This is a genomic window from Stenotrophomonas maltophilia group sp. Smal17 (genome assembly GCF_030237045.1).
GTDB classification, from domain to species: Bacteria; Pseudomonadota; Gammaproteobacteria; order Xanthomonadales; family Xanthomonadaceae; genus Stenotrophomonas; species Stenotrophomonas forensis.
Window position 1 is genome coordinate 51,387 of the sequence record NZ_JASJSU010000004.1, and the last position, 41,082, is coordinate 92,468.

Below are 41,082 nucleotides of genomic sequence, written 5' to 3' on the forward strand. Positions count from 1 at the left end.
GCATGTCTGTGGCTGCCGGCCAGCGGCCGGCACTACCGGCATGGCTCACCAGCGCAGTTTGCGCCGTGCCAGCGCCGCCGCCAGCTGTTCCATCACCCGTTGTGCCTGTTCGTGTGGCAGGTAATGCAGGGTCAGTGCCACATCACCATGCGCACCAGCGGTATCCAGCTGCAGGCTGCTGGTGCCGAGCAGCTTGTCCAGCGGCGAGCGCTGCAGGCGCAGGCCCTGCACCTTGTCCAGCTCGGCCCAGCGCCACCAGCGCTTCCACCAGCCGCCGCGCACCGCCACGAAGTGATCGTCCAGGTACCAGCCCATGCGTGCCATCTGCCGATGCGCGATCAGCAGTGCGATCGGCATCCAGGCCAGCACCACCAATCCCCATGATCCCCACCGCCAGTACGCGGCGGCCGCCAGCAACGGCGCCAGCAGGAGTGCACCCAGGCACAGCCGCCACCAACCGCGCTGTGGAATCGACTGCCAGTGTGCCGGCGGCCACTGCAGCTGCGGCAGCAGGTGCTGCACCAGCTGCTCGCAACGCGTGCGTGATGCCAGCGGCGCCAGTTCGCGCAGGGCACGGTCCTCATCGCGCGAAGGCCCGCCGGCGGCGCTGTCGATGCGCAGCTGGCGCAGCCCGAACCAGCGATGCAGGGTGCTTTCGCGCAGGGTCCAGGCCTGGATGCGGCGACGCGCCACGCTGCTGCGGGTGCGGCTGAGCAGGCCGGCCGAGACGGTCAGGCGGCGCTCCTGCTCGCTGAGCGTGAAGCCGTGGTAGCGCAGCAGGGTCAGCACCACCGACAGCACGCGCAGCGCCAGCCAGCCCAGCAGGAGCGCAGTGCCCGCCAGAAGGAACGCGCCGGCCACGCCCGGGTGCAGGTGACTGGCGTAGCCGAACGCCTCGCGGCCTCCGCGCTGGAGGGCGTCATCCATCACCGGCCGTGGCACGGTCTGGAACAGCACGCCGACGGCGGCGATCGCCAGCGCCCAGCCACGGTTGGACAGCAGGCCCATGCGCACCACGTCCCCGCTGGACAGGCGCAGCAGCACGTGTTCATTGCCGGTGTCGGCGATGTCGGCCACCGCAATCGCTTCGCTGGCCTGCGGCGCTTGCCCGCGCTGGCGCACCAGCCGCTCCAGGGCCAAGGCCTGGTCCAGCTTCAGTACCCGCATTTCCGCCTCCGGGCGCGCGCCACCGGCCGACTCCAGGCGCAGCTCGGCCACGCCGAACAGGCGGTGCAGCGGGTTCTGCCGCACTTCCACGTTGTGGATGCGGGCAAACGGGATCTCGCGGCGGTTGCGCGCAAGCAGGCCGCTGCGCACGGTGATTGCATCGTTGCCGATGCGGTAGCGGTAGCTCAGGTACTGCAGCACCGACACCAGCACCAGGACAGCAATGGCCGACAACGGGATCAGCTGGGCCCACATCGGATCGCGATCGCCGCGCTGGCCGAATACCAGCAGCGCGATCAGCGGCAGGAAGTAGTGGCGCAGCTGCATCAGCAGCACGAACAGCCACGACCACGGATGCAGGCGATGGTCTTCGCCACCGTCGGGCAGCGATGCGGGCAGGGGCGGCGGCAGGCTCACAGGGCGTCGGCGTCCTGGTCGAGCTGGTGCGAAAGGGTGTCGCGCAGGCGTTCGGCGTCAGCCTCGTCCAGGCCGCTGACGGTCACCGCGCTCATGCGCGTGCCGGCAGTGTGCACGATCAGCGTGGCCAGGCCGGCGCGGCGCTCCAGCGGCCCCCGGCGCAAGTCCAGGTGCTGCACGCGCGAAATGGGAATGCGGGTTTCCAGCTGCCACATCAGGTCGCGGCGCAGGCCCAGGCCCTGTGCATCCAGCCGCCAGCGCGTGCGGACCAGGCGACGATGGCCCAGCCACGCACCGAAGGCGATGCCGATCAGCAGCCCAAGGGCCGCAGTCCACAGCCCGCCGGGCAGATCGAAGAACCACGCCGCCGCCGCCAAGGGCAGGCCCGGCACGAACAGGCCGCCGAACGCGCCTTCCAGTGCGGCCAGGCGGGCCGCGCGTTGCGGTAGTACCTGCCAGTCGGAGGCGGGGGATGCAGGAATCGAGGCGTCGGTCACGCGGGCTCCGTCAGGCAGCAGGGCGGGCGATGGCGGCCGTGGCCGCACCGCGCAGACGGTAGCAGGTCGGCCGCGTTACTGGGCAGCCTGGATCAGCGCGTCCACGTCCAGCATGTGGCCCGCACGGTCGGCCTTGGTGCGCAGGTAGTGCTCGTTCTCGGCGGTGATCTCGCCGGTGACCTGAATGCAGTCCAGCACCTCGATGCCGGCATTGCGCAGGCGCTGCGCCTTGGTCGGGTTGTTGCTGAGCAGGGCCACGCGCGAGATGCCCAGGCCGTGCAGCATCGCCACCGCGCTGCCGTAGCGGCGTTCGTCGGCGCCGAAGCCCAGCTGCGCATCGGCGTCGATGGTGTCCAGGCCATCGTGCTGGTAGCCGTAGGCACGCATCTTGGCCGCGATGCCGGTGCCGCGGCCTTCCTGGTCCAGGTACAGCAGCACGCCGCCACCCAGTTCCTTCAGCTTGCGCAGGCCGCGCCGCAGCTGGTCGCCGCAGTCGCACTTGAGTGAACCGAACAGGTCGCCGGTCAGGCACGAGGAATGCACGCGCACCGGCACCACCGCCGACAGGTCCGGCTCGCCGACGATGATTGCGACCTGGTCGCGTTGCGCCACGCCGCCGCGGAACACCGCGAAGGTGGTCATGCCAACGTCGCGCAGCGGCACCGGGGAGCGGGCCACCAGTTCGTAGTCGTGGGCCGCATGGGCCGCGCCCTCGGCGAGGTCGCACAGGGCGACCTCGGCGGCACCGTCGAAGGTGGCGTCACCTGCGTCCAGGCGCACGGCCACCATTGCCGGCAGCAGCAGGCCCAGGCGGGCGAGTTCAACCGCGCCGGCATCGAAGGCGTCACCGGCGCTCCAGCCCTCCGGCATCGGGCCGGGCTCGCGCAGGTAGCCCAGCGAGGGCAGGGCATCGAAGGCGATGCCGGCCAGCGGCAGGCGCGCGCCTTCGGGGGCTTCCACGCCGAGCACGCGGGCGCGGGTGGCGGTCAGGAACAGGTAGTGGCGCTCGCGAGCGGCGCTGGCGAAGGCGGCAAAGCTGCTGGCGGTGGCACTGTCCAGCGCGATCACCGCCAGGCGTTGGCCCTGGCCATCGTGCAGCAGGACCGGGCGACCGGCGCGCAGTTCGGCCACCGCGCGTTCGCAGCGGATCGCGGCCGGATCGCCGAACAGGGAAGAAGCAGACATGGCAGGACCGGGGGAGGCGGACATCGCAGTCTCTATGGGGGCGCCGGCGTCGTATTCAACGTGGTGCGGCCGCCGGTCGCAGGGACCGGTCGGGCTCAGTGGGCTGGCCGCTAGTGGGGCGGCCGCTAGTGGGGATGCTCTTCGGTAGCGTAGGGATCTTCCTCGCCGCTGCCCGCCGGTCGCAGCGTATAGCGCTTGTACGTCCACTGGTACTGCGCGGGGTCGCGGCGGGCGATGCGTTCGATACCGGCATTGAGCGCGGTGGCGGCCACCTGCGGGTCCGGGTCGGCCACCGCCGGGTCGGTCGGCTCGATGTGCAGGGCGAATTCCATGTCCGGCCCGATCCGCTCGCACCAGCCGTACAGCACGGTGGCACCGGTGCGCTCGGCCAGCCGGTTGACCAGGGTCATGGTCAGCGCCTGCACGCCGAAGAACGGCACGAACACGCCATCGCCGGCCTTGGGCTGCTGGTCGGGCAGGATGCCGGTGGCACCGCCGTCCTTGAGCACCTTGAACAGCTGCCGCACGGCCGGGCCCTCGGCGCGCACCTGCTGCACGTTCTGGCCGCCGCGCACGATCTGCAGGAAAGCGTCGCTGGCCTCGTCCTCCGGCGGCTTGTAGACGATGGCGATCTGCCCGCGCGAGGCCAGCCACTGGTTGAGCAGCTCCCAGTTGCCGAAGTGCGGCGCAGCCACGATCACGCCCTTGCCGCTGGCCAGCGCCGCGTCATACAGCGCTTCGCCATGGCGCTGCTTCAGGTGCAGGCGCAGGTTGTCGGCCGGCTTCTGGCTCCACAGGCGCAGGGTCTCGATGGCCTGCAGCGCGGTGGAGCGCAGCAGCTCGCGGTGCAGGTGGTCGCGCGCGGCGGCATCCAGTTCGGGGTAGGCCAGTTCCAGGTTGCGCCGGGTGACGCGGCTCTCACGGGCGTTGAGACTGATCCACGCCCACGCCAGGGCGCGCGCGGCGCCCCGCAGCAGCGGCCAGGGCAGGCGGGCGAACAGGGTGGTGGCGCGGTAGACCAGCCGGGCTTTGCGTTGCGGATTCATCGGCGCCAGTTTAGCCAAGGGCGCTGCTATCGTGGCCGGCCCTGTTCATTCGGAAGCCCGCGATGCTCGTCCTGATCCAACGTGTCAGCCAGGCCGCCGTGCATGTCGACGACGAAGCGGTCGGGCAGATCGGCCCCGGCCTGCTGGCGCTGGTCGGCATGGAGCCCGGCGATACCGAGGCCCAGCTGCAGCGGATGGCCGAGCGCCTGCTGGGCTACCGGGTGTTCGCCGACGAGGCCGGGAAGATGAACCGGTCGCTGCGTGACACCGGCGGCGGCCTGCTGCTGGTCAGCCAGTTCACCCTGGCTGCCGACACCCGCTCGGGCATGCGCCCGAGCTTCACCAGCGCGGCGCCGCCGGACGAGGCTGAACGCGGGTTCAATCGATTTGTCGAGATCTGTCGTGAAAATCACGCGCCGGGGGTGGAAACGGGCCGATTTGGTGCCCATATGGTCGTCAGCCTGGTCAATGACGGTCCCGTGACCTTCCTTCTCAGGCCCTGAGCCTGCGGGACCACCGCCCGGCAGGCGGGGCCCCGGGCTGGTATAATGCTACGTTCCCTATTTCTCCCTAGCCGGTGGCGCGAGCACTACATGGCCAACGAACGTCCTGCCCAATCCGAAATCAAGCAACTGATCAGCAAGGGCCTGGAACAGGGCTACCTGACCTACGCCGAAGTCAATGACCATCTGCCGGACGACATGGTCGACCCGGAACAGATCGAAGACATCATCGGCATGATCAACGGCATGGGCATCGATGTCCATGAAGTTGCGCCGGATGTGGAAACCCTGCTTCTCAACGACGGCAACACCGGTAACCGCGAAGTCGATGACACCGCGGCCGAAGAAGCCGCCGCCGCGCTGAGCGCGCTCGACACCGAAGGTGGCCGTACCACCGACCCGGTGCGCATGTACATGCGCGAAATGGGCACCGTCGAGCTGCTGACCCGCGAAGGCGAAATCGCCATTGCCAAGCGCATCGAGGAAGGCCTTTCGCAGGTGCAGGCCGCCCTGGGCCAGTTCCCGGTGTCGGTCGAGTCGCTGCTGAACGACTATGAAGCCCACAAGGAAGGCAAGAAGCGCCTGGCCGAAGTGATCGTCGGCTTCAACGACCTTACGGACGAAGCCCCGGCGCCGGCCGCGGCTGCCGCTGATGACAGCGACGATGCCGACGCCGATGGCGACGAGGACGAGGACGATGATGTCGAGGGTGGCGAGGAAGAAGCCGCACCGACCGGTCCGGATCCGGAGGAAGTCGCCGCGCGCATGCAGGCGCTGAGCGATGCCTTCACTGCCTTCAAGAAGGCGGCGACCAAGGGCGACAAGAAGAACCTGCCGCGCCTGCGCGAAGAGATGTCGGCGGTGTTCGTCACCCTGAAGCTGCCGCTGCCGCTGACCGACGTGCTGACCAAGCAGCTGCGCGACACCATGGCCGACATCAAGTCGCATGAGCGCCGCGTGCTGAACCTGGCCACCGTTACCGCCCGCATGCCGCGCAAGGACTTCATCCGTTCCTGGGAAGGCAACCAGACCAACCTGGAATGGGTGGAAGATGCACTGAAGCGCAAGCAGAAGTGGTCTTCGGCGCTGCGCGAAGTGAAGGACCAGATCATCGCCGAACAGCAGGCGACGATCGACATCGAGAAGCTGACCCAGCTGGACCTGGAAGAGCTGAAGGAAATCAGCCGTGCCATGGCCTACGGTGAAGCCAAGGCGCGCAAGGCCAAGAAGGAAATGGTCGAGGCCAACCTGCGCCTGGTGATCTCGATTGCCAAGAAGTACACCAACCGCGGCCTGCAGTTCCTCGACCTGATCCAGGAAGGCAACATCGGCCTGATGAAGGCCGTGGACAAGTTCGAGTACCGCCGCGGTTACAAGTTCTCGACCTATGCCACCTGGTGGATCCGCCAGGCGATCACCCGCTCGATTGCCGACCAGGCACGCACCATCCGTATTCCGGTGCACATGATCGAGACGATCAACAAGTTGAACCGCATTTCCCGCCAGATGCTCCAGCAGTACGGCCGCGAGGCCACGCCGGAGGAGCTGGCCAAGGAAATGGACATGCCGGAAGACAAGATCCGCAAGGTGATGAAGATCGCCAAGGAGCCGATCTCGATGGAAACCCCGATCGGCGACGACGAGGATTCCCATCTGGGCGACTTCATCGAGGACACCAATGTGGAGTCCCCGATCGAGAACACCACCAACATCAACCTGTCTGAAACCGTGCGCGACGTGCTGGCCGGCCTCACCCCGAGGGAAGCCAAGGTGCTGCGCATGCGCTTCGGCATCGACATGAACACCGACCACACGCTGGAAGAGGTCGGCAAGCAGTTCGACGTGACCCGCGAGCGCATCCGCCAGATCGAAGCGAAGGCCCTGCGCAAGCTGCGTCACCCGAGCCGCTCGGAGCAGCTGCGCAGCTTCCTGGATATCGATTGATTTCCAGCGGCTGTTGAAGCGTTGAGAGAAACCCCGCCTGGTGCGGGGTTTTTCTTTGGTGGGTGCCGGGACATGCCCGACGGCTCTTGCCGATGTCGCATCTGCCGTTTGAATTCTTCCTGCGACGGTCGCACGCTGATCGCGCAGATGCTCAACACATCCCGTAGGCGGGCCGGTCATCACCGGCGCCGATGCAAGCGCGCGGCAGGTCACGTGCAACTCGCACGGCCTGCGGCATTGATTCGTCATGCATCTGGAGTCACGCCATGAATGATGTGGAGCACGATTTGCCTGAGCCCGTACGAGCCGATTTCCCGCCGCTGCTGGACTGGGATGAGGTGATGCGGGATGAGTGCGAGGATCGGTTGGGGTTTGCACGCCGTACAACGTATGCGCTGCTGACGCTGTCGGAGGCCGGATTGCTTGCCGGCTTCAGTGGCGACAACCAACAGGGACTGGAGGAAGTCAGAAGGATGGTCGCGTTGTTCCAGGCATACCTGAGGCGGCAGGTATGGCTCGCGGAAGCAGCGGAGAGGCGGCTGGGGCGTGTTTCGGAGGCGTTTGCCGCCGCCGGGTAGCCGATCGAGCGCGGCCTCCACTACACTGTGACGCTGCGCAGGGCCTATAGCTCAACGGTTAGAGCAGGGGACTCATAATCCCTTGGTTCCAGGTTCGAATCCTGGTGGGCCCACCACATTGACGTCCGGCGAAGTCCAGAGGGCGTCCAACATCGTCGGAATTACGCGGTCTCAGTTGGAATGGGCGCCGCTGCACGTGCTTCTGAATGCCGCCTAGGCCATGCAGCCTTCCACAATCGACTTGGAGCTACCTCATCAGTTCTGCATGAAGAGGTGCCCTGCTTGGATGCCCAAGCTAGCCGGCCCTGTGTCCACTGCGCTCTGAGGAGTACTTGTAGCCTATGAACATGCCCGGCGGGTCAGGCTGTGCGGAAACTGCCGCCCGGGATTCTGCGACCAGTACGCGTGTGCGTTGGGGCGGCCCCTCATAGATCTAGTAGCACGAGACAAGCAGAGGAAACCAAATGAGCCAATAAGCCATGATCATTTCAGAGGTGAGATGAATTCTTATTTGACGGATCCTGGCTTGCTGTGAAAAAGTCGCTCTCAACAATCAGGGGGCGGAAATGCGGATCGAAACAAGGAACGTCGCGGTCGGCCCGCGTGCGAGTGGATGCGCGGTGCTCGCACTTCTATTTGGGCTCTGCTTCGCCGCGCGGGCGCAGCAGGTAGTTCAGCAGCCCTATCAAGAGTACGACAAGAAGCTCAACTCGGCTGAGCAGGTCGGTCCACTGACATCAGAGCTCTTCGGTGACTCGATCAATGTGTACGACCAGAGCGGATACTTCAAGCAGACCGATATCGACTTGGCAGGTAACAACTTGCTACCGGTACGGCTAGAACGCCGATTGAATGTGAGGCCCATTCCCGACAACGGTTCGCCGCCATTGATCTATGGTGGTGCGGGTGACTGGAGCATCGATGTACCTTTCATCTCCGGCGTATTCGATTCCCAGTATGGATGGACCTATCGAGGTTCTCGGAAAGATCCGCGCTGTAGCACCAACTTCATTCCCTATACGCCGCCGACAGTCCGCATTGAAGACATCTGGTCTGGCTATACCGTCAATCTTCCCGGGGAGGGCGCGCGGTCGCTGATGGGTGACCCACCTGCCGGCCTCAAGCCAGTCAGTCGTCAGAGCGAAAACTGGAGCTGGACCACCAGTGCGATGGACACCGTCAGTTGCACGCCGATGATCGCCGGTCTGGAGGGCGAGGGCTTCATTCTGCAGACCACATCGGGCATCAAGTACACCTTTAATATTGGCACGCAGCGCGCTGTGGGTCTGATGGGATCCATCGGCGCCAACTCTGCCCAAGCGCGCGTAGAGATCTATCTGCTGGCAAGTCGAATCGAAGATCGCTTTGGTAACAGTGTCAGCATCAGCTATAACGGGAACGGCTATCCGACCAACATCACGTCCAGCGATGGGCGCTCGATCTTGTTGAATTATGTAGGAAATCGCCTGCAGAGCGCCTCGGCAAATGGCCGCACCTGGACTTACGGATATGCAGGAAACTCGCTGCAGCGGGTTACCCAGCCGGACGGTGCCTGGTGGGAGATCAACCATCTCTCCGACATGCGTATCGCCTATGAGAACTGGCCGGAGGACCCGTCGCAGGGGTGTGGCAGTCCGCCTTTTCGGGACAAGATCTACACCCTTCAGATGAAGCATCCATCTGGTGCGATCGGTACGTTCTCCTTCCGGAATGGGCGACGCTATCGTGCAGGAGTTCCGGCGAGCTACTGCATCAAAGAGGCGCGCGATGGTCAGATGATTCAGTATCTCGCGATTGCCAACTACTTTGAGAACTTTGGTCTGACGGAGAAGACCATTGAAGGTCCGGGTATTGCTCCCATGCGCTGGACGTATACGGACAAGGGGGATTATCAGGACTACTGGGCGGGGAACTATCCCTACTGCAGCACCTGCACCCAGTCCAAGGCGGTGAGAATCACGCAGCCTGACGGAAGCTGGGTCGAAGAGATCTACGGAATTGTTTTCCGGTTCAATGATGGGAAGCTTCTTGGCCGGCGTGCCGGCAATGCGGCAGGAACGGTGCTCGAGACCGAAGAACTGACGTATGTTTCAGATGCGCAGATGCCTTCGATGCCCTTTCCCGATCGCTACGGCTGGACGTGGGGAGGTAACGACGGCAGCTCGGCACTGCTAAGGCCGCTGCAACGACGTCAGGTCACGCGGGATGGTGTGACGATGACCTGGCAGGCCAACTCCTTTGATAGCTATGGGCGCCCGGCGAGCGTGACCCGCAGCAGCTCGCACGGGGGAAGTCGGACTGATGTCACCACTTACTACAACGACACCAGTGGCTGGATCCTTGGCCTGCCTGCCAGCCGGACCAACAGCGACACAGGTCTGGTCGAAGCCCAGAACACCTACACTGCGAAGGCGCAGTTGGTTGAGCAGCGAAGTTTTGGAAGGCTTATCCACCGGCTGGGCTATCACGCCGATGGCAATGTCGCGTCGGTCAAGGATGGCAATGGCAACACGACCACGTTGGAGCGATGGAAGCTGGGAATTCCACAATGGATAAGCCATGCCGACGGCACGGTGACCCGGGCCGCCGTCAACGATTCTGGCTGGATTACCGCCGTCGCCGACGAGAATGACTACCTCACCCAGTACGAATATGACGCGATGGGGCGGCTGACACGCGTCGAGTATCCCAGCGATGACAGCGTCGCCTGGAATGCAAAGAGGCAGGCACTCGAGTGGGTGCCGCTTAATGAGTACGGTATTCCTCCGGGTCATTGGCGGCAGACAACGGCCACGGGCAACGCACGCAAGATCACCTACTTCGATGCGTTGCTGCGGCCGATGCTGACCCAGGAGTTCGATGCGGGCAATCAAGCCGCCACGCAGCGCCTGCAGTTGTTTGCCTACGATGCCCAGGGGCGGCAGACATTCTCGTCGTATCCGGTTTCAGACTTCCCGGTTCCCTGGAAGGGGACCTGGAAGGAGTACGACGCCCTGGGGCGGCTGACCTCAAGTTCGCAGGACAGCGAACATGGTCTGCTGTCCACCCTCACCGAGTATCTGCCAGGTGGGCAGATGCGCGTGACCAACCCCAGGGGGCAGGTGACGCAGACCCGGTTCCAGATGTTCGATGCGCCGTCCTATGAGCACCCGGTGTCGATCCAGATGCCGGAGGGGGCGGTGATGAATATCGCCCGGGATGTCTTCAACAAGCCATTGATCATCGCCCGCGGCAATGCCAATGGCAGCCAGACGGTGGCTCGCCGCTATGTCTATTCGCCCAGCCAGCAGCTGTGCAAGACGATCGAGCCGGAAACCGGCAGCACCCTGATGGATTACGACGGCGCCGGCAATCTGATCTGGTCGGCATCCGGGGTCGATTCTCCATCGCCACTGACCTGCAATACCGAGGCCATCAGCAGCAGCGGTCGCGCCGTCTATCGCGAGTATGACGCGCGGAATCGGCCAACCTATCTGCGGTTCCCCGACGGAAACGGCAATACGAGTTGGACGTATACGCCGGATGGGCTCCCGTCGCGATTGTTGGTCCGGAACGATTCTGGCGCCACGACGGCGTCCAATCACTATTTCTACAACAAGCGCCGCCTGTTGACAGTGGAAAGGGTGTCTCAGCCTGATTGGAACGATTGGCCCATCATCTACAGCTACAACGCCAATGGCCACCCTTCCGGGCAGACCTGGCCGAGCGGGCTGACGGTCGACTACGCGCCGGATGCGCTGGGCCAGGCTACACGGGTCGGGAACTTCGCTACCGACGTTCGCTACTACGCGAATGGCGGCATCAAGCAATTCACCTATGGCAACGGCATCGTGCACACGATGCAGCAGAACGAGCGTCAATTGCCTTCGCGGACCACCGATTCGGGTGTTCTCGACTTTGATACGCGATTTGATCGGAACGGCAATGTCAGCGACATCTATGACCTGGCACTGGGAGCGTTCTACAACCGGCACATGCTCTATGACGGTCTGGATCGACTGATCGCGGCAGGCTCCAACAACTTTGGCGGTGATTCCTGGCACCGGTTCAGCTATGACACGCTGGACAACCTGACCAGCTGGATGCTGCCGGGTGTCAAAGACCATCGCTACTGGTACGACGCGCACAACCGCCTTACCAATGTGCGGGATGGTGTGGGCAACACGCTTATCGGCCTGAGCTATGACGTGCAGGGCAACCTGAAGCTGAAGAATGGCCTCAACCACAGCTTCGACTTCGGCAATCGACTGCGCGAGGTGACTGGTAAAGAGACCTATCGCTACGACGCGCTGGGGCGCCGCATCCTTGCCTCCGCCCCAGGACTGGGAGTGGTGCTTTCGCAGTACGCACAGGACGGTCGGCTGGTATTCCAGAGTGATGGCCGCAAGGGGCTGGGGCGCGAGTACGTTCATCTGGCCGGCAGCCTGATCGCTCGCCGGGACTACGCAGGCGCCGACGCCAAGATCACCTACCTGCACACCGATGCGCTGGGAAGCCCGGTTGCCAGTACGGATGCTTCCGGCAACGTGATCGAGCGTACTCATTACGAGCCGTACGGCGCGCCGATCGGCAAGGTGGTGGATGGCCCTGGGTACACCGGGCATGTGATGGATGGTGAGACCGGGCTGGTGCAGATGCAGCAGCGGTACATGGATCCGCAGTTGGGGGTGTTCTTGTCGGTGGACCCGGTGACGGCGTATGAGCAGCCGGTTGGGCAGTTCAATCGGTATCGGTATGCCAATGGGAATCCCTACAAGTTCACGGATCCGGATGGGCGGGAGAGTGGTGCAGCCTACTCGGCAATGTACCGGGCCGAGCTGAAGTATGGGATGAATACCAGTGGCACAACTCTTACTAAGGAGCAAGTGGGAGTAATGGTTGACTTTATGCCGATATTTGGCGATGCGAAGGGTTTTGTTGATGCCTATAACAATCCCTCGCTTGTCAGTATCGGGGCCGCTATGTTGGGTGTGGCCGGTCCACTTGGTGATGGTGCCGCAAAGCTGATAAAAGGAGTTGACCGAGCTGCAAGTGGCGTGAAGCTGAGTAAACAGCTTGGTAGTGAGCAGCAGCTTGGCGAGCTGATGTCAGGAAAGGGAGAGGTCATCGCTGGCGGGCAGAGTGGAGTTCTTTTGCGGGATTCGCCGCGCCTCAGTGCTGTTCATGGAGGAAGTGCCTCTGATTGGGTCAAGGTATCAAGCTCGTCGCACAAGGCGCCAGATGGGCAGCAATTCTCTACTCATGCATATCAGAATCAGGCGACCGGACAAGTCGTTGAGCCAAAAACAAAGTTGATTGAAGAAGGGAGATAGACTGATGCGAGTAAAAGTCGTCAGCAATTGGGTTGATATTCTTGCCGGGCTTGGCGCGGAAGGGAGAGTAAAGTCGACGCTGTTCCTGGGTGCTGGGAATGAGTACACGGTATTCGGACTTAGTCTCCATAGGGAGTCGAGCATTTACAGGGGCGGGACGCTCGTCTGCAAGGTAATCGATGACTATGGGAATCTGACTTCTGCGCCAATCGGCATATTTGATGTTATTGATGGGTCCATGCCGAAAGAATGGCGCATTGAGAAGCGGTTTGATGGGGTGTTCATGTGGCCAGATTTATTTCATAGGGAATTCTTCTTTGACGATCTGTCGGAAGGTGTTCCGGAGTGTGTGGCCGAATTTAGGAATCTTAGGTATATAATGGAGGGCGAGGGTGGGTGAATTTTATCGTGGCGGAACTACGGTGGCTCGGAGGATACTCAGGAATAAATACTGCTTGGATGATGAATGATCTAGACCCGGGCTGCGTAATTGGCAGGCCATAGGGTTGGATCCATCGTTGGGGATCAGGACTAGCTTCACGAGCCAAGTGCAGTCTTCTGCTGTCAATGGCGCTAAGGGAACCGTGCCGGGATGGGGCGCAGTAAAACGTGGTCGCTGACTGAAGGCAGGTCGCAAGTCGGCCATGAATTGGATGGTGGAAGGGAGGGGCTTCCGCATTACCAGGCAGAGGGTGTGAGAGGACATGCTTTCTGGGGCAAAGGTTAGTGTAGGTGCGCTTGCTATGACCGGCATGATTGAGTAAGTCACTGAAGAGCCACGAGATGACCCCTATGAGCTTGGGTATGCTCAGGTTCGCGACCTGATTCTTCGCGAGCAGCCCCCCCTCTGTGCACAAGGCTTGGATCGTGACCTGGGCGCACGGTAGGCGTCGTACCTTAGGTTCGGTCGAACATCTGTCACTTGTTCAGGCCCGCGACCAAGTGTCAAAGACCATCGCTACTGGTACGACGCGCACAACCGCCTTACCAATGTGCGGGATGGTGCGGGCAACACGCTCATCGGCCTGAGCTATGACGTGCAGGGCAACCTTAAGTTGAAGAATGGCCTCAACCACAGCTTCGACTTCGGCAATCGGTTGCGCGAGGTGACTGGCAAAGAGACCTATCGCTACGACGCGCTGGGCAGGCGGATCCTTGCATACTCGCCTACTAAGGGAAATGTACTTTCCCAGTACTCTCAGGACGGCAGGCTGGTATTCCAGCGCGATGAACGAAAGGGACTGTGGCATGAGTACGTCCATCTGGCCGGCAGCCTGATCGCGCGCCGCGACTACGGTGACGCAGAGGCCAAGATCACCTACCTGCACACCGATGCGCTGGGAAGCCCGGTTGCCAGTACGGATGCTTCCGGCAACGTGATCGAGCGTACTCATTACGAGCCGTATGGCGCGCCCATCGGCAAGGTGGTGGATGGCCCTGGGTACACCGGGCATGTGATGGATGGTGAGACCGGGCTGGTGCAGATGCAGCAGCGGTACATGGATCCGCTGCTGGGGATGTTCCTATCTGTGGACCCGGTGACGGCTCACGAGAATCCTGTCGGAATGTTCAATCGCTATCGTTACGCTGCGAGCAACCCATACAGGTTCAAGGACCCTGACGGCCGCTGCTATACAAGCACGGGGGCGTGCATGACGGAGGCTGAGTTTGAACAGGCGTGGAAAGGGGAGCCAAGTCGGGTCCTGAACACGATCGGAAGCCCGTTGGGGACTGTCGCAGACGCCTTGAATGGCGATTTCAAGGGCATGATTGTGGGCGCGGTGATGTCTCGTGCTCCGGGTGGAAAGAGCGGAGTCAAGGCGGCAGGGTTCTTTGTCCGATTTGGAAAGGGCGCAGAGAGCGCTGAATCGCTTGCAGCTCAAGCCGTCAAGGCGGAGAAGGCCGGGTTCCCGCATGGGGTTTCGGTCAAAGCGCAGGAGAGGGTGAGTGCGGCAGATAGACTCAAAAACCGGGTTGCCGATCAGGCGGAGGCAAAGAGCGCGTTCAATACACCTCAAACCGGGAACAATCCGAACCACCATACTGTGGAACTCCCCAAGCCAGTAACGGAGAAAGTGGCTCAGAAGTTTAATGAGGTTTACAAATGAAGATCGAATTGCTTGTGGAATGGTACGACGGTGAGTTGCAGCAAGTGATGGAAGATGGTGGTCGATACCTATACGCAATCTGCGTGGAGGCAGACTTCAGTAAGCCCTTGCAGGATAGGGTCTACTTCGTGATCAATATTCTTGCGAAGGAGAAGCGAATGATTGAGCGCTTTCTCGCTGACGCAGACATGGATGGCCTTGATCGTCTGCTGCGCGATGAATTGTACGGTCGCCGAGGTGCGATTTTCTTAGGGGATCCAAACAATTGGAGGGTGGAGTCGGCTGATTTCAGTATTGAGCCAGCCCCCTATCTCAAATTCTTCGCGTTTCCAGTCGTCGATGTATTGGTGGCTTGAATCTGTGGACAGCGGTGCCGTTATGGGTAGTCCCAGCCCCGTACGTCAACTAAAAGCAGCGGTATATGGATCCGCAGTTGGGTGTGTTCCTGTCGGTCGATCCGGTGACGGCGTATGACCAGCCTGTGGGGCACTTCAACCGGTATCGGTATGCCAATGGGAATCCCTATAAGTTCACGGACCCGGAGGGCCGGCAGAGTCTGCCGCGTTCGGTATACGAGATCGACTGGACGAAGCCTGAAACTAGACAGGCGCTCCGTGAAGCTGTCTCCATGGTCGCGGACTTCCGCGCGGTGGCAGTGTCAAGTACAGCCACGGAAGCCGACGCCATGACCACTCGCAAGATTCCGCCATTCCCCGTCGATGAACCCACCAACGACGACGACAACCCCGCCTTTGACCTCAGCACCTTCCAGGGCTGCCTGAAGCGCATCCGCGATGGCGAAGGGTCCGATGGCATGCTGTGGCCGGAAGAGAACCTGTCAGACGGCCGCCGTCAGTCCTTGGCCAGGATCGACCGCGCGGCGGTGGGCATGCTGACCGCAGTGGAGATGCTGCATGCGGCCAGTCGCTGCGAATCCACGGCCACGCCCGACCGCCATCTGGATGAAGGGGTTGTTGAGGGCCTGTTTTTCGCGTGCCGCGAATTGGCGGAACTGGTATGCAGGGAAGTCAGGCCATCCTGACCTCTCGCGCCCGGGCAACCCCTCACCCCATCTCGCGGTGAGTCGCCATTGCTGGACGCATTCAGTGGACGTTGCCGATCTGGCGACCGTTCTACAGCCGGCAGATGCTCCACGACCGCCTGGACCGAGTGATCGTGGCAGGCTTCAACAATCGGGGGCAACGACCATCGCTACCGGTCAAAGGGTGCGGCCGTCCATAGCCGGGTCTTCTCTCACAACAGCGGCAGCCGCCGTACGCGACTGCCGCGGATACAGTCGTGGTTACTTCGGCATCAACACCGTGTCGATCACGTGGATCACGCCATTGGACTGGCCGACATCGGCAATGCTGATTCCAGCCTTGCCACCCTTGGCATCAATGACCCACAGCTTGCCGTCATGCAACGCGATGGTGAGCGACTCACCTTCAACGGTCTTCAGAATCGCCTTGCCGCCGTGCTTCCTGGCATCGGCCATCAGCTGCGCGGAGCTGTAGTTGCCCGGTACCACGTGGTAGGTCAGGATCTTGGTCAATTGCGCCTTGTTTTCAGGCTTTACCAGCGTATCGACCGTGCCTGCGGGCAACTTGCCGAAGGCTGCATTGGTGGGTGCGAAAACGGTGAAGGGGCCAGCACCATTGAGGGTATCGACCAGCCCGGCTGCCTTGACCGCGGCGACCAGGGTGGTGTGGTCCTTGGAGTTGATGGCGTTCTGGACAATGGTCTTGCTGGGATACATTTCCGCTCCGCCCACCATCACGGTGTTGGCGGCGAAGCTCAGTGAAGTGGCTGAAACGAGTACGGCGAAGCTGACGGTGGCGGCTATCCGCTGAAGAGCTTTCACGGCGCGTTCCTCTATGGGAGGCCCGCAAGGCGCGGGCATCCTACATACGCGGGGGCGCGGTGCTTGGATGCAGGCAGATGCATCCGGGTGCTTCTTCGCCGGAGGTGGCGACGCGTTGTAAAAGGCGAGTGAACGCCTGCGTCTGCTGGCGCGCTACGCGATACGAACCGCGTGCCATTCAGCGGCGCGGATGACGGATGTCGGATGGGCTGCTTGAAAGACGCGCGTTGCTGATGGCCTGGCGGACGCCACAGTTGCGGCAGGCCAGCACGGTTCCCCCGGCGACATGTTCCATCTCATCTTCGCCCCACACGCTCGTAGCGCCGCAGGCCGTGCACGTCGCTACGATCTGCAGTGCCCGCGCCAGAGTGCCATGCTCTCCGGCTTTGTACGTCAGGTTGGTGATCTGAAACAGTCCGGTATGACTCATGGGAAGGCCGGCAAATATCGGTTGACTGAAGGCTAGCGCCGAACAGGTATCGGCAGCGTCGGTGCGATGTTGATGGAAGGTCCAAGCGCTGGCTATTCGCCGTTGCGTCGATTGAGCTCTTCGAGCCGTGCCCGGCTGACTGACTGGTGATTGCCGCAGGTTGGGCAACTGAGGGCCGCTGCCCCATCAAGATCGACCAGTCCATGATTGGGGATCGCCCTGAACTGCCACGAGCACTTGATGCAGGCGCAATCGATTCGAGTGACCTGCAGGAGTGTGCCGTCCGCGCGCGTCACTCCCTCGACGCTGGTTACGTAGAACTGTCCGATGTCACGCATGAAGATGAACGAGCGCCCTGACTTGAATGGGGCGCTCATCATGCTGCTTTGCGGCCAGTACGGGACGCAGGGTGCTTGACGGAAATCTGAAGAATTAAGAATGCATGCAGCGCCGGGGGCTTGCTTCCAATGATGGAGTGTGGGCCTCTGCTCGCCAGAGCACTCTGCACTCGTCGGAGCATCCTTCGGAAGAGTGGCATGATGCGGCTTCCGCCGATCCGTCCGACCAGGAGCCAGCATGAAGCGCAGTGCCTGCACGTTCGTCGTCCTGACCACCCTCGCCGCTATGCCTGTCGGGGCTGAAGAGCCTTCCGATTCACCCAGGCGCCCTTCTGTTGAAACCCTGCAGCGCCTGATCGTCGACAAGGCACCGCAGACACGCGTGGAAACGCCGGACCACGAACGCATCACCGCGCGGCGGATCGATATCGTCGACGACACGGGCGTGATCCGCATGACGTTGTCCGGCAGGACACCGGCGCCGATCATCGATGGCCTGCAGTACAAGCGCGCGTTCAACGTGGCCGGGATGGTGCTGTACGACGACAAAGGCAGCGAGCGCGGTGGCTTCGGCACCGCCGATGTCGACGGTGGGATGGCGGTGCTGGCGCTGGATCATCCGGCGATGGACGCGATCGGTTGGCGGGTATCACCGGACGGCGCGGTGAGCTTTTCGATCAACCAGGCACCGAAGCTGATCCGTGAACCTGCATTGGGCAACAAGCTGATTCCCGGCGTGCAGGCGCCCACGCGCATCGGCCTGGTGGTTGGCGCTGATGGCACGCCGGCCATTGCCCTGAACGACAGGTCAGACCGCACGCGCCTGCGCCTGACGGTCACCGCCGAAGGCTATGGTGCAATCGAGTTCCTCGACGCGCAGGGCAAGGTGATCCACACGCTGGCGCCCGAGGCGGAGCTCCGCCGCTAGCGCGCAGGCGTCGGATCAGCGCCTAGCCGCGCCGCCCGCGCCCATCAATGCTGTAACGCCCGGCCCCGGTGCAGGCCAGCAGCAGGAATCCACCGGCCAGCCCCAGGTTCTTCAGGAACATGATCTGCTGGGTCGGGTCGGCGACGTTGTGGTGGAAGATGAAAGCAGTCACCAGGCTGAAGACCACCAGCACCACCGACACCAGGCGGGTCTGGAAGCCGAGCAGGATGCAGAGCCCGCTGCCGATCTCGAAGGCGATGGTCGGCCACAGCAGGATGCCCGGCACGCCCATCGCTTCCATGTAGCCCTGGGTGGCACCGGGGTCGCCGAGCTTGCCGATGCCGGAGACCAGGAACAGCGCCATCAGCAGCAGGCGTGCAAGCAGGTAGGCGAGCGAATGCGATGAGGTGCTCACGTCGATGTCCTCGGAGATGGCGTGCGATGGCGATCGGAGCCCAGCGGCGGTGAAGCCTGTGTGTATGCCCGGCCATCAGGATGCCTTGACAGCCGCCGCGGCGCGGTAGACCTTTCTCGCATGACGATTGATATTGAATCGCTCAGCCTTCGCGAGCTGGGCGCCCTGGTGGTTGCCGCTGAACAGCGGAAACAGCTGATTTCCAACCGCCGCCCGGCCAGTGCGGTACGCCGCCTGCTGAGGGCCGCAGCGGCCGAAGCGGGCTACACCCTCGAGGAGCTGTTCGGCGCAGAGGCCATCGAAGAGGCCGCCCCGCGCCGGAAGCCGGCACGGCGCAGGACCGGCAAAGTGGCGGCCAAGTACCGCGACCCGGAGTACAAGCGGCTCACCTGGTCCGGCCGTGGGCGCATGCCGCGCTGGCTGGCCGCCAAGGTCCAGAAGGGCCACAAGGTGACCGACTTCCTCATTCCGGGCCTGGCCAAGCCGACGGCGCGCAAGAGCAGCCCGATCGGCAAGCGCACGGTCTTCAAGAAGGATTGACCCGGTGGCGCTGTTACCCTGCCCGGGTCTTTGAACGAAGGAGCAGGCGATGGCATACAGCGGCAGCATGACGATCACGCCGAAGTGGCTGTACCTTGCCGCAGGCCTGTCGGTGCTGGTCAGCCTGCTGGCCTGGTCGGTGGAATGGAGCGGCCTGGCCTATGTCTGCCCCTACTGCCGCGTGCAGCGCACGGTGATCGGCGTGCTCGGGCTGTTGATGCTGTTCGCGCGGCCAGGCGGCCTCATCGTGCCTTGGCTTGCGTACACCTCAGGCGGCTTCGCGTTTGTGGTGGCCGCCATGCAGCACTTCAACGGCTGGAAGCGCATCTCTGCCGGAGAGTTCAGCTTCAACGCGCAGTGGTACATCGATCCGTGGCTGTTGTCCGGGTGCGCGATGCTGATCCTGGTGGCGCAGCTGATGCTGGTGCAGGCCGCCTCCCGGCCCAGGCCGCGCTGAGTGTTTCCACGCCGTGCGCGGAACTATCCGTTCTGGAACACCGCCCGCTGCGCGGCGAACGCGCGCTGGTAGGCCGGGCGCTGCTTTGTCCGGTCCACGTAGCCGCTCACCTGCGGGAATTCATCGAGCAGGCCGCTGCTCTTCAGCCGCAGCAGTACCGCAGCCATCATCAGGTCGCCCGCGCTGAATCCGCCGTCCAGCCAGGCGGAATCGCCCAGCGCTGCGGACAACTGCGCCAGCCGCGTCCGCACCCGCTCATCGAGCATCGGTAGCCGCTGCGCGTACCAGGGCTGCTCGCGCTCCAGTACCCAGGCCATCGAGCGCTCAACAACCGGCGGCTCCACCGTGTTCAGCGCGGCGAACATCCACATGATCGCGCGCATGCGCGCATCCGGATCGCGCGGCAACAGGCCCGGGTACTGTTCGGCCAGGTGCAGGACGATGGCGCCGGATTCGAACAGGACCTGGCCGCCGTCCTGCCAGGTGGGAATCTGCCCAAATGGATTCCTTTCGAGGTGGGCGGGCTGCTTCATCTCGGCAAAGGTCAGCAGCTGCACGTCGTAGGCCACGCCCAGTTCTTCCAGCGCCCAGCGCACGCGCATGTCGCGGGCCAGGCCCTGGCCGCGATCGGGTGAGGTGGCGAAGGCAGTGAGGATGGGACACATCGGGAGGCTCCTGCAGGCCGACGGGCCTGGCTTCCAGTGTTCCGACGAACGACAGCGCCTGGAATCGACATACGCTCCGGCGCGTGCACGTCGCATGCACGTGCCCTCTACGCGGGCACTGATTCAGATCCATCACGCTGGCGGGGTCATCCGCAGAAACAGGTGTGCATCCATGAATACCCCAGGAAAACCGAAGCCCAGCTGGCGCCAGCGAAATGTGCTGATGGCAGCGCTCGCTGCGGTGCTCGTCATCGTTCTGGTCATTCTCTTCATCCCCTGGTGAAGCCCGCGCAGACACGTCTGCGTGAACGCGACACCACCGTGGCGTGAAGCGGTCAGTGCGGGTTGGGCGAGGTGATGCATGCATCAATCAATGCTCACCCACGAAGCACATGGGCCTGTCCACAGTGGTCCCGCAGGCAGCACTCACGGCTGCCTCTCTCCCACGGAATCGACTACACAGGAGCAATGACATGAGCACCCAGTCCACCATCGAACATCGCCTCAACGACCTGATCGAGATCGCCCGTGATGGCAAGTCCTTCTATGAAGAAGCCGCGACCAAGGTGAAGGATGCCGAGCTGTCGGCACTGTTCACCCGCATTGCTGGCGTCAAGGGCCGCATCGTCGCTGCACTGAGCGGCTCGGTCGCTGCCAGCGGTGGCAAGCCGGCCGAGCACGGTACTGTCGTCGGCTCGATGCAGCAGTTCTACGGCAAGGTGCGCGCTGCCTTCGGTGATACCAACTACGGCTACGTGGCCGAGCTGGAAGAATCCGAAGATCGCCTGCTCGGCGCGTTCAAGGACGTGCTGAAGGAGAACGATCTGCCGCCGGCCGTGCGCCAGGAAGTGACCCAGCTGCTGCCGGACGTGCAGGAATGCCACAACGTCATGCGCGCGCGCAAGCACGCGATGAAGGCAGCCTGACGCTTGAAGGCGGCCTTCTCCCCGGGGCCGCCGCGGCCGGGGCAGTGTTCTGCCCCGGCCACCTTTGTCCAGGGGGACGCGCATAAAAAAGGGGCGGCCGCGAGGCCGCCCCAACCCGTCAAGAGAGCACGTGACTAACCGGGCACGTGACTAGAAGCGGATCGACCAGCGGGCATTGGCACCGTGATCGCGGCTTTCGCTGCCGAACTGGCCGCTGTAGCCCAGTTCCAGCTGCTGCCGCGGGGTCAGCCAGGCCGACAGGCCCAACTCGGCCACGACCGCATTGTCGGCAATCGGTGCACCCTCGACCGCGAACGTCGTGGTGCTGTTGGCGAAGGCGAGGTTGGCTACCTGGCTGCGGTCACCCGAGGCCCGGCGATAGCCCACGCCACCGCGCAGGTGCAGCCAGCTGTCCTGCTGGAACGATGCCTTCAGGCCCTTGTCGAAGCGCACGCCGGCGGTGGCGACCGTGGTGCCGGTGTCATCCACCTTGCCGTGCAGTGCCGCCGCACCGCCGCGCTCGTCGATCTGCTTGAGGTCCACCTCCACGCGTGCGACCTGCAGGTACGGCTCCAGGCCACCCTCGGCACCGCCGAAGCGGTAGCCCGCCTCGATGAAGGCCTGGCGGGTGTGTGCGTTGTAGCGCGCGCTCAGGCTGTCGCTGAAGCCGGCAAAGGCCACGTCGCGGTTGCTCTTCACTTCGTTGCGGCTCCATGCGACGCCACCACGCAGGCCGAAACCGCCCCAGTTGTGGCTGGCGTAGGCACCGAAATGGGTGTTGTCGATCTTCGACCGGGCGCGACGCTCCTGCTGCTTCACGTCGGTGCGGCCAGTGCCGGCCAATACGCCGATCTGCCAGCCGCCGAACTCGCGGTCGACGCCGACCAGCACGCCGTTGCTGTTGGTGTCGGTGCGCGCGGTGTTGGAATTGCCATCCAGCTTGCCGTTGCCGCCGATGGCCTGCACCCATGCACCGGTGGCGTCGCCCGGCTCCGCACCGGGTGCCGCCGCGCCCGCGCGGGGCGACAACGCGGCATCACGGACGTGGCGGCTGCCTTCGACCAGGGCCAGCGCGGTGGCAGCGTGCAGTTCGCCACCGATGCCATCGAGCACGCCGCCGACCTGCTGCGGGAACAGCTGGGTGAGCGGCTTGGGCAGGCCCTGGTTGATCGCCAGCACGTCGGCGGCCGCGGCGACCGCGCGTTGGTTCGGCGTACTGGCCGCGCTGGCCAGCAGCGCACCGCGTGCGACGTCGATGCGGGCGCCGTTGGCACCGTAGGCCAGGCTGAACTGCAGGAACGGCGAGAAGGCGCTGAAGTCGGTCCTGGCGAACTGGCCGCTGACGCCGCCGTCGGCGCGGATGAAGTTGAACTGCTCGCCCAGGTAGTAGGTGCCCGGCTCCGGCAACGCCACCAGGGTGCCGCCGAGGGTCGCGGTGCCGGTCACGTGCAGCTGGTCGCTGCGCCCGCCCGGGGCCAGTTCGGCGGCAAACACGCCGCTCGCACCCTGCACGTAGTTGCCGTTGATGGTGAGCGTGCCGATGGAGTTGCCGGGGGCGATGGTGCCATCGACGCGGGTGCTGCCCAGCGTGCCGACGCCCTTCAGTAGGCCGTTGGCGCCGACCGTGGTGGTGCCACCGGTCTGCGTGCCGTTGAAGGACACCACGCCGCCGTCGACCGTCAGGTTGCTGTTCTTCAGCACGCCGCTGGCGCTGACCGTGCTGACGCCGCCGTGGGTGGTGAGCGCGGTGGAGACCAGGCTGCCGTTGAGCAGGAACTGGCCACCCTGCACGTCGACCGCCGACGTGAGCGCGTTGCTGCCGTTCAACTCCAGGGTGCCCTCGCGCAGTACAGCACCGTTGAAGGTGTTGTCGCCGCTCAGGCGCAGCCAGCCGATGCCGGATTTGGTCAGCTTGCCGGGGCCGCCGATGGCGTTGGTCCAGTCATCCCATGCATCGCCCTCCCACACCTTCAGGCCGCCGGCCCTCTGGTTCATCACCACGTTGGTATCCACCCGCAGCGATCCATAGCCTTCGATGGCCTTGCGCAGGTCGACCATGCCCCAACCGTAGATGGGGTCGATGCCTGCCGCACCCAGATCGCGCGCGGTGGTCAGCAGCACATCGCGCACCTGGGCGTTGTCCAGGTACGGGAAGCGCTCCATCAACAGGCCGAGGGCGCCGGTGATGTGTGGTGCGGCCATCGACGTGCCGGTCTTGGTGCCGTAGGTGTACTGGGTGTTCTCGCTGTCGATGATCAGCCGCACGTACGCCGAGGTGTTCTCGATGCGGCCCTTGATCTCGCCGGACACGATGGTGCTGAGGATGTCGGTGCCCGGGGCGGAGATGCACCAGTTGGCGGCGACACCGCAGATGCTGGAGCTGCCGTCGATCACGTAGTCGGTTTCGCCGGCGGCGGCATTGGGCCGGCGCACATTGGCCACCGCCAGCCAGTAGGGTTCGATTTCCGGCTTCCAGCGCGGCATCGACGCGGTGATGCCGGCCACCGCACCACTGCCGTTGCCGGCCGACCAGACCTGGATCAGCGTGGAGCCGGGCTTGTCGCCGCTGCCGGCATAAATGCTGCCGTACACGTCGTAGCCATCACCGATCGCCGCATACTGCGCGTCCAGCGCGGCGGCGGTCATGTTGCGGGTGGAGATGCCCCAGCTGTGGTTGATGGCGCGCACGCCCTGCGCCTGGATCTGCGCATACATGTCCAGCGTGGCAGCGTCATCCGGATCGGTGCGGTACAGCGCACGCGGGCGATAGAAATTGTCCGGGTCCAGGCGCCACTCGTAATAGGTATCACCGAAGACGCGGGCAGCGGTCAGGTTCGAACCGAAGGCCACGCCGTGCATGCCCTTGCCATCACGGTTGGCACCGATGGTGCCCAGCACGTGGGTGCCATGGTCGGCGTAGCTGAAGCCATAGGGCTGGCCTGCGGCGATCAGCCGTGCGGCCAGCGCGGCGGGAACACCGGGGCCAAGGCCGTAGTAGTTGTAGCCCGGCTGCTCGCCACGGGTCTGGCCGCATGCGCCGGCACCGGCCACCACGCCGGGCGTGGCGCAGTCCGCACCGATGGTGATGCTGGAGGTGTTGCGCCCGGCGAATTCGGGGTGCGCCAGTGCCGAGCCTGAATCGAACAGGGCCAGGCGCACGCCCTGGCCGGTCAGGCCGCGCGCGTAGGCGTAGTCGGCGCCCATCGCGGCCAGTCCCCAATCGGCGTTGAATTCATCGCTGCGCCAGCTGGCTGCATCGCCGGGTTTGCCGAGCAGGGCGGTGCTTCCCGTCGCAGGCGCGGTGGCGGTGGGCGCCGTGGAAGCCGACGCCACATCGGCGACGGGCCGTGCCCACGCTGCCTGCAGCTGGCGTTGATGCTGCCAGGTATCGAGTGGTTCGCTGGCCATGGCCGGCAAGGTGGTGGCCAGCAGCAGCGAGCTGGCAACAGCAAGTGCCAGCGGGCGATGCGGGAGGGAGCGGGACGAACGGCCGTGCAGCGGGTGATTCATCGGACAACTTCCTTGGTTGACGGACAACAACGCCGTTAACGCCAAGGCAGGCCGATGTCCCCCAGTCGTGTGAAGGAAATTTTATGAACTGGTTAAGGATTCGTGACGCGGGTGTTCACCTCGCCTCCCGGCGGCCCCGCTACGGTGGGCCGGCCTGGGCTCACCAGGCTTATCAAGGAGTGATGACGATGCGTGCATTGAAGAAGATGGTCGCCGGTGCGGTGTTCGCGCTGGCCTGCACCGGTTCGGTGGCAGTGGCAGGGCCGGTCGAGCCCTGTGACAAGCCGTGCTGGCGGGCCTATCAGATGTGCCTGGCCAGCGGTGTGGATGCCGGTGAGTGCCAGCAGGCCTACAACACCTGCGTGGTGGACCTGTGCATGGGCGTGTGAGTCGCGCCTTTTAAGTTCCATGCCGCCTGGAGCCCCGTCATCGACGGGGCTCTTCTGTTGCAGGAGGTGACGCTGGCATCGATGCGGTACTCTCGATGCGTCTTCCGGGAAAGGGAAATGCCATGGCTGTCAGGCGCGTCGTTGCCAACATCGCCACGCCCGATCCGCAACGCGCCGCTGCCTTCTATGGCGACCTTCTCGGCATGCCGGTGGTGATGGACCACGGCTGGATCGTCACCCACGGCGGGCAGGGCAGTGCCCTGGCGCAGGTCAGTTTTGCCAGTGAAGGCGGCTCCGGCACCGCAGTGCCGGACCTGTCGATCGAGGTGGACAATCTGCAGGACGTGCTGGAGCGCATGCGCGCGGCCGGCATCGTGCTGGAGTACGGCCCGGCCGATGAACCCTGGGGCGTGCGCCGTTTCTTCGTGCGCGATCCGTTCGGAAGGCTGTTGAACATCCTCGCCCATTGCTGAGCGGCGGGTTGCGGGTCAGGGATGCGTCGCGGCCGGCGCTGTGCCGACCATGCGCAGGCAGTCGTCCACCACGGCGGCAATGAAGGCGTCGGCGTCCTGCGCGGGTGCGGCGATCAGGTCATCGGTGGCGCCGTGCACGCCGGCATAGATCAGCGAGGCGGTGACCTGCGGCGACGGCAACTGCCATAGGCCGGCGGTCATTCCCGTTTCAAGAATCGACAGCAGCTGCTGCTGGATCGCGTTGCGTTCGGCATTGCCGCGCTGGTGATGATGGTGATGGACGAAGACCACATCGTGGACGGCGTGCGTGCGCACGTAGATTTCGATGTTGGCGCGGATCCAGGCGCGCAGGCGTGCCACGCCATCCGCGGCCGGGTGCTGCTGCACGGCCTGGTCGACGTCCTCGATGAAGTGCCGGGTATAGCGCTGCGCCAATGCCTGCAGGATCTCGCTGCGCGAGGCGAAGTAGGTATAGAAGGTGCCCTTGGCCACGTCGGCTGCGGCCACGATGTCACTGACGGTGGTGGCCTCCACGCCCTGTGACAGGAACAGCGCCTGCGCGGCGTCCATCAGTTCTTCCTGGCGGGTTTCGGCGGGCTTGGTGCGAGGCCTGGCGACGGCGGGGGGCTGCATCGTGGGTGGATCCGGAGGTGTCGGCCGCCATTCTAGCCCTGCCTCGGGAGTGACTGACCGTCGGTCATTGACCGACGGTCAGTCAGTGGCTACGATGCGCGCACGTCCTCCCCCGGGATCCGAACATGCAACGCTTGCGACGACCGGCACTGGTGCTGGCGGCCTACCTCGGCACCTTCCTCGCCTCGCTGGACATCAGCATCGTCAACGTCGCCCTGCCGACCCTGCAGCAGGCGCTGGACACCGACATGGCCGGCCTGCAGTGGGTGATCAACGCGTATGCCATCGCGTTGTCGGCCCTGATGCTGTCAGCGGGCCCGCTCGGCGATCGTTATGGGCATCGGCGGATGTGGCTGCTCAGCGTGGCCACCTTCACCCTGGGGTCGTTGCTGTGCGCCTGCGCCGGCAACTTGCAAACGCTGGTGGCCGGGCGCGTGGTGCAGGGCATCGCCGGTGCGCTGCTGATTCCCAGCGCCATGCCGATCCTCAGCCATGCGTTCCCCGATCCGCGCCAGCGTGCGCGCGCGATCGGGGGCTGGTCGGCATTCAGTGCGCTGGCCCTGGTACTCGGCCCGCTGTTGGGCGGCGTGCTGGTGCAGCGCGCCGGCTGGCCCAGCATCTTCCTGATCAACCTGCCGCTGGGCCTGCTTGCCCTCGTGCTCGGCGCGTGGGGTATCCCGGAGCGGCGGCATCCACACCATGCCGCGCTGGACCCGGCGGGGCAGCTGCTCAGCGCCGTTGCACTGGGTGCGCTGAGCTATGGCCTGATCGCGATCGGCGAGCAGGGCCTGCTGGCGCCGGCAACGCTGTCGGCGCTGGGCATCGCCGGCGCCGGGCTGGTGTTGTTCGGTCTGGTCGAACGCCGGGTGGCACGCCCGCTGTTGCCGCTGGACCTGTTTGCTGATCGCCGTTTCGGCATGCTCAACCTGGCTTCGTTCGTACTGGGATTCACCGCCTATGCGAGCCTGTTTTTCCTGTCCCTGTTCTTCCAGCAGGCGCAGGGGCTCAGCGCAGCCTCGGCAGGCTCGCAGCTGGTGCCGCAGTTCCTGTTGATGGGCGTCGTCTCGTTGTTGTTCGGTCGCCTGGTGGTACGCGTGGGGCTGCACACCGCGCTGGTCTGCGGCTATGTGCTGGTCGCCGTGGCGCTGTGCGCGATGGCCACGTTGCAGCCCGCGACGTCGCGCGGGCAGGCCAGTGCCTTGCTGATGCTGCTGGGCATCGGCATGGGGCTGGCGGTACCCGCCACTGGCATGGCGGTCATGGTCCAGGTACCGGCCGAGCGCGCGGGCATCGCGTCAGCCACCATGAATGCATTGCGCCAGGCGGGCATGAGCCTGGGCATCGCGCTGCTGGGCAGCCTGATGGGCCTGCGTGCGGTACGCCAGTTTGCCGCGTCCGCACTGGCCGCCGGGCAGCCAGGGCTGGCCGCCCATGCACGCGGGCTGATCCTGCACCCGGGCTCGACGTATTCGACGCCCCAGGTGGTGGCTTGGTACCGCAGCGCGATGGCCAGTGGCTTCGGGTGGGCGATGGCGGTGGCAGGCGTGGTGGCCCTGCTTGCGGCCATCGGCCTGCGCCGACTTCGCCTTGCGCGCTGACCGCACAGCGTTCATCCCTGCTGGCGTTGCGGATCCTTTGCGGCTGGGTCGAGCGATGCCTGTTGCTGTTGCTGGCGGGCGTTGGCGTGGCGTGCGTGGCCGCCTTCGCGGCCGATCGCCGCCATGTGCTGCCGGTCACGGCTGATCGCTTCGCCGCCCTTGCGGCCGGCGACGCGGGCTTCGTCCGGACTGAATTCATGCGCGTTGCCGGAGGCGTGCGCGGCGCGTCCGCCCTTGGCGGCGATCGCACGTTGCTTGTCCCCGTCCATCGAGGCGAAGCCCCGGGTGGAGCTGCGCGGGTTCTGGCCAGTCATGTGAATCCTCCTGCGGTGTGGGCGTCGCCGTCGTCGGCGACAGCGGCCATGCTTGGCCATCGCGCGCTAAGTCCAGGTCGCCATCCTTGCAGTTGTCTTCACGCGGCCTGCGCACCGGGTTCAAGCGGCCGGCCGCCATCGGCCGCCATCGGCCGCAGCGGCGCCGAACCGTGTCAGCCTTCGCGTGCCTCGCGCAGGCGCTGCGCGAAGGGGCGTTGTTCGAGCGCCTGCAAGGCACTGCGCAGCACCTGTTCCAGCGACTGGCCGAGGTCGGCCTCCAGGCTGCGTGCCGCATGCGCGGTGGCCTGCCATTGGGCCTGCAGCGCCGGCACGGCCCGCAGCGCATGGGGGCTCAACTGCAGGATGCGCTCGCGGCTGTCTTCACCGATGACGCTGTGCAGCCAGCCGTCGCGCACCATCGCTGCCACGGTCTGGCTGAGCGCCGAATGGCTGAGCCCGCAGGCCAGTGCCAGGTCCTTGATGCGGCACGGGCCCTGCGCCATCAGCGTGCGCAGCACCGGGGTGTAGCGCGGCCGATAGTCCAGCTGCAGATCGCGGTAGGCCTGTTCGACGGCCGGGTCGAGCTGATCGAGCAGGGCGCGCAGCAGCGTCCCCAGGGTGGCATGTTGGAGATCCATGATCGCGATGATATATAAGCGCTTATACATCATCAATGCGGGGTGGGGTCATGGCGGCGTCGTGGATGCTGGGTGCGTTGCTGGCGGCGGCATGCCCGTCCCAGGATGCGGTGCTGCAGGCCGCGGCCACCGCAATACAGGCGCAGTACCTGGACGAGGCCGAAGGTGCCCGCATTGCCGCGGCGGTGCGCGGCTGGTCCAGCCAGCGGCGCTATGCGGACAGCTGCGCGGACCCGCAGGCGTTCAGCGCACGCCTGAAACAGGATCTGGACGTGTTCGATGGCCACTTCCATGTGGAACGCGTGGACGCCGATGCCGGCCAGGACGACTGGCTGATGGTCTGGCGCGCGGACGCGCGCAGCAATGGTGCGGGCGTGCGCGAGGTGCGGGTGCTGGAGGGCAACATCGGCTACCTGCGCCTGAGCACCTTCTATCCGATCGACCTGGCCCGGCCAAAACTGGCAGCAGCGTTCAGCCTGCTGGCCGATACCGACGGCCTGGTACTGGACCTGCGCCAGAACGGCGGTGGTGATGATGGCAGTGCGGACCTGCTGGTGCGCACCCTGCTGGAGCCGGGAATCACCGAGGTACAGGCGCTGGAACAGCGCGGGCGGCGCACCGCGGTGCGGTTGCCGCCGGCCAGCCTGCCGCCCTACCTGAAGCCGCTGGTGGTGCTGATCGACCGTCGCACCGGCTCGGCGGCCGAGTTCGTCGCGTACTCGCTGCAGGCGGTGGGGCGCGCACGCATCGTCGGTAGCCGCAGCGGTGGTGCCGCGCACATGTTCGATGATCCTGTGCAGCTGCCCGATGGTTATCAGATCAGCATTCCGGACCGTCAGCCGATCAACCTTCGTACCGGCGGCAACTGGGAACGGACCGGCATCACGCCGGATGTGCCCGGCGGTGATGATCCGCTGTTCATCGCGCGGCAGCTGTTGGCACCGCCAACGTCGCCACGATGAACGCGTTTTTGCAACATCCGGCTATCGCAGACGACATGCCGCTTGCCTAGAATCGAATCATCCCGGTAGTTCCCGGGCGCTTCGAGCGAATGGACTCAATGAAGATTCTGTTGACCGGCAGTTCCGGACGGATCGGGCGTGCGATCTTCGGCGCACTCGCGGCCGCCCACGAAGTGGTGGGGCTGGATCGCAGCCCGTTCGCCACCACCCGCATCATCGCCGATGTCACCGATCGCCAGGCCGTGGAACGCGCTGTCCGTGGCGTCGACGCAGTGATCCACACCGCCGCCCTGCACGCACCGCATGTGGGACTGGTGCCGGATGCGGTGTTCCAGCAGATCAACGTGGAGGCCACCTCGCACCTGCTGCAGGCCGCGCGCGAGGCCGGTGCGCGGCGGTTCGTGCTGACCAGTACCACCGCGCTGTACGGGCATGCGGTGGTGGCGGGAGGCTGCCGCTGGATCGATGAAGACACCGAGCCCCTGCCACGCACGATCTATCACCGCAGCAAGCTGCAGGCCGAAGCCCTGGCCATGGCCGCCGCGGCACCGGGCTTCAGCGTGCGCGTGCTGCGCATGGGCCGTTGCTTCCCGGAGCCGCCCGAGCGCATGGCGATGTTCCGCCTGCACCGTGGCATCGACGCGCGTGACGTGGCCAGTGCGCATGCCGCGCTGCTGCTTGATGACGGTGCCGCCTTCGCCCGCTACATCGCCTGTGCGCCGACGCCGTTCCGGCGCGAGGACTGCCTGGAACTGGCCACCCAGCCGCGCAGCGTGCTGGCGCGGCGCGTGCCGCAGCTGCTGGCAGAGTTCGAACGCCGTGGCTGGCCGCTGCCGATGAGCATCGACCGCGTCTACGACAGTGCCCGCCTCCGCAACGAGCTGGGCTGGCAGCCGCGGTTCGGCCCGGACGATGTGCTGCAGCAGTACGCCGCCGGCAGCATCGAAGTGCTGCCGCGGGCGCAGTGGATCAAGGATCGCGTAGCCGAGTAGGGCGGCAGCGGGGCGGGTTGCTGACCCGTCCCTGAGCAGATTCAGGAATGTGCAGGCGGGCCGCCTCAACCTCGTTGGCAGGCGGCCGCTAACCCGGTGCGCTTCCAGCGCCGGGCATGCCCCGGCGGCCGGCGGCCTGCGCGACGGATCGCGCGCCTGCGCGGTGCCCTCGCGGCACCGGTCATCCTGAACTGCCTAGCGGACCCTTCCATGCCTCCTTCCCGTTCCGCCGCTGCCCGACGCCCGGGCAGCATCGCCCACAAGCTGATGCTGGGCACCGCCGTGATCGCACTGCTGTGCTTCGGCCTGACCGCGTTCCTGATCTATCGCCAGGCCAGCGCCAGCCTGATCGATGCCTCGCGCCAGACCATGACCAGCGAAGCCAACGCCGAAGCGCGCCAGGTCGCGGCCGATCTGGGCACGGCCTTCGCCAGCAACGACGCGATGGTCGAAGCCGTGCTCGCCCAGCGTGCGCGCGGCGATGTACCCGACCGCGCCAGCCTGGCGGCGGTGCTCGGCGAGCAGCTGCGCACCCACCCGGAATGGCTGGGCAAGAGCACCATGTGGGAAGCCGATGCGTTCGACGGCAAGGACGCCGAGTTCGTCAACACCGAGGCGCACGATGCCACCGGGCGCTACATGAGCTACTGGGCCTGGCAGGACGGCGCACCGCAGCAGTCGCCGATGACGGACTACACCGAAGCCGCCGATGGTTCGGCCGACTGGTACATGGATCCCAGCCGCGACAAGCTGCCCAAGGTCAGTGAACCCTATGCCTACGACATCGGTGGCCAGCAGGTGCTGATGAGCACACTGAGCACGCCGATCATCGAGAAGGGCACCTTCCTCGGCGTGTTCACCGTCGACTTCTCGCTGGCGGCGCTGCAGAAGCACCTGGCCACGCTGACGCCGATGGGCGCCGGCCGCGTCGAACTGCTTTCGCCCAAGGGCGTGGTGCTGGCCTCGGCCAACGCCGCCGAGATCGGCAAGCCGCGCAGCGACGCGCTGACCCGCAGCATGCTGGCGGACATCGCCGCCGACCGCCGCTTCGAAGCCTTCACCCCGGATGCCGCCGGCAACGTGCGCGTGTACGTGCCGCTGCGCGTGGGCGACGCCCCGCAGCGTTTCGCGCTGGGCGTGGTGATGCCGCATGCGGTGATCGTGGCCGAGGCGCGCCAGCTGCTGTGGCTGACCCTGCTGGTCGGCGTGGTGGCGGCCCTGGCCCTGAGCGCGGGTGTCTACGTGCTGCTGCGCCGGCTGGCGATCCGCCCGCTGGCCGAAGCCGTGCGCGTGGCCGGCGATGTCGCGGCGGGCAAGCTGGACAGCACCCTGCCGGCGCGCAGCAATGACGAAGTGGGACGATTGCTGGAGGCGATGCAGGGCATGCGCGGCCAGCTGCAGGCGGTGATGGCCGCGCAGGCGGAAATGGCCCGCCGTCATGACGCCGGCGAGCTCAGCTACCGGATGGACGCGTCGGCGTTCCCGGGCGAGTACGGCCGCATGGTGGCCGACAGCAACCAGCTGGTGGCCTCCAGCAATGCCGTCACCCAGCGCCTGGTCGAAGTGATGCAGCGCTATGCCGTGGGCGACCTCAGCGTGGACATGGAGGCGCTGCCGGGCGAGAAGGCCGTGTTCAGCGCCGCGATGGCCACCACCAAGAGCAACCTGGCCGCGATCAACGATCAGATCCAGCAGCTGGCCGCGGCCGCCGCTGCCGGTGATTTCGCGGTGCGCGGCGACGCGCTGCGCTTCGACCACGACTTCCGCCGCATGGTGGAAACGCTGAACACCATGATGCAGGTCAGCGACCACAACCTGGCCGCGCTGTCGACGCTGCTGCGCGCGATCGCCGCCGGTGACCTCACTGCCCGCATGCAGGGTGACTTCCACGGGGTGTTCGCGGTGATGCGCGACGACGCCAACAGCACCGTGCAGCAGCTGACCGGGATCGTCGGGCAGATCCAGCAGTCCGCGGCCAGCATCCGCCTGGCAGCGGGCGAGATCGCGGCCGGCAACAGCGACCTGTCGCGGCGTACCGAACAGCAGGCCGCGAACCTGGAAGAGACTGCCGCGTCGATGGAGGAACTGACCTCCACCGTGCGCCAGAACGCCGATCACGCGCTGCAGGCCAACACACTGGCCGGTTCCGCAGCCGGCGTGGCCAGCGAAGGGGGACAGGTGGTCAGCCAGGTGGTGCAGACCATGGAGCAGATCGAGGCCTCGTCGCAGCGCATTGCCGAGATCATCTCGGTGATCGATGGCATCGCGTTCCAGACCAACATCCTGGCGCTGAACGCCGCGGTGGAAGCGGCACGTGCCGGTGAACAGGGCCGCGGGTTTGCGGTGGTCGCCAGCGAAGTGCGCGCGCTGGCGCAGCGCTCGGCCGGCGCGGCCAAGGAGATCAAGGAGCTGATCGACGCCTCGGTCGCGCAGGTCGGCGCCGGCGCGGAACTGGTGCATGGCGCCGGTCGCACCATGCAGGAGATCGTCGGCCAGGTCGGGCGGGTCAACGAGATCATGGCCGAGATCTCGGCCGCCTCGCGCGAGCAGTCGGCCGGCATCGAGCAGGTCAACCAGACCGTGGTGCAGATGGACGAGACCACCCAGCAGAACGCTGCGCTGGTGGAGGAAGCCAGTGCCGCCGCGCGGGCGATGGAGGAGCAGGCCGAGCAGCTGGCGGTGGCGGTGTCGCGCTTCCGCCTGCAGGCCGGGCCGGTGGCGGTGGCACGCCGCGCGGCGTGAGCCTCCGGGCGGCGGCCGGGGCGGCCATGGCGATGTACCGTGCATACGGCAACAGGTTCAGGAATGCTCCCCGGCACCGGGAATCCAAGCGTATGGCCGGCGCGGTGCTGCGGCCGGGCGCCGCACCGTCACCCATCCGCCTTGTTTTTAGGATAGGGTGCGGAGTTCCGCTGCCGCCCCAGCTGAATCCGTGCGGCGGCGGGATGTCCATGGAGGTTGCATGACCACACCTGCTACACCGGAAAACGCACCGGGACCGGTGCTCCTGCCGACACCTGAAGTGGTGCAGGCACAACAACTGCTCGCACGCCAGCAACTGGCGGTGGCGATGGACCGTGCACGCACGGCCGCCACGCGCACTGCGGCACCGGCCGCACTGCAAAGCGAGTAACCCGCAACACCGTCGATCGCGCTGGCCCACCGCCAGCGCGATCGCGGCGCGCCGCCGGTCAGAACCGCGCGGTCATGCTGAGGAAGTAGCTGCGCCCGGCCACGAAGTAGTCGGTGGAGCCTTCGGCATAGAGCTTCTTGTCGGCCAGGTTGCTGACACCGCCGCGCAGGGTCAGCACCTCGTTGACGTTCCATGCAGCGGTCAGGTCGTACAGCGTGTACGCCTTGAGGAAGGTGGTGGCCACGCCGTCCTGCTTGCCGGTGTACTGCGCCGACAGGCTGCTGGAGAATGCCGAGCTCGGCGTCCAGTCCAGCGACGAATAGCCGGAGAACTCCGGCGTGTCGATCAGGTTGCGGCCGGTGGTCAGGTTCTTGGCTTCCTTCATCCAGGTCGCCGAGGTGCGCCAGCGCCAGTGCTCGCCGAAGCGGAAATTGAGGTTGCCTTCCATGCCACTGGTGCGCGCGCGCTGCACGTTGCTCATGCGCGTCCACCAGATGCCGTTGAACTGGCCCAGCGGGGCGTACTCGATCTTGTTCCTGAAGTCGGTGTGGAAATAGGTCAGGCCAGCATCCACCCAGTCGTTGTCGAAACTGACGCCGATCTCGCGGTTGGTGCTGGTTTCCGGGTCCAGGTCCGGGTTGCCGGCCATGTAGCAGCCGCCACGGGTATAGCCAAGCGGAATCAGCGAGGTACAGCCACGGCCACCGGACTGGGTGGCGGCGGTCGCCGAATTCTCGGTCAGGCTGGGGGCGCGGAAACCCTTGGAGACGCCGCCACGGATCGTCCACTGCTCGGCCGGGTGCCAGACCAGGTAGGCACGCGGGCTGACGTGGCCGCCGAATTTCTCATGGTGATCGAGGCGTGCGCCCAGCGTCAGCGCCAGGGTGCGATGCAGTTTCAGTTCGTCCTCGACGAACAGCGCCCAGGTGTCCACTTCCAGATCGGAGCCGCTGACCGCGTTGCCGGCATAGTCGATCGGTGCACGGCCGATGGTGTCGGTGTTGGTCAGCTCCTGGCGCTTCCATTGGCCACCCACGGCGAACTGGTGTTCAACGCCGAGGGTGAACGGCGTGGTCAGGCTGCCTTCGATGATGGTGTCGGTGGCCTCGGAGCGGCCGGTGGCGCCGATGTCGTTCTTGTACTCGGTCCAGTACGCGCTGATCTTCGAGTTACCGAAGCGCCACTTGCCATCGTGGTTGAGCGCCAGCGAGCTGCGCTTGAGTTCGGTGGCACCCCATGCACCTTCGTCCTGCTTTTCCAGTGCAGCATCGATGAAGGCCTGCTGCACGCCGTGGCCGGCTTCCAGCGACAGTTCCTGCGCGTCGCTGAGTTTCCACTGCAGCAGCGCGTCGACATTGCGGTCCTTCTCGCCGGCATAGGCATTGCCGTAGACGCCGCCATTGGACCGGTCGGAATCACGGCGCATGCTGTTGGCGCCAATGCGCAGGCCGAAGCGCTCGCCGAGCGGGCCGGAGAACGTAGCGCCGATCTGCTGGGTGTCGCCGCGCTTGTCGTCGCCTGGTCGCGTGTAGCTGTGGGTGGCGCTACCGTTCCAGTCATCACCGATGCGTTTGGTGATGATGTTGATCACGCCGCCCATGGCGTCGGAGCCATACAGCGACGACATCGGCCCGCGCACCACTTCGATGCGCTCGATCTGGTCCGGCGAAATCCAGTTCAGGTCCTGGCGTCCGAGGTCGGGGCGGTAGTTGGTCGAGGCCGAGCTGCCCATGCGCTTGCCGTCCACCAGCACCAGCGTGTAGTTGGACGGCATGCCGCGCAGCTTGATCTTGGACTGCTCGCCGGCCGCGCTGAGGCCGCCGGTCACGCCGGGCACGCGGCTGAGCAGGGTGGCCAGATCGTGCACCGGCTGGCGCTCGATGTCCTCGCGGCTGATCACGCTGATGCTGGCGGGAGCATCCTTGATCCATTGCTGGTTGCCCGAGGCGGTGACCACCACGGTGTCCAGATCCTTGGTGGACGCATCGGCGGCGGCCTCGGCGGCGGCCAGGCCGGGCAGGGCAAGCAGGCAGGTGGTGGCAACGGCGACGGCCAGGCGGCTGCGCGTGGGGTGCGCGGAACGGGAACGGAATGACAGGGACATGACGGCTTCCATGGGAGTAGGAGAGACCCGGTGGAAGCGCAGGCGCAGGCAGACAGCAGGCAGCCCCCTTCCATGGGTCGTCGGCGCGCGGCGGCGCCGGCGCGGCTGGGTGGGTCTCAACCGTCGGGAAGACGTCGACCTGCCTGGTTAATGAAATGATAACCGTTCGCGTTTGTTACGATCCAGTACCCGTGGTGACGAAGCGACAACATCGATTGCGGGGCGTCATCGCCTGCTGTTTGCTGAATGGGGATAATTCCCGGCGTAGGCCTTCGCACCCGGCTTACATCCGGCGCCCTAGACTGGGCCGCATTTTCGATTCCGCCCCGTTGGAGATCGTGTGGGTTCCGGTAGTGACAGACATCGACTGTGCGGCCAAGGGCCGGCACAGCCAGGACAAGTGCGGGCGCCGGGAAGGCGCGCCGGGAACCTTCGTGCATGCAGCCCGGCCGGGATGGCCGGCCATGCCGAACGTGCGGAGTAGGCGGTGATGGGGGGTCAGACCATCCACGCGGAAGCGGATGCGCCCCGGCTGGATGCCGGCTGGGCGCTGCTGCCTGCTGAATCTCCGTTGCAGATGCCCGAGCAGACCCTGCGCGAAGGCGCCCTCAAGGTCCGCCGGCATCGCACGTCGCCGCGCCTGATCGGCCTGCGGCGTTTCTACATTTTCGGTGGCACGCTGGGCATGACCGCCGTGGCCACGCGGATGATGTGGCGGGTGCTGTCGACCAATGGCATCAGCGTGCTTGAAGCCTGCCTGCTGGTGTTGTTCGTGGGCCTGTTTGCCTGGATCGCGCTGTCCTTCGCCAGCGCACTGGCGGGCTTCCTGACCGCCGTGTTCGACCGTGGCTACCGCCTCGGCATCGACCCGGACAAGCCGCTGCCGACCGTGCACAGCCGCACCGCGCTGCTGATGCCGACCTACAACGAAGATCCGCGCCGCCTGCTGGCGGGCCTGCAGGCCATCTATGAATCGGTGGCCGCCACCGGCCAGCTTGAGCGCTTCGACTTCTTCGTGCTCAGCGATACCCGCCGCGAGGACATCGCGCGCGCCGAGGAGCAGGTGTTCGCCGAACTGCGCGACCGCGTGCCGGACGGCCAGACGCGACTGTTCTATCGCCGCCGTGGCGACAACAGTGGGCGCAAGGCCGGCAACATCGCCGACTGGGTGCGCCGCTTTGGCGGTGCCTATCCGCAGATGCTGATCCTCGACGCCGACAGCCTGATGACCGGCGACAGCATCGTGCGCCTGGTCGCAGGCATGGAGCACAACGCCGATGTCGGCCTGATCCAGACGCTGCCGTCGGTGATCGGAGGCCGCACCCTGTTCGCCCGCATGCAGCAGTTCGGCGGCCGCGTGTACGGCCCGGTGATCGCCCGTGGGGTGGCCTGGTGGCACGGCGCCGAGAGCAACTACTGGGGCCACAACGCGATCATCCGCACCCGCGCCTTCGCCGACCACGCCGGCCTGCCGGCGCTGCCGGGGCGCAAGCCGTTCGGCGGCCACGTGCTCAGCCACGATTTCGTGGAAGCGGCGCTGATGCGCCGTGGCGGCTGGGCCGCGCACATGGTGCCGTACCTGGGGGGCAGCTACGAGGAAGGCCCACCGACGCTGACCGACCTGCTGGTGCGTGACCGCCGCTGGTGCCAGGGCAACCTGCAGCACGGCAAGGTGGTGGGCAGCCGCGGCCTGCACTGGATCAGCCGCACCCACATGCTGATCGGCATCGGCCATTACTTCACCGCGCCGATGTGGGCGATGCTGATGCTGATCGGCATCGCCATCCCGTTGTTCCAGCAGGGCATCGACTTCAACGCCCTGCTGCATCTGTCGCCCAGCGTGTACTGGCGCGCCCAGGACGAGGAACAGGTGGTTCGCCTGTTCGCCGCCACCATGGCGGTGCTGCTGCTGCCCAAGGTGCTGGGCTACCTGGCGATGCTGCTGGACCCGGTCGACCGGCGCGGCTGCGGGGGGGCGATCCGTGCGTTCGTCTCGATGCTGGTGGAAACCGTGCTGGCCGCGCTGATGGCCCCGGTAGTGATGTACGTGCAGTCGCGCGGCGTGGCCGAAGTGCTGTCCGGCCGCGACTCGGGCTGGGACGCACAGCAGCGCGACGACGGTGGCATCTCGTGGCTGGCGCTGATCCGTGGCTACGGTGGCCTGGGCGTGTTCGGTGCCTTCATGGGCGTGCTGGCCTGGGCGGTATCGCCGTCGCTGGCGGCGTGGATGGCGCCGGTGGTGATCGGCATGGTGCTGGCGGTGCCGGTGGTGGCACTGACCTCCTCGCGCGGCCCGGGCGCCTTCCTGCACCGCCTTGGCCTGCTTGATATTCCCGAGGAAAACATCCCGCCGCCGGTGCTGGTACGCGCCGCACAGCTGCGCCGGGAAGCGGCCGAGCAACCGCCGCTGTACTGATCGCCCCGCGCCAGCGGCATAATGCGGCTCGAACTTGAAGGAGCCGCATCATGCTGCAAACGGTGGAACAGGAAACCGGCGCCTCGCCGCAGTGGTCGGTGATCTGGCTGCACGGCCTCGGCGCCGACGGCCATGACTTCGCACCGATCGTGCCGGAACTGGTGCGGCCGCACTGGCCGGCGCTGCGCTTCGTGTTCCCGCACGCGCCGGTGCGGCCGATCACCATCAACAACGGCGTGCCGATGCGTGGCTGGTACGACATCGTCGGCATGGACTTCCGTTCGCGCGCCGACATGGCCGGCGTGCAGGAATCGGTGGTGCAGCTCGACGCGCTGATCGCACGTGAGATCGAGCGTGGCATCGCGCCGGAGAAGATCTTCCTGGCTGGCTTCTCGCAGGGTGGGGCGATCATCCTCACCGCAGCGCTGTCACGCACCGCGCCGCTGGCCGGCCTGATCGCGCTGTCCACCTATTTGCCCGAGGCTGAAAGCGCCAAGCGAGTTGACGGTGCCGTGCAGGTGCCGGTGTTCATGGCCCATGGCAGCAGCGATCCGGTGATTCCGCAGGCGGTGGCCGTACACAGCGCGCAGGCACTGCAGGCGCTGGGCCTCGAACTGGAATGGCACAGCTATCCGATGGCCCACCAGGTCTGCGCCGAAGAGATCCAGGCGCTGGGTGACTGGCTGCAGGAACGGCTGGGCGCTGCCTGAGCCATGGCCCCGGCCAGCACACCGCCGTGGATGCCGGAGCTGTGCCGCCTGCCGCGGTTGGCGGCGATGCTTGGCTTGGCCGAGCTGGTGGTGGTGGTGCTGGCCCTGGCGCCCGACGGCAGTCGCCACTGGACCTTCGGTGAACTGCTGTCGGCCAGCGGTTTCGCGCTGTGGCTGGCGCTGGCGGTCTCGGCCAGCCTGTGCCTGCTGCGGCAGGCGTTGTCGAGGTTGCCGCAGGTACTGGGGGCGGTCGCGGCGATCGCCCTGGCGACCCTGATCGCGGTGGTCTGCGCCGGCATCGTGCATGCGCTGTACGCGGTGCTGGGGGACAACTTCGCCAGTGGTATCAGCTTCTGGCGCTTCACCCTGGGCAGTGCGGCCACCACTGCACTGATCACGGCGCTGGCGCTGCGCTATTTCTATGTGAGTGATCGCTGGGCCGCGCAGGTGCAGGCCAACGCGCGCGCGCAGGCCGATGCGCTGCAGGCGCGGATCCGCCCGCATTTCCTGTTCAACAGCATGAACCTGATCGCCAGCCTGCTGCATCGCGATCCGGCAGTGGCCGAGCGCGCGGTGCTCGATCTGTCCGATCTGTTCCGTGCCGCGTTGGGCGCAGGCGAGGGCGATTCGACCCTGCGCGACGAATGCGAGCTGGCCGAGCGTTATCTGTCGATTGAATCGCTGCGCCTGGGCGAGCGCCTGCAGGTGCAGTGGCAGCGTGACGAACCACTGCCGTGGGACCTGCCATTGCCGAGGCTGGTATTGCAGCCGCTGGTGGAGAACGCCGTGCTGCACGGCATCTCGCGCCTGCCCGAAGGCGGCACCATCGAGCTGCAGCTGGTGCGCGAGGGCCAGGAGCTGCAGATCCGCGTGCGCAATCCCGCGCCCGATCCGCAGGCCCCGGGGCTGGCGCTGGCGCGCGGTGCCGGGCATGCCCAGCACAGCATCGGCCATCGGCTGGCCTGGCGCTTCGGCAGTGCCGCGCGGATGACGGCCGGCTGGAGCGAGGGCTACTATGCCTGCCAGGTGACGGTGCCGATCCAGTGAGGGGACGATCGTGAGGGTAGTCATCGCCGATGACGAACCGCTGGCGCGCGAGCGCCTGCGCAGCCTGTTGGCGGCGCAGGACGGCGTTGACGTGGTGGCCGAGGCCGGCAACGGCGAGCAGGCCCTGCACGCCTGCGCGGAGCTGCAGCCGGACCTGGTCCTGCTGGATATCGCGATGCCGGGGCTGGATGGCCTGGAAGCGGCCCGCCACCTGGCCAGCTTCGAGCCACGGCCGGCAGTGGTGTTCTGCACCGCCTACGACGCGCATGCGCTGTCGGCCTTCGAGGCGGCGGCCATTGATTACCTGATGAAGCCGGTGCGTGCCGAACGCCTGGCTGCCGCGATCGCACGTGCACGTACCTTCCTGGCCGGGCGCGACGGCCAGCCGCAGGACAACAGCGGGCAGCAGGCACGCAGCATGCTGTGCGCACGCCTGCGCGGCAGCCTGCGGCTGATTCCGCTGGACGACATCCATTACCTGCAGGCCGAAGAGAAGTACGTGGTGGTGCACCACGCGCGCGGCGAAGACCTGATCGAGGAATCGTTGAAGTCGCTGGAGGAGGAGTTCGCCAGCCGCTTCATCCGCATCCATCGCAACTGCCTGGTGGCGCGTCACGAGCTGGTGGAACTGCGCCGTGGCTCGGGTGGGCAGGTGCAGGCGATGCTGAGGCATGGCAAGCAGCCGCTGGAAGTCAGCCGCCGCTGCGTGGCGATGCTGAAGCAGGAATTGCGGCATCTGTGAGGGGTCCGCGCGGCCTGCGGCCGCGACTGCTTGCGAGCAACGTCTGAAGCAACAGCAACGGCAACAGCAACAGCGGGTCATGGCTCGGTGTTTCTACGTGC

General features: G+C 65.7%; 37 protein-coding genes, 1 tRNA gene and 1 pseudogene. 25 read left to right on the forward strand and 14 right to left on the reverse strand.

Annotated elements, in window-relative coordinates; translation table 11 throughout:
- Nucleotides 1-45: 45 nt before the first annotated feature.
- The 4 genes from QRO93_RS02525 to QRO93_RS02540 form a co-directional block, all read right to left on the reverse strand.
- The gene (locus QRO93_RS02525; protein WP_180879593.1) at nt 46-1,584 is read right to left on the reverse strand and encodes a PH domain-containing protein; all 1,539 of its coding nucleotides are present in this window, start codon (nt 1,582-1,584) and stop codon (nt 46-48) included.
- Nucleotides 1,581-2,081, reverse strand: a complete 501-nt coding sequence (locus QRO93_RS02530) for a PH domain-containing protein (protein ID WP_053510186.1) — start codon at nt 2,079-2,081, stop codon at nt 1,581-1,583. The genes QRO93_RS02525 and QRO93_RS02530 overlap by 4 nt, the downstream gene beginning before the upstream one ends.
- A 75-nt stretch (nt 2,082-2,156) precedes the next feature.
- Complete coding sequence (gene ribA, locus QRO93_RS02535; RefSeq protein WP_285303937.1) at nt 2,157-3,290, reverse strand: GTP cyclohydrolase II RibA; 1,134 nt, start codon at nt 3,288-3,290, stop codon at nt 2,157-2,159.
- 101 nt (nt 3,291-3,391) lie between these two features.
- Nucleotides 3,392-4,312 (reverse strand): lauroyl acyltransferase, encoded by a 921-nt coding sequence (locus QRO93_RS02540; protein ID WP_053510182.1) that lies wholly within the window; start codon nt 4,310-4,312, stop codon nt 3,392-3,394.
- Between the two features lie 62 nt (nt 4,313-4,374).
- On the opposite strand from QRO93_RS02540, the gene dtd reads away from it, so the two are divergent.
- The 10 genes and pseudogenes from dtd to QRO93_RS21555 all read left to right on the forward strand — a co-directional run bounded on the left by dtd (nt 4,375) and on the right by QRO93_RS21555 (nt 15,799).
- Complete coding sequence (dtd, locus tag QRO93_RS02545; RefSeq protein ID WP_180879597.1) at nt 4,375-4,815, forward strand: D-aminoacyl-tRNA deacylase; 441 nt, start codon at nt 4,375-4,377, stop codon at nt 4,813-4,815.
- 90 nt (nt 4,816-4,905) lie between these two features.
- On the forward strand, nt 4,906-6,759 hold the full coding sequence (gene rpoD, locus QRO93_RS02550; RefSeq protein WP_008265787.1) for an RNA polymerase sigma factor RpoD: 1,854 nt from the start codon (nt 4,906-4,908) through the stop codon (nt 6,757-6,759).
- A 266-nt stretch (nt 6,760-7,025) separates the two neighbouring features.
- Nucleotides 7,026-7,337: a hypothetical protein gene (locus QRO93_RS02555; RefSeq protein WP_053450895.1), complete on the forward strand. Its 312-nt coding sequence runs from the start codon at nt 7,026-7,028 to the stop codon at nt 7,335-7,337.
- A 40-nt stretch (nt 7,338-7,377) separates the two neighbouring features.
- Nucleotides 7,378-7,453 (forward strand) — tRNA-Ile (locus QRO93_RS02560).
- Between the two features lie 450 nt (nt 7,454-7,903).
- Nucleotides 7,904-12,649 (forward strand): RHS repeat domain-containing protein, encoded by a 4,746-nt coding sequence (locus tag QRO93_RS02565; RefSeq protein ID WP_180879599.1) that lies wholly within the window; start codon nt 7,904-7,906, stop codon nt 12,647-12,649.
- 4 nt (nt 12,650-12,653) lie between these two features.
- Complete coding sequence (locus QRO93_RS02570; RefSeq protein ID WP_053450893.1) at nt 12,654-13,049, forward strand: hypothetical protein; 396 nt, start codon at nt 12,654-12,656, stop codon at nt 13,047-13,049.
- A 577-nt stretch (nt 13,050-13,626) separates the two neighbouring features.
- Nucleotides 13,627-13,689 (forward strand): annotated as a pseudogene (locus QRO93_RS02575) (hypothetical protein); the annotation flags it as partial.
- 66 nt (nt 13,690-13,755) lie between these two features.
- Entirely contained in the window at nt 13,756-14,757 is a 1,002-nt protein-coding gene (locus tag QRO93_RS02580) for an RHS repeat-associated core domain-containing protein (RefSeq protein ID WP_343203061.1), read from the forward strand.
- The gene (locus QRO93_RS02585; RefSeq protein WP_053450891.1) at nt 14,754-15,113 is read left to right on the forward strand and encodes a hypothetical protein; all 360 of its coding nucleotides are present in this window, start codon (nt 14,754-14,756) and stop codon (nt 15,111-15,113) included. The genes QRO93_RS02580 and QRO93_RS02585 overlap by 4 nt, the downstream gene beginning before the upstream one ends.
- A 65-nt stretch (nt 15,114-15,178) precedes the next feature.
- A complete protein-coding gene (locus QRO93_RS21555; RefSeq protein WP_080374970.1) occupies nt 15,179-15,799 on the forward strand; it encodes an RHS repeat-associated core domain-containing protein in 621 nt (206 codons plus the stop codon).
- Nucleotides 15,800-16,060: 261 nt separating this feature from the next.
- Here the strand turns inward: QRO93_RS21555 and QRO93_RS02600 are convergent, their stop codons facing one another.
- From QRO93_RS02600 to QRO93_RS02610, 3 genes are all read right to left on the reverse strand, one after another.
- Complete coding sequence (locus QRO93_RS02600) at nt 16,061-16,621, reverse strand: fasciclin domain-containing protein (RefSeq protein ID WP_053450890.1); 561 nt, start codon at nt 16,619-16,621, stop codon at nt 16,061-16,063.
- 178 nt (nt 16,622-16,799) lie between these two features.
- Nucleotides 16,800-17,051 (reverse strand): hypothetical protein, encoded by a 252-nt coding sequence (locus QRO93_RS02605; protein WP_006472189.1) that lies wholly within the window; start codon nt 17,049-17,051, stop codon nt 16,800-16,802.
- Between the two features lie 92 nt (nt 17,052-17,143).
- Nucleotides 17,144-17,428: a hypothetical protein gene (locus QRO93_RS02610; protein WP_238581831.1), complete on the reverse strand. Its 285-nt coding sequence runs from the start codon at nt 17,426-17,428 to the stop codon at nt 17,144-17,146.
- Nucleotides 17,429-17,627: 199 nt separating this feature from the next.
- Between QRO93_RS02610 and QRO93_RS02615 the strand changes: the two genes are divergently transcribed.
- On the forward strand, nt 17,628-18,317 hold the full coding sequence (locus tag QRO93_RS02615; RefSeq protein ID WP_053450889.1) for a hypothetical protein: 690 nt from the start codon (nt 17,628-17,630) through the stop codon (nt 18,315-18,317).
- Nucleotides 18,318-18,339: 22 nt separating this feature from the next.
- Here the strand turns inward: QRO93_RS02615 and QRO93_RS02620 are convergent, their stop codons facing one another.
- A complete protein-coding gene (locus QRO93_RS02620; protein WP_053450888.1) occupies nt 18,340-18,732 on the reverse strand; it encodes a DoxX family protein in 393 nt (130 codons plus the stop codon).
- A 120-nt stretch (nt 18,733-18,852) separates the two neighbouring features.
- Between QRO93_RS02620 and QRO93_RS02625 the strand changes: the two genes are divergently transcribed.
- Nucleotides 18,853-19,272 (forward strand): H-NS family nucleoid-associated regulatory protein, encoded by a 420-nt coding sequence (locus tag QRO93_RS02625; RefSeq protein WP_053450887.1) that lies wholly within the window; start codon nt 18,853-18,855, stop codon nt 19,270-19,272.
- A 49-nt stretch (nt 19,273-19,321) separates the two neighbouring features.
- Complete coding sequence (locus QRO93_RS02630; protein WP_053450886.1) at nt 19,322-19,729, forward strand: hypothetical protein; 408 nt, start codon at nt 19,322-19,324, stop codon at nt 19,727-19,729.
- Nucleotides 19,730-19,752: 23 nt separating this feature from the next.
- On the opposite strand, the gene QRO93_RS02635 is transcribed toward QRO93_RS02630, so the two are convergent.
- A complete protein-coding gene (locus tag QRO93_RS02635) occupies nt 19,753-20,394 on the reverse strand; it encodes a glutathione S-transferase family protein (RefSeq protein WP_180879601.1) in 642 nt (213 codons plus the stop codon).
- Between the two features lie 473 nt (nt 20,395-20,867).
- Here QRO93_RS02635 and QRO93_RS02640 point away from each other — a divergent pair, with 473 nt between their 5' ends.
- Entirely contained in the window at nt 20,868-21,320 is a 453-nt protein-coding gene (locus QRO93_RS02640; protein ID WP_008267995.1) for a PA2169 family four-helix-bundle protein, read from the forward strand.
- A gap of 150 nt (nt 21,321-21,470) precedes the next feature.
- On the opposite strand, the gene QRO93_RS02645 is transcribed toward QRO93_RS02640, so the two are convergent.
- Complete coding sequence (locus QRO93_RS02645) at nt 21,471-24,830, reverse strand: autotransporter domain-containing protein (RefSeq protein ID WP_285303938.1); 3,360 nt, start codon at nt 24,828-24,830, stop codon at nt 21,471-21,473.
- Nucleotides 24,831-25,018: 188 nt separating this feature from the next.
- On the opposite strand from QRO93_RS02645, the gene QRO93_RS02650 reads away from it, so the two are divergent.
- Entirely contained in the window at nt 25,019-25,219 is a 201-nt protein-coding gene (locus tag QRO93_RS02650) for a hypothetical protein (RefSeq protein ID WP_006472022.1), read from the forward strand.
- Nucleotides 25,220-25,341: 122 nt separating this feature from the next.
- Nucleotides 25,342-25,692, forward strand: coding sequence for a VOC family protein (locus QRO93_RS02655; RefSeq protein ID WP_180879604.1), 351 nt, complete (start codon nt 25,342-25,344; stop codon nt 25,690-25,692).
- A gap of 15 nt (nt 25,693-25,707) precedes the next feature.
- Here the strand turns inward: QRO93_RS02655 and QRO93_RS02660 are convergent, their stop codons facing one another.
- Nucleotides 25,708-26,325, reverse strand: a complete 618-nt coding sequence (locus QRO93_RS02660; protein WP_180879606.1) for a TetR/AcrR family transcriptional regulator — start codon at nt 26,323-26,325, stop codon at nt 25,708-25,710.
- A gap of 125 nt (nt 26,326-26,450) precedes the next feature.
- On the opposite strand from QRO93_RS02660, the gene QRO93_RS02665 reads away from it, so the two are divergent.
- Nucleotides 26,451-27,923 carry an MFS transporter gene (locus QRO93_RS02665; RefSeq protein WP_053450880.1) on the forward strand — a complete coding sequence of 491 codons (1,473 nt, stop codon included), beginning with the start codon at nt 26,451-26,453 and terminating at the stop codon, nt 27,921-27,923.
- Between the two features lie 11 nt (nt 27,924-27,934).
- Here the strand turns inward: QRO93_RS02665 and QRO93_RS02670 are convergent, their stop codons facing one another.
- Nucleotides 27,935-28,237 (reverse strand): KGG domain-containing protein, encoded by a 303-nt coding sequence (locus QRO93_RS02670; protein WP_049457930.1) that lies wholly within the window; start codon nt 28,235-28,237, stop codon nt 27,935-27,937.
- Nucleotides 28,238-28,410: 173 nt separating this feature from the next.
- The gene (locus QRO93_RS02675; RefSeq protein WP_053450879.1) at nt 28,411-28,875 is read right to left on the reverse strand and encodes a MarR family winged helix-turn-helix transcriptional regulator; all 465 of its coding nucleotides are present in this window, start codon (nt 28,873-28,875) and stop codon (nt 28,411-28,413) included.
- Between the two features lie 50 nt (nt 28,876-28,925).
- Between QRO93_RS02675 and QRO93_RS02680 the strand changes: the two genes are divergently transcribed.
- The 4 genes from QRO93_RS02680 to QRO93_RS02695 all read left to right on the forward strand — a co-directional run bounded on the left by QRO93_RS02680 (nt 28,926) and on the right by QRO93_RS02695 (nt 33,962).
- Nucleotides 28,926-29,837, forward strand: a complete 912-nt coding sequence (locus QRO93_RS02680; RefSeq protein WP_180879608.1) for a S41 family peptidase — start codon at nt 28,926-28,928, stop codon at nt 29,835-29,837.
- Nucleotides 29,838-29,935: 98 nt separating this feature from the next.
- A complete protein-coding gene (locus QRO93_RS02685) occupies nt 29,936-30,829 on the forward strand; it encodes an NAD(P)-dependent oxidoreductase (protein ID WP_180879610.1) in 894 nt (297 codons plus the stop codon).
- A gap of 210 nt (nt 30,830-31,039) precedes the next feature.
- Nucleotides 31,040-33,571 (forward strand): methyl-accepting chemotaxis protein, encoded by a 2,532-nt coding sequence (locus QRO93_RS02690; protein ID WP_180879612.1) that lies wholly within the window; start codon nt 31,040-31,042, stop codon nt 33,569-33,571.
- A gap of 220 nt (nt 33,572-33,791) precedes the next feature.
- Nucleotides 33,792-33,962 carry a hypothetical protein gene (locus QRO93_RS02695; protein WP_180879615.1) on the forward strand — a complete coding sequence of 57 codons (171 nt, stop codon included), beginning with the start codon at nt 33,792-33,794 and terminating at the stop codon, nt 33,960-33,962.
- 58 nt (nt 33,963-34,020) lie between these two features.
- Here the strand turns inward: QRO93_RS02695 and QRO93_RS02700 are convergent, their stop codons facing one another.
- Complete coding sequence (locus QRO93_RS02700; RefSeq protein ID WP_180879617.1) at nt 34,021-36,066, reverse strand: TonB-dependent receptor domain-containing protein; 2,046 nt, start codon at nt 36,064-36,066, stop codon at nt 34,021-34,023.
- Nucleotides 36,067-36,556: 490 nt separating this feature from the next.
- On the opposite strand from QRO93_RS02700, the gene mdoH reads away from it, so the two are divergent.
- Genes mdoH through QRO93_RS02720 form a run of 4 tightly spaced genes read left to right on the forward strand, consistent with a single transcriptional unit; the run spans nt 36,557 to nt 40,981 of the window.
- Complete coding sequence (mdoH, locus tag QRO93_RS02705; protein ID WP_053450874.1) at nt 36,557-38,482, forward strand: glucans biosynthesis glucosyltransferase MdoH; 1,926 nt, start codon at nt 36,557-36,559, stop codon at nt 38,480-38,482.
- A gap of 50 nt (nt 38,483-38,532) precedes the next feature.
- Nucleotides 38,533-39,192, forward strand: coding sequence for an alpha/beta hydrolase (locus QRO93_RS02710; RefSeq protein WP_080374968.1), 660 nt, complete (start codon nt 38,533-38,535; stop codon nt 39,190-39,192).
- A gap of 3 nt (nt 39,193-39,195) precedes the next feature.
- Nucleotides 39,196-40,239, forward strand: a complete 1,044-nt coding sequence (locus QRO93_RS02715; protein ID WP_006471622.1) for a sensor histidine kinase — start codon at nt 39,196-39,198, stop codon at nt 40,237-40,239.
- Between the two features lie 10 nt (nt 40,240-40,249).
- On the forward strand, nt 40,250-40,981 hold the full coding sequence (locus QRO93_RS02720) for a LytTR family DNA-binding domain-containing protein (protein ID WP_053450872.1): 732 nt from the start codon (nt 40,250-40,252) through the stop codon (nt 40,979-40,981).
- Nucleotides 40,982-41,082: the final 101 nt, after the last annotated feature.

What these genes read in the sequence shown, in the direction of transcription:
- QRO93_RS02660 (WP_180879606.1), bottom strand. Translation starts at nt 26,325, where the DNA reads ATGCAGCCCCCCGCCGTCGCCAGGCCTCGCACCAAGCCCGCCGAAACC.
- rpoD (WP_008265787.1), top strand. Translation starts at nt 4,906, where the DNA reads ATGGCCAACGAACGTCCTGCCCAATCCGAAATCAAGCAACTGATCAGC.
- QRO93_RS02665 (WP_053450880.1), top strand. Translation starts at nt 26,451, where the DNA reads ATGCAACGCTTGCGACGACCGGCACTGGTGCTGGCGGCCTACCTCGGC.
- QRO93_RS02700 (WP_180879617.1), bottom strand. Translation starts at nt 36,066, where the DNA reads ATGTCCCTGTCATTCCGTTCCCGTTCCGCGCACCCCACGCGCAGCCGC.
- QRO93_RS02570 (WP_053450893.1), top strand. Translation starts at nt 12,654, where the DNA reads ATGCGAGTAAAAGTCGTCAGCAATTGGGTTGATATTCTTGCCGGGCTT.
- QRO93_RS21555 (WP_080374970.1), top strand. Translation starts at nt 15,179, where the DNA reads ATGGATCCGCAGTTGGGTGTGTTCCTGTCGGTCGATCCGGTGACGGCG.
- QRO93_RS02630 (WP_053450886.1), top strand. Translation starts at nt 19,322, where the DNA reads ATGGCATACAGCGGCAGCATGACGATCACGCCGAAGTGGCTGTACCTT.
- QRO93_RS02675 (WP_053450879.1), bottom strand. Translation starts at nt 28,875, where the DNA reads ATGGATCTCCAACATGCCACCCTGGGGACGCTGCTGCGCGCCCTGCTC.
- QRO93_RS02540 (WP_053510182.1), bottom strand. Translation starts at nt 4,312, where the DNA reads ATGAATCCGCAACGCAAAGCCCGGCTGGTCTACCGCGCCACCACCCTG.
- QRO93_RS02555 (WP_053450895.1), top strand. Translation starts at nt 7,026, where the DNA reads ATGAATGATGTGGAGCACGATTTGCCTGAGCCCGTACGAGCCGATTTC.
- QRO93_RS02655 (WP_180879604.1), top strand. Translation starts at nt 25,342, where the DNA reads ATGGCTGTCAGGCGCGTCGTTGCCAACATCGCCACGCCCGATCCGCAA.
- QRO93_RS02715 (WP_006471622.1), top strand. Translation starts at nt 39,196, where the DNA reads ATGGCCCCGGCCAGCACACCGCCGTGGATGCCGGAGCTGTGCCGCCTG.
- QRO93_RS02710 (WP_080374968.1), top strand. Translation starts at nt 38,533, where the DNA reads ATGCTGCAAACGGTGGAACAGGAAACCGGCGCCTCGCCGCAGTGGTCG.
- mdoH (WP_053450874.1), top strand. Translation starts at nt 36,557, where the DNA reads ATGGGGGGTCAGACCATCCACGCGGAAGCGGATGCGCCCCGGCTGGAT.
- dtd (WP_180879597.1), top strand. Translation starts at nt 4,375, where the DNA reads ATGCTCGTCCTGATCCAACGTGTCAGCCAGGCCGCCGTGCATGTCGAC.
- QRO93_RS02670 (WP_049457930.1), bottom strand. Translation starts at nt 28,237, where the DNA reads ATGACTGGCCAGAACCCGCGCAGCTCCACCCGGGGCTTCGCCTCGATG.
- QRO93_RS02690 (WP_180879612.1), top strand. Translation starts at nt 31,040, where the DNA reads ATGCCTCCTTCCCGTTCCGCCGCTGCCCGACGCCCGGGCAGCATCGCC.
- QRO93_RS02635 (WP_180879601.1), bottom strand. Translation starts at nt 20,394, where the DNA reads ATGTGTCCCATCCTCACTGCCTTCGCCACCTCACCCGATCGCGGCCAG.
- QRO93_RS02610 (WP_238581831.1), bottom strand. Translation starts at nt 17,428, where the DNA reads ATGAGCGCCCCATTCAAGTCAGGGCGCTCGTTCATCTTCATGCGTGAC.
- QRO93_RS02695 (WP_180879615.1), top strand. Translation starts at nt 33,792, where the DNA reads ATGACCACACCTGCTACACCGGAAAACGCACCGGGACCGGTGCTCCTG.
- QRO93_RS02625 (WP_053450887.1), top strand. Translation starts at nt 18,853, where the DNA reads ATGACGATTGATATTGAATCGCTCAGCCTTCGCGAGCTGGGCGCCCTG.
- QRO93_RS02640 (WP_008267995.1), top strand. Translation starts at nt 20,868, where the DNA reads ATGAGCACCCAGTCCACCATCGAACATCGCCTCAACGACCTGATCGAG.
- QRO93_RS02585 (WP_053450891.1), top strand. Translation starts at nt 14,754, where the DNA reads ATGAAGATCGAATTGCTTGTGGAATGGTACGACGGTGAGTTGCAGCAA.
- QRO93_RS02615 (WP_053450889.1), top strand. Translation starts at nt 17,628, where the DNA reads ATGAAGCGCAGTGCCTGCACGTTCGTCGTCCTGACCACCCTCGCCGCT.
- QRO93_RS02645 (WP_285303938.1), bottom strand. Translation starts at nt 24,830, where the DNA reads ATGAATCACCCGCTGCACGGCCGTTCGTCCCGCTCCCTCCCGCATCGC.
- QRO93_RS02605 (WP_006472189.1), bottom strand. Translation starts at nt 17,051, where the DNA reads ATGAGTCATACCGGACTGTTTCAGATCACCAACCTGACGTACAAAGCC.
- QRO93_RS02565 (WP_180879599.1), top strand. Translation starts at nt 7,904, where the DNA reads ATGCGGATCGAAACAAGGAACGTCGCGGTCGGCCCGCGTGCGAGTGGA.
- QRO93_RS02685 (WP_180879610.1), top strand. Translation starts at nt 29,936, where the DNA reads ATGAAGATTCTGTTGACCGGCAGTTCCGGACGGATCGGGCGTGCGATC.
- QRO93_RS02650 (WP_006472022.1), top strand. Translation starts at nt 25,019, where the DNA reads ATGCGTGCATTGAAGAAGATGGTCGCCGGTGCGGTGTTCGCGCTGGCC.
- ribA (WP_285303937.1), bottom strand. Translation starts at nt 3,290, where the DNA reads ATGTCCGCCTCCCCCGGTCCTGCCATGTCTGCTTCTTCCCTGTTCGGC.
- QRO93_RS02680 (WP_180879608.1), top strand. Translation starts at nt 28,926, where the DNA reads ATGGCGGCGTCGTGGATGCTGGGTGCGTTGCTGGCGGCGGCATGCCCG.